Origin of the sequence: Niveispirillum sp. (assembly GCF_052437035.1) — a bacterium.
Taxonomy (GTDB): Bacteria; Pseudomonadota; Alphaproteobacteria; order Azospirillales; family Azospirillaceae; genus Niveispirillum.
Window position 1 is genome coordinate 230687 of sequence record NZ_JBQVOH010000008.1, and the last position, 50157, is coordinate 280843.

The 50157-nt window shown below is 63.7% G+C and carries 41 protein-coding genes (1 of these 41 running past the window's edge); 22 read left to right on the forward strand and 19 right to left on the reverse strand.

The window, feature by feature from the left end; all coding sequences use genetic code 11:
* Positions 1-356: the beginning of a hypothetical protein gene (locus ACT6Q8_RS19440; protein ID WP_444733615.1), read on the reverse strand. Its footprint begins 11725 nt before the window's first position; the window shows 356 of its 12081 coding nt (coding positions 1-356); the start codon lies at positions 354-356; its stop codon lies off the left edge, out of view.
* Between the two features lie 360 nt (positions 357-716).
* Positions 717-1451, reverse strand: coding sequence for a DUF6065 family protein (locus ACT6Q8_RS19445; protein WP_444733614.1), 735 nt, complete (start codon positions 1449-1451; stop codon positions 717-719).
* A 186-nt stretch (positions 1452-1637) separates the two neighbouring features.
* Here ACT6Q8_RS19445 and ACT6Q8_RS19450 point away from each other — a divergent pair, with 186 nt between their 5' ends.
* The 6 genes from ACT6Q8_RS19450 (at position 1638) to ACT6Q8_RS19475 (ending at position 7382) form a co-directional block, all read left to right on the forward strand.
* Positions 1638-1850, forward strand: coding sequence for a hypothetical protein (locus tag ACT6Q8_RS19450; RefSeq protein ID WP_156344545.1), 213 nt, complete (start codon positions 1638-1640; stop codon positions 1848-1850).
* A gap of 194 nt (positions 1851-2044) precedes the next feature.
* On the forward strand, positions 2045-4309 hold the full coding sequence (locus ACT6Q8_RS19455) for an LPS-assembly protein LptD (protein ID WP_082372219.1): 2265 nt from the start codon (positions 2045-2047) through the stop codon (positions 4307-4309).
* On the forward strand, positions 4309-4692 hold the full coding sequence (locus ACT6Q8_RS19460; protein WP_054167621.1) for a hypothetical protein: 384 nt from the start codon (positions 4309-4311) through the stop codon (positions 4690-4692). Before ACT6Q8_RS19455 ends, ACT6Q8_RS19460 begins: the two co-directional genes overlap by 1 nt.
* A 203-nt stretch (positions 4693-4895) precedes the next feature.
* Positions 4896-5951: a methionine ABC transporter ATP-binding protein gene (locus ACT6Q8_RS19465; RefSeq protein ID WP_444733737.1), complete on the forward strand. Its 1056-nt coding sequence runs from the start codon at positions 4896-4898 to the stop codon at positions 5949-5951.
* Positions 5920-6579 carry a methionine ABC transporter permease gene (locus tag ACT6Q8_RS19470; protein ID WP_054167620.1) on the forward strand — a complete coding sequence of 220 codons (660 nt, stop codon included), beginning with the start codon at positions 5920-5922 and terminating at the stop codon, positions 6577-6579. The genes ACT6Q8_RS19465 and ACT6Q8_RS19470 overlap by 32 nt, the downstream gene beginning before the upstream one ends.
* 20 nt (positions 6580-6599) lie before the next feature.
* Complete coding sequence (locus ACT6Q8_RS19475; protein ID WP_054167619.1) at positions 6600-7382, forward strand: MetQ/NlpA family ABC transporter substrate-binding protein; 783 nt, start codon at positions 6600-6602, stop codon at positions 7380-7382.
* Positions 7383-7451: 69 nt separating this feature from the next.
* Here ACT6Q8_RS19475 and ACT6Q8_RS19480 read toward each other — a convergent pair whose 3' ends face one another.
* A complete protein-coding gene (locus ACT6Q8_RS19480) occupies positions 7452-8852 on the reverse strand; it encodes an amino acid permease (protein ID WP_054167618.1) in 1401 nt (466 codons plus the stop codon).
* Positions 8853-9064: 212 nt separating this feature from the next.
* On the opposite strand from ACT6Q8_RS19480, the gene ACT6Q8_RS19485 reads away from it, so the two are divergent.
* Positions 9065-10345 carry an MFS transporter gene (locus ACT6Q8_RS19485; protein WP_054167617.1) on the forward strand — a complete coding sequence of 427 codons (1281 nt, stop codon included), beginning with the start codon at positions 9065-9067 and terminating at the stop codon, positions 10343-10345.
* 67 nt (positions 10346-10412) lie between these two features.
* On the opposite strand, the gene ACT6Q8_RS19490 is transcribed toward ACT6Q8_RS19485, so the two are convergent.
* From ACT6Q8_RS19490 to bla, 6 genes are all read right to left on the reverse strand, one after another.
* A complete protein-coding gene (locus ACT6Q8_RS19490; protein WP_054167616.1) occupies positions 10413-11693 on the reverse strand; it encodes a TRAP transporter large permease in 1281 nt (426 codons plus the stop codon).
* Positions 11693-12190, reverse strand: a complete 498-nt coding sequence (locus ACT6Q8_RS19495) for a TRAP transporter small permease (protein ID WP_444733613.1) — start codon at positions 12188-12190, stop codon at positions 11693-11695. The genes ACT6Q8_RS19490 and ACT6Q8_RS19495 overlap by 1 nt, the downstream gene beginning before the upstream one ends.
* Complete coding sequence (locus ACT6Q8_RS19500) at positions 12187-13215, reverse strand: TRAP transporter substrate-binding protein (RefSeq protein ID WP_156344543.1); 1029 nt, start codon at positions 13213-13215, stop codon at positions 12187-12189. Before ACT6Q8_RS19500 ends, ACT6Q8_RS19495 begins: the two co-directional genes overlap by 4 nt.
* Positions 13216-13468: 253 nt before the next feature.
* Positions 13469-14557, reverse strand: a complete 1089-nt coding sequence (locus ACT6Q8_RS19505) for a glycoside hydrolase family 88/105 protein (protein WP_054167614.1) — start codon at positions 14555-14557, stop codon at positions 13469-13471.
* Between the two features lie 84 nt (positions 14558-14641).
* On the reverse strand, positions 14642-15919 hold the full coding sequence (locus tag ACT6Q8_RS19510; RefSeq protein WP_054167613.1) for an ABC transporter substrate-binding protein: 1278 nt from the start codon (positions 15917-15919) through the stop codon (positions 14642-14644).
* A 70-nt stretch (positions 15920-15989) separates the two neighbouring features.
* A complete protein-coding gene (bla, locus tag ACT6Q8_RS19515; protein WP_444733612.1) occupies positions 15990-16775 on the reverse strand; it encodes a class A beta-lactamase in 786 nt (261 codons plus the stop codon).
* Between the two features lie 207 nt (positions 16776-16982).
* On the opposite strand from bla, the gene ACT6Q8_RS19520 reads away from it, so the two are divergent.
* Complete coding sequence (locus ACT6Q8_RS19520; RefSeq protein ID WP_054167611.1) at positions 16983-17846, forward strand: LysR family transcriptional regulator; 864 nt, start codon at positions 16983-16985, stop codon at positions 17844-17846.
* Here ACT6Q8_RS19520 and ACT6Q8_RS19525 read toward each other — a convergent pair whose 3' ends face one another.
* A complete protein-coding gene (locus ACT6Q8_RS19525) occupies positions 17847-18527 on the reverse strand; it encodes a Fe2+-dependent dioxygenase (protein ID WP_054167610.1) in 681 nt (226 codons plus the stop codon).
* 150 nt (positions 18528-18677) lie between these two features.
* Positions 18678-21044, reverse strand: coding sequence for a TonB-dependent receptor (locus tag ACT6Q8_RS19530; RefSeq protein ID WP_444733611.1), 2367 nt, complete (start codon positions 21042-21044; stop codon positions 18678-18680).
* A 264-nt stretch (positions 21045-21308) separates the two neighbouring features.
* On the opposite strand from ACT6Q8_RS19530, the gene ACT6Q8_RS19535 reads away from it, so the two are divergent.
* Entirely contained in the window at positions 21309-22202 is an 894-nt protein-coding gene (locus ACT6Q8_RS19535) for a hypothetical protein (RefSeq protein ID WP_444733610.1), read from the forward strand.
* Between the two features lie 5 nt (positions 22203-22207).
* Here ACT6Q8_RS19535 and ACT6Q8_RS19540 read toward each other — a convergent pair whose 3' ends face one another.
* Entirely contained in the window at positions 22208-22915 is a 708-nt protein-coding gene (locus ACT6Q8_RS19540) for a hypothetical protein (protein ID WP_054167607.1), read from the reverse strand.
* Between the two features lie 178 nt (positions 22916-23093).
* Here ACT6Q8_RS19540 and ACT6Q8_RS19545 point away from each other — a divergent pair, with 178 nt between their 5' ends.
* Genes ACT6Q8_RS19545 through ACT6Q8_RS19555 form a run of 3 tightly spaced genes read left to right on the forward strand, consistent with a single transcriptional unit; the run spans position 23094 to position 27904 of the window.
* Positions 23094-24053 carry a UDP-glucuronic acid decarboxylase family protein gene (locus tag ACT6Q8_RS19545; RefSeq protein WP_444733609.1) on the forward strand — a complete coding sequence of 320 codons (960 nt, stop codon included), beginning with the start codon at positions 23094-23096 and terminating at the stop codon, positions 24051-24053.
* Between the two features lie 33 nt (positions 24054-24086).
* On the forward strand, positions 24087-26051 hold the full coding sequence (locus tag ACT6Q8_RS19550; RefSeq protein WP_444733608.1) for an O-linked N-acetylglucosamine transferase, SPINDLY family protein: 1965 nt from the start codon (positions 24087-24089) through the stop codon (positions 26049-26051).
* Positions 26048-27904, forward strand: a complete 1857-nt coding sequence (locus tag ACT6Q8_RS19555) for an O-linked N-acetylglucosamine transferase, SPINDLY family protein (protein WP_444733607.1) — start codon at positions 26048-26050, stop codon at positions 27902-27904. Before ACT6Q8_RS19550 ends, ACT6Q8_RS19555 begins: the two co-directional genes overlap by 4 nt.
* On the opposite strand, the gene ACT6Q8_RS19560 is transcribed toward ACT6Q8_RS19555, so the two are convergent.
* Positions 27905-29320, reverse strand: a complete 1416-nt coding sequence (locus tag ACT6Q8_RS19560; protein WP_054167603.1) for an HlyD family type I secretion periplasmic adaptor subunit — start codon at positions 29318-29320, stop codon at positions 27905-27907.
* The gene (locus ACT6Q8_RS19565; RefSeq protein WP_444733606.1) at positions 29320-31437 is read right to left on the reverse strand and encodes a peptidase domain-containing ABC transporter; all 2118 of its coding nucleotides are present in this window, start codon (positions 31435-31437) and stop codon (positions 29320-29322) included. Before ACT6Q8_RS19565 ends, ACT6Q8_RS19560 begins: the two co-directional genes overlap by 1 nt.
* Before the next feature lie 485 nt (positions 31438-31922).
* Between ACT6Q8_RS19565 and ACT6Q8_RS19570 the strand changes: the two genes are divergently transcribed.
* From ACT6Q8_RS19570 to ACT6Q8_RS19605, 8 genes are all read left to right on the forward strand, one after another.
* Complete coding sequence (locus ACT6Q8_RS19570; protein ID WP_444739416.1) at positions 31923-35531, forward strand: beta strand repeat-containing protein; 3609 nt, start codon at positions 31923-31925, stop codon at positions 35529-35531.
* A gap of 168 nt (positions 35532-35699) precedes the next feature.
* Positions 35700-36128, forward strand: a complete 429-nt coding sequence (locus ACT6Q8_RS19575) for a hypothetical protein (protein ID WP_444735276.1) — start codon at positions 35700-35702, stop codon at positions 36126-36128.
* A gap of 405 nt (positions 36129-36533) precedes the next feature.
* The gene (locus ACT6Q8_RS19580; protein WP_444735275.1) at positions 36534-38123 is read left to right on the forward strand and encodes a sigma-54-dependent transcriptional regulator; all 1590 of its coding nucleotides are present in this window, start codon (positions 36534-36536) and stop codon (positions 38121-38123) included.
* A gap of 22 nt (positions 38124-38145) precedes the next feature.
* Positions 38146-38469: a hypothetical protein gene (locus tag ACT6Q8_RS19585; protein ID WP_054165702.1), complete on the forward strand. Its 324-nt coding sequence runs from the start codon at positions 38146-38148 to the stop codon at positions 38467-38469.
* Between the two features lie 139 nt (positions 38470-38608).
* Positions 38609-38800: a hypothetical protein gene (locus ACT6Q8_RS19590; RefSeq protein ID WP_156344362.1), complete on the forward strand. Its 192-nt coding sequence runs from the start codon at positions 38609-38611 to the stop codon at positions 38798-38800.
* A 280-nt stretch (positions 38801-39080) separates the two neighbouring features.
* Entirely contained in the window at positions 39081-39857 is a 777-nt protein-coding gene (exbB, locus tag ACT6Q8_RS19595) for a tonB-system energizer ExbB (RefSeq protein ID WP_054165700.1), read from the forward strand.
* 5 nt (positions 39858-39862) lie between these two features.
* A complete protein-coding gene (gene exbD / locus ACT6Q8_RS19600) occupies positions 39863-40303 on the forward strand; it encodes a TonB system transport protein ExbD (RefSeq protein ID WP_054165699.1) in 441 nt (146 codons plus the stop codon).
* Positions 40300-41001 (forward strand): energy transducer TonB family protein, encoded by a 702-nt coding sequence (locus tag ACT6Q8_RS19605; protein ID WP_444735274.1) that lies wholly within the window; start codon positions 40300-40302, stop codon positions 40999-41001. The genes exbD and ACT6Q8_RS19605 overlap by 4 nt, the downstream gene beginning before the upstream one ends.
* 21 nt (positions 41002-41022) lie before the next feature.
* Here ACT6Q8_RS19605 and ACT6Q8_RS19610 read toward each other — a convergent pair whose 3' ends face one another.
* Both ACT6Q8_RS19610 and ACT6Q8_RS19615 read right to left on the reverse strand, forming a co-directional pair.
* Positions 41023-44157 carry an efflux RND transporter permease subunit gene (locus ACT6Q8_RS19610; RefSeq protein WP_444735273.1) on the reverse strand — a complete coding sequence of 1045 codons (3135 nt, stop codon included), beginning with the start codon at positions 44155-44157 and terminating at the stop codon, positions 41023-41025.
* Positions 44154-45572, reverse strand: a complete 1419-nt coding sequence (locus tag ACT6Q8_RS19615) for an efflux RND transporter periplasmic adaptor subunit (RefSeq protein ID WP_444735272.1) — start codon at positions 45570-45572, stop codon at positions 44154-44156. Before ACT6Q8_RS19615 ends, ACT6Q8_RS19610 begins: the two co-directional genes overlap by 4 nt.
* Positions 45573-45894: 322 nt before the next feature.
* Here ACT6Q8_RS19615 and ACT6Q8_RS19620 point away from each other — a divergent pair, with 322 nt between their 5' ends.
* Positions 45895-46878: a glycoside hydrolase family 43 protein gene (locus ACT6Q8_RS19620; RefSeq protein ID WP_444735271.1), complete on the forward strand. Its 984-nt coding sequence runs from the start codon at positions 45895-45897 to the stop codon at positions 46876-46878.
* Between the two features lie 28 nt (positions 46879-46906).
* Positions 46907-47857 carry an alpha/beta hydrolase gene (locus ACT6Q8_RS19625; RefSeq protein WP_444735270.1) on the forward strand — a complete coding sequence of 317 codons (951 nt, stop codon included), beginning with the start codon at positions 46907-46909 and terminating at the stop codon, positions 47855-47857.
* Between the two features lie 8 nt (positions 47858-47865).
* Here ACT6Q8_RS19625 and ACT6Q8_RS19630 read toward each other — a convergent pair whose 3' ends face one another.
* From ACT6Q8_RS19630 to ACT6Q8_RS19640, 3 genes are all read right to left on the reverse strand, one after another.
* Entirely contained in the window at positions 47866-48117 is a 252-nt protein-coding gene (locus tag ACT6Q8_RS19630) for a DUF1272 domain-containing protein (protein WP_082371894.1), read from the reverse strand.
* Positions 48118-48208: 91 nt separating this feature from the next.
* The gene (locus ACT6Q8_RS19635) at positions 48209-48991 is read right to left on the reverse strand and encodes an amino acid ABC transporter permease (RefSeq protein ID WP_444735269.1); all 783 of its coding nucleotides are present in this window, start codon (positions 48989-48991) and stop codon (positions 48209-48211) included.
* Positions 48988-49794, reverse strand: coding sequence for a transporter substrate-binding domain-containing protein (locus tag ACT6Q8_RS19640; RefSeq protein WP_054165694.1), 807 nt, complete (start codon positions 49792-49794; stop codon positions 48988-48990). The genes ACT6Q8_RS19635 and ACT6Q8_RS19640 overlap by 4 nt, the downstream gene beginning before the upstream one ends.
* Positions 49795-50157 lie beyond the last annotated feature (363 nt).

Consider the following 50157-nt stretch of genomic DNA (forward strand, 5'->3'; position numbering starts at 1 on the left):
TGCACCTCTTCGATGCCGGTCAGGGTGTCGGTACCGTCTTGGCCGTCCGCCTGCGTGCTGTTGCCACTGCCATCCGCCGTCTCGACCGTGAAATTCACGGCAGAGCTGCTGCCGGAAAAGATGTAATGCGCGATGTCGTAACCATCGCCACCGGCCAGCGTATCGCTGCCCACATCGCCTTGAAGCGTGTCGTTACCAAGGCCGCCCACCAGACTGTCATCACCGGCACCGCCCGCAAGCATGTCCGCGTCTTCGGCCCCGGTCAGCAGATCATTACCCTCCAGCCCCAAGATCGTATCCGGACCCGATGTGCCGTTCAGGGTGTCGTTGCTGCTGGTGCCCGTGGTCGCGGTCATGACGTGATGCCCCATAGAGGCCGGTTACGCCGCAGAAAGGGCGACCGGGAATGACAAAAAGACAGGCCCACCCTGATGGGCGCCTGTCAGCTTATTTCTGGAAAATCAATTGGATACAGGGAGACTGACTGCGCGACCGTTGCCGTCGTCGTAGCAAAGCTGACTTGTCAGCCTTTCGTGTCACGCTGATCATCATGCCCCACCTGCGCACGCGGCGATGCCATCCCCAATGGACTACGCGCCGCATGATATGTTGGCCCGCAAAACCCGCTGCCACAGGCTTTGCTTGCGAGGATGAAATTACTACGCCGTTTGCAACGCCACAACCCCACACCCCGGCTAGAAACAACTTTCTCATCGTTAGCGTTTATCGCTAAACGCCGGCGCCCGAAGCTTGATCAGATGTTCGGGGTCGCCGGCATTTCCATCGGGAAGCTGCCCCAGGTAGTAACTTTTCTGCCATTTCTCGGCCTGCGCCGGGGAGCCGGGCTTCTGTAAATCCTCATTGAAACGCTGCCGCCCCTGCGTCCAATCATTATAGCGCTGGGCGAGTTCCGGATCCTCCGACAGCGACCGGATTTCCGGCTCTGTTTCCTGAAGCAATTGCCGCCTGACGGGATAGAGGCAACAGAACGGCTCCCCTTTCTCGAATCGAACCGGTCTGCCCGGACCTGTGAACTTCCAGTTCATGGTGAAGGTGTAGGGCGACCAGTCCGTCTCGATCACGCCGGCCAGCGGGGCGATGGCATCCTTGGGCGCGTTGAAGGGCCCCTGCGCCATGAGGCTCCATCCCGGTTCCGTGCGGAACAGGGCATGGACATGGAAGGTCAGGATGCCGGCCCCGAAATGGCTGAGTGCGGGTGCCGTGGTGCCCGGATCGGGGATGATGGTGATGGAACTGGTCAGCCCACCCCCATCCCACAATGCCGAGAAACCGGACGGGCACAGCACCTCCCAACCATGAGCATTGGCGATATTCAGGGGCAGACAGCGATAGGCATAGGATTGCGGGGTCGCATCCATCCAGGCCCGCGTGGCCGGTGCGGGGCGCAGTTCCGGTGCCTCCGCCTGGGTCGGATAACAGATCAGCTTCATGATGCCCCTTTCGCCGGCGGGCCTCCCCGCAACCCTGTGGAGAGTAGCGCCCACGCTGGATGGGCGGAAGGGGCTGCCACTGGGCAGCCGTGGCTGTTTCTCCAGCCCGCTTTCCAGCAGCCTTCTGTCGATCCCTTAGGGCGAAACGCGCTATGCTGGGTGCCGGACCATGAGGGGGAGCGGGAATTGCGCGCGGTTTATCTGCTGCTGGCCGGGGCCGCCCTGGGCCTGGGGGCGCTGGCCTTCCTCACCTTTCAGGTAACCGACAGCCTGGCGCCCCTGCCGGTGGCCGGACGCGGTGCCATCCTGGCTGCCTTCTGCGGGGCAGCCGGTCTGTTCAGCCTGTTTGTCTGGCTGCAGCGCAAGGCCCGGCGGCAACGGCAGCGGGAGGGGAAATAGGGATTGTTCGGTTTCCTCTCAACAGTCCCTTGATCGGGACCGGGATCATTACCACGAAATCACCTTGTCACCCTTTCGTGGCCCGTCCCCCGACACCATGTCCCACCTGCCTCCCCTTGGCATCAGTTGACAGCGCACCCGGCGTCGGGGACAAGCTAGCACCCGTCGACCGTAAGCCTGAGACGCTGTTGAAAATGCATCCTGCCCGGACCTATCGCCGCCTGCTCCTGTCCACGGCGCTGGCTTTTGGCCTGTCGGGTGCCGTCCTGGCAGCAGAGGACGGGGCATCGAAGGGCGCCAGCCATCATGGCGCCGGTCCCGCAAAGCCGACGGAAAACGGGCAGCCCGTGCTGCTGTCCGCCGACAGCGTGGATTACGACCAGGACCTGGGCATCATCACGGCGCGCGGCAAGGTGGAACTGTCCCAGGGCGGACGTCTGCTGCTGGCCGACAGCGTCAGTTTTTCGGAGAAAACAAACGTCGTCACCGCGTCCGGTAACGTTTCCATCCTGGAGCCGACGGGCGAGGTCATGTTCGCCAACTACACCGAACTGACCGACGACCTGCAACAGGGCTTCGTGGATCAGGTCCGTATCCTGCTGTCCGACAATTCGAAATTCGCGGCCTTGCAGGGGGAACGGCGTGAAGGCCGCTACACCCGCATGGAAAACGCCGTCTATTCCCCGTGCGAACTGTGCGCCACCGACCCGTCGCGCCCGCCCATCTGGCAGATCCGTGCCGCCCGCATCACCCATGATCAGCAGGCGCACGACGTCTATTACCGCGATGCGACGCTGGAGGTGGCGGGCGTGCCCGTCATGTGGCTGCCCTTCTTCGGCCATCCCGACCCCACGGTGGAACGGCGCAGCGGTTTCCTGACGCCGGGCGGCGGCATCAGTTCCGATCTGGGCACATATGCCCGTATCTATTATTTCTTCGATATCGACGAAAGCAAGGATTTCACCCTTGAGGTGACGCCCAGCACGGAGGATGGCCTGCTGCTGGGTGGGGAATACCGCCAGCGCTTCGCCACCGGCTCCGTCACCCTGTCGGGCAGTGCCGTCTATACCGACCGTGCGCGGGAAACCGCCAGCGGTGTGGTGGAGAAGAAGGAATTCCGCGGCCATATCTTCGGCACGGGCCGGTTCGACATTGATGAGAACTGGCGCTGGGGTTTTGACGTCAAACGCGTGACCGATAACACCCATCTGCTGCGCTATGACTATAGTCGCGAGGATATTCTGGCCAGCCGGGGCTTTGTCGAACGGTTCGAAGGGCGCGATTACCTGGCCCTCAATGTCTATGATTTCCAGGATCTTCGCCCCGGCAACCCGGAGGAAGAACCCGTCGTCCTGCCCATGGTCACCTACAGCGCGCTGGGGGAGCCGGGCGGCCTGCTGGGCGGGCGCTGGTCGGCGGATGCCGGGTTCCTGTCGCTGCTGCGCTCATCGGGCAATGATACCCGCCGTGTTTCGTCCGCCGCCGGCTGGCGCCGGGATGACATCACCGGTTTCGGCCTCGTCTCTGTCCTGAAGGCGGAGGCGCGGGCCGATGGCTATTGGGTGTCCAACCTGCGCCGGCCCGACGGCAGTGTGGAACAGGATGACAAGGTCCGCCTGCGCGGCTTCCCGCATGCCGACTGGACCGTCTCATATCCGCTGGCGCGCCAGGACGCGACGGTGCAGACCCTGGTCGAGCCCATGGTCATGCTTTCGGCGGCCCCCAATATCGATAATTCCGGCTTTATCCCGAACGAGGACAGCCAGGATATCGAGTTCGATTACACCAACCTGTTCCGCGCCTCGCGTTATCCCGGCATCGACCGGCTGGAGGGCGGGCAGCGCCTGACCTATGGCGTGAAGGCCGGTCTGTACGGGTTCGGCGGCGGCTCCTCCACCCTGTTCTTAGGCCAGAGCCAGCGGTTGGAAGGCGATGCCGATTTCCCCGGCGGTTCGGGCCTGCGCCGCCGTACGTCGGACGTGGTGGGCAAGCTGGAACTGACGCCCAGCCCCTGGATGGACGTCTCCTACTCCTTCCGCCTGGACAGCCAGACGGGGGCGCAGCGCCTGCACGATGTCTATGGCGTGTTCGGCCCGTCGCAATTCCGGGTTTCCGGCTCCTATGTCTATCTGGACAAGCTGACCCAGGATGGCGGTCTTGCCACCCGCAACCGGGAGGAACTGACGCTGGGCATATCCTCGGCGCTCAGCGACCGCTGGTCCGTCGGCTTGGCGCACCGGCGCGATCTGGCGCCCGGCGGCGGCCCTGTCCTGTCCAGTGCCACCATCACATATCAGGAAGAATGCCTGACCTTCTCGCTGGTGGCGGAACGCGACAATACGCGGCGTACCGGTATCGACCGTGGCGACCGGGTCTTCTTCCGTGTGGCCTTCAAGAATCTGGGTGAGTTCATGAGCCCCGCCCTGTCCGGCTCCGTCTTCGGCCCGCAGGACCGCTGATGGAACAGCCGGCGATCAGCGACGATGACCTGTTCCGCTGGCTGGGCTTTCTGGAGGATTATGCCCGCGACTGGGACCGCGCGTTCGAGAACCGGCCCGGCTATTTCACACAGGAATATTGGTACCTGTTCGTGGGCTGCACCGTCAGCCATTGGCGTGGCTCGCCCCTGACGGTCAGTGCCGCCTGTCAGACCATGAAAAGCGGATCCAACCGCACCCGCGAGGACCGGATCAAGCGCGCCGTCGATGACGGCTATCTGGAAAAACGCCGCGCCGATCTGGATGGCCGCAACGCCCTGGTGGTGCCCACCCCAAAACTGGAACAGGTGATCCGGGGCCATTTCCAGCGCACCCTGCATATGGCGCGGCAGGCGATTGCCTGAACATCAATGTACATGTCCATTGTGTGTTATTATCAACACCACATAGCTGACGCGTGAATTCGCCGATTGTCGGTGCTGCTTCCCCACTTCACTCTTTGCCATGACAGCAATCCAGGGCAGGATCGGTCAACGACCGCCCGATGAGTGACATGGACGCGATTGTGACAGGACAGGACGCATCCGACGCCACCACCACAGAGGTGATGGTGCGGCTGGCGGGTATCGCCAAGACGTTCCACGGCAAGGACGGTCGGGCCGTTGCGGCCTTGGCCGGCATCGACCTTGATATCCCCAGGGGCGGGATCACCGCGATTGTCGGACCCAGCGGGGCCGGGAAAAGCAGCCTGCTGCGCGCCGTCAACTTGCTGGAACGGCCCGATGCCGGTACCGTCATCGTGGGTGGTCGCGACCTGACCGGCCTGGATGAAGAGGCGCTGCGCCGCGCCCGGCAATCCATCGGCATGATTTTCCAGCATTTCAATCTGCTGGCCAACCGTACCGTGGCGGGCAACGTCGCCCTGTCGCTGGAACTGTCGGGCTGGCCGGCGGCGAAGATCGGTCCTCGCGTGGCCGAACTGCTGGACCTTGTTGGCCTGACCGACAAGGCGACGCAATATCCCGCCGCCCTGTCTGGCGGGCAGAAGCAGCGGGTGGGCATCGCCCGCGCCCTGGCGCCCAATCCGCAGCTGCTGCTGTGTGACGAGGCGACGTCGGCGCTGGACCCTGAAACCACGCGCCAGATCCTGGCACTGATCCGCCAGATCAATCGGGAACTGGGCCTGACCGTCCTGCTGATCACCCATGAAATGGCCGTGGTGCGGGAGGTTGCGGATCAGGTGGTGGTGCTGGAGGCAGGCCGCATCATCGAACAGGGGCCGGTGGCCCAGGTCTTCGCCCACCCGGCGCATCCCACCACCCGCCGCTTCCTGCTGGGGGAAACCGGCACGGAACTGCCGGCGGCCCTGGCCGCCCGCCTGTCCCCCGCACCCATCGCCGATGGTGCCACCCTGATCCGCCTGCATGCCGTGGGTGCTCTCGCCGCATCTCCGCTTCTGTCCGATCTGGGGGCTGCCGGCATCGGCGCGCGTCTGGTCGCAGGAAGGGTGCAGCCGCTGGGGGAGCAGCCCTTTGCCGGCCTGATCGCAGCGTTGACGGGCGATGCCGTCGCCATCGATACCGCCATTCATCAATTGCGCGCCCGTGGCGCGGAGATCGAGGTTCTGGGCCATGTCGCCACAGATGCTGTCACTGCTGGCTGACGCCACGGTTCAGACCCTGCTGATGGTCGCGGTCGCGGGCGGGCTTGCCACGCTGGCCGGCGTGCCACTGGGCCTGTTCCTGGCCCTGTCAGGGTCGGGCGACCTGCTGCCCCGCCCGGCGTTGCAGCGCGTGGTCGGCCTGATCGTGAATGCCACCCGCTCCACCCCCTTCATCATCCTGGTGGTGGCCATCGTGCCGCTGACAAGGCTGCTGACCGGCACCTCCATCGGTACGGCGGCGGCGACGGTGCCCCTGACCCTGGCCGCCATCCCCTTCATTGCGCGTGTCGTGGAAGGGGCGGTGCGGGAGGTGGATCACGGCCTGCTGGATGCCGCCCGCGCCATGGGGGCGAAGCCGGGTCAGGTGGTGACCAAGATCCTGCTGCCCGAGGCGCGGGCCGGCATCGTGCGCGGCCTGACGCTGGCCGCCGTCAATCTGGTGGGCTATTCCGCCATGGTCGGCGCGGTTGGCGGCGGCGGCCTGGGCGATCTGGGCATCCGCTATGGTTATCAGCGCTTCATGCCGGAAATGATGCTGGCGGTGGTGCTGATCCTGATCGTCGTCGTGCAGGTCCTGCAATCGGGTGGCGAGGCGCTGGCCCGCCGCCTGGACAAACGCAACCCTTGAGAATGTGAAGGCCTGAAACCATGCGCATTTCCGCCCTGCTGGCCGTTACCGCCGCCCTTCTGGCCACTGCCCTGCCTGCCCAGGCAGAGAAGGTCCGGATCGGTGTGACCCCCGGCCCCCATGCCCAGATCATGGAGGTGGTGAAGAAGGAGGCGAAGGCCCAGGGTCTGGACCTGGAAGTGCTGGAATTCAGCGACTATGTCGTGCCCAACGCCGCCCTGGACAGCGGCGACCTGGACGCCAACAGCTTCCAGCATCAGCCTTATCTGGACAATCAGATCACCGACCGGGGCTTCAAGCTGGTCAGTGTGGGCCAAAGCGTGACCTTCCCGCTGGGCATCTTTGCGGCCAAGGCAAAGTCCCTGGACGCCCTGCCCAAGGGGGCCAAGGTCGCCATCCCCAACGACCCCACCAATGGTGGCCGCGCCCTGCTGCTACTCAGCCATGAGGGCCTGATCGGCGTCGATCCCAAGGCGGGGCTGAAGGCCACGGTGCTGGACATCACCCAGAATCCGAAGAACCTGAAGATCGTGGAACTGGATGCGGCCCAGCTGCCGCGCAGCCTGGGCGATGTCGATGCCGCCGCCATCAATGGCAATTACGCACTTGAGGCCGGCCTGGACCCCGTCAAGGACGCCATCGCGCGCGAACCCGCCAACGGCCCCTATGCCAATGTCATCGTCGTGCGCGCCGCCGACAAGGATAAGCCCTGGGTGAAGAAGCTGGTGGCCGTCTATAATTCCGCGCCTGTGAAATCCTTCATCGAAACCACCTTCAAAGGCGCCGTGGTCCCCGCCTGGTAAAACCCGGCAGCCACAAAAAAGGCGGGCACGAGGCCCGCCTTTTTTTATGTCCATTCAGCGGGCTGGCGCTTACGCCAACCCCGCCGCGTGCTTCTTGCGCAGTTCGTAGATGACCAGGCCAATGGCCAGCCAGATACCCAGGCGCAGATAGGCATGTTCGCCCAGCACCGAGATCAGGTAGCCGCAGACCAGGATCGACACGATCGGGATCAGCGGGACCAGAGGGACCCGGAAGGGACGCGGTGCATCGGGCCGGGTACGGCGCAGGACGATGACGCTGACCGACACCATCATGAAGGCCAGCAAGGTGCCTGACGACACCAGTTCCGCCAGGAAATCGATGGGGAACAGGGCCGCCAGCGCCGCCGCGATGCCGCCCGTAATGATCGTGCTGACATGCGGGGTGCGGTAGGTGGGGTGTACCTTGGCAAACAGCGACGGCAGGATGCGATGCTGCGCCATGGCAAAGAACACGCGCGGCTGCGCCACCAGCAGCACCAGGATGACGGAGGTCAGACCCGCGATGGCGCCCAGCGACACCAGCGGCAGAATCCAGGACACGCCCTCACCCATATTCGCCACGGCCAGCGCCACCGGCGATGGCACCGACAGCTGCGTATAAGGCACGGTGCCGGTCAGGACCAGCGACATGGCGATATACAGGACGGTACAAACAGCCAGCGAGCCCAGGATGCCGATGGGCACATCCCGCTGCGGCTTGCGCGCTTCCAGCGCCGTGGTCGCGACGGCATCGAAACCGATATAGGCGATGAAGACCACACCCGCCGCCTTCATGACGCCGCTGATGCCATACTGGCCGAAGGTGCCGGTATTTTCGGGGATGAACGGGGTCCACAGCGCCGGGTTCACATGGAAGGCACCAACCGCGATCACCACCAGGATGACGGTGACCTTGATCAGCACCACAACCATATTGGCCGCCGACGACCGCTTGACGCCGATCACGGCGCACAGCGTGGCAAGCCCGATGATCAGGGCCGCCGGCAGGTTGATGATGGCGCCCGTGGCCTCCAGATGGCCATTGGCCAGCTTGAACGGCGCGCTGGTGAAGGCCTTGGGCAAGGACAGGCCGACACTGTCGCAGAGCGCCGAGAGATAGCCCGACCAGCCGACGGCCACAAAACTGGCCGCCACCAGATATTCCATGATCAGGTTCCACCCAACCAGCCAGCCGATGCGCGGACCCAGCGCATCGCGCGTGTAGCTGTAGGCACCGCCCGATTCCTTCGATGTCGCCGCCAGTTCCGAATAGCACAGGCCCGCGCAGGCGCAGGCAAAGGCCGCCAGAAGGAAGGAAAGCGACACGGCCGGGCCCGCATAGTCCGCTGCGGCCGAACCCGTGATCACGAAAATGCCGGCGCCGATGATGCAACCGACCCCCAGAAGCACCAGCTGCACCGGGCCTAAGGCCGGTAGCAAGCCGCTGCGATGATCCCCGCTGTCTTTCATTATGACCCCTGAGGTCTGTCGTTTATGCACGCTTTCTATGTCGTAGACGCATCGGGGGCAAGAACATATAGTTTCATTTGAAACGATTATCGCTCCGACACTTTCCGCAACCGGTGTCGTTGCAATTGACACCGGTTTCCACTAGGGTCTGCTGCCAGACAAGGGCTGCGTCAGACGGCTTGGCTATATCCTGCAAGACCCAGGGGAAAACGATGGGAAGTGAAACGACCGAGAATAGCGGCGTCAAGGTCGGCATGGTCCGCTGGATCGTGGTGGCTTTGCTGTTCACCGCCATGGTCATCAACTATGTCGACCGTGGCATGCTCGGGTTCCTGAAATCCGATCTTTCCAAGGAATTTGGCTGGTCGGAAACCGACTATGCCGACATCGTGCTGTGTTTCCAGGCAGCCTATGCCGTGTCCTACGTGGCCTTTGGCCGGGTAATGGACAAGATCGGGGTGCGCTGGGGTTATGCCCTGGCCTTTACCATCTGGACGCTTGGCCATATGTGCCATTCGGCGGCCCGCTCGTTGGTCGGGTTCATGATCGCCCGCGCGATCCTGGGCGTGGGCGAAGGCGGTGCCTTTCCTGGCAGCATCAAGGCTGTGGCCGAATGGTTCCCGCGCAAGGAACGCGCCTATGCCACAGGCCTGTTCAATGCAGGCAGCAATATCGGCGCGATTGTCACGCCCCTGGTCGTGCCCTTTCTGGCGCTGACCTATGGCTGGCAGATGGCCTTCATCATCACCGGTGTGGCCAGCCTGCTGTGGCTGCCGCTCTGGATCATCGTCTATCGCCGCCCGCGCGAGAGCAAGATGCTCAGCCCGGTCGAACTGGCGCATATTGAAAGCGATCCGCCCGACACGACGGAAAAGATCGGCTGGCTGCGTCTGCTGCGGGTCAAGGAGACCTGGGCCTATGCCATGGGCAAGTTCCTGATCGATCCGATCTGGTGGATGTTCCTGTTCTGGCTGCCCGATTTCCTGGGCAAGCGGCATGGGCTGGACCTGAAGAGCTTTGGCCCGCCGCTGGTCGTGATCTATCTGCTGTCGGACGTTGGTTCGGTGGCCGGCGGCTGGCTGTCCTCCAAGCTGATCCATCGCGGCGCCACCGTGAACCGGGCGCGCAAGCTGACCATGCTGATCTGCGCGCTCTGCGCCACGCCAGTGGCTTTTGCCGCCTTTGCTGATCAGCTGTGGGTCGCGGTCCTGATCATCGGTCTGGCCACGGCGGCGCATCAGGGCTTCTCCGCCAACCTCTACACTCTGCCGTCCGACGTGTTCCCACGTTCGGCGGTGGGGTCGGTGGTCGGTATCGGCGGCATGCTGGGTGCCATTGGCGGCATGGTCATGGCCAAATATGCGGGCTATGTGCTGGACAAGCTGGGTACCTACACGCCGATCTTCGTGGTCGCCGCCACGGCCTATCTGCTGGCGCTCCTGGTCGTACACCTGCTGTCCCCGCGCATGGAACCGGCACAGATTAAGGATTGATCTTTCATCTTTCCGTGTCGCGTGAATGGCCGGCACCTCTAATGGGTGCCGGCCTTTTTCATTCGGTCTATTTCACCATGTTCGGCAGGGCCAGCGACAAAGCCGGCACATAGGTGACCAGGATCAGCGCCACCAACAAGGCGATGTAGAACGGGAAGATGGTCTTCACCGCCTGTTCAATGCGGATCTTGCCGACCGCCGCGCCGACAAAAAGTACCGACCCCACCGGCGGTGTGACCAGCCCGATCCCCAGGTTCAGCATCATGATGATCCCGAAATGCACGGGATCGACCCCCACCTGCATGGCCACTGGCAGCAGGATGGGCGTGGTAATGACGATCAGGGGCGACATGTCCATGAAGGTGCCCAGTAGCAGCAGCGCGACATTGATGATCAGCAGCACCAGGATCGGGTTATCGGTCAGCGCCGTGATCAGACCAGCCAGCTGCGCCGGTGCCTCCATGATGGCCAGCGCATAACCAAACGCCGTGGCCGCCCCGATGATCATCAGGACCATAGCCGTGACACGCACCGACTGCGTCACCGTCTCCAGGAACTTGGACAGGCCCAGGCTGCGATAGACCAGGGCACCGACAAGCATCGTGTAGACCACCGCGATGGCGGAAGACTCGGTGGGGGTGAAGATGCCCGACAGGATGCCGCCCATGATGATGACCGCCGTCATGATCCCCGGCATTGCATAGAGCAGTGCCTTGAACAGGGCGGACCAGCCCGGAAATGTCCCCGTCGGGTAATTCCGCCGCCGCGCCACCATCCAGGCCGTCAGCCCCAGCAACGCCGCCGACAGCAGACCGGGAACGACACCGGCCAGGAACAGGTCGCTGATCGACACGCCGATGCCGCTGGCCGCGGAATAGATGATCATATTGTGCGAGGGCGGGATCAGCAGACCGACAATGGCCGCCGTGACGGTGACATTCACGGCATAATCACCGTCATAACCCCGTTCCCGCATCAACGGGATCAGGGTGGAACCCATGGCACTTGCGCTGGCGATGGCCGACCCCGACACGGCCCCGAACAGGGTGGAGGCGCCGACATTGACCAGACCCAGCCCGCCGCGCGCCGGTGCGAACACCGCGCCCGCCACCTGCACCAGCCGTTCGGCGATGCCCGACCGGTACATCAGATCGCCGGCAAAGATGAAGAACGGAATGGCCATCAGGGAAAAGACACTGATCCCCGATGCCATGCGCTGAAACACCACCACCAGCGGGATATCCAGCGCCATGAAACAGGCGATGGACGCCCCCAGAAGCGCGAAGGCCACCGGCACGCCCAGCATCAGAAGGACGACCAGGGCAATGCCCAAAACTGCGATTTCCATCACACCACATCCTTTTCCGCCGCCGCCGGCCCCGCCAATGTCTTCAGAATGCGTTCCAGCGTGAACAGCACGATCAGCCCGCCCGCCAGCGGGATGCCCAGATAGGCAAAGCCGCGCGACAGGCCCAGGGACGGGATGACATGCCCCCAGGTGCGGATGACCAGATCACCGCCCCAGAACAGCATGGCCGCCCCGATGCCACCCACCACCAGCTCGGCCAGCACCTGCATGGCTTTGCGTATGCCGGGCGACACGGCATCCTCTACCGCTGTGATGCGGATATGAAACCCTTCCCGCACGCCCACGGCTGCTGCCAGGGTGACGAACCAGATCATCAGGGTCAGGGCCGCCTGTTCGGACCAGGACGGGCTGGAATTCAGGATGAAACGGCCAAAGACCTGCCAGGACACGATGGCCGTCATCGCGACCAGCCCCAGCCCCGCCAGCCCGATCAGCAGGTTGGATGCCAGGCGGGTAAGATTTGCCAGATGGTTCATGGTGCGCCCTCCCCTGTGCCGGCCCCGTCATCCATCGCCTCGATCGCGGCGACCAGACGCTTCTGTTCGGGCGTCGTGACGAACCGGTCCCAGACCGGTCGCATCAGGGTGGAAAAGGCGGCGATATCGGCCACATCATTGACCTTCACGCCACCGGCCAGCAGCTTTTCGGTGGCCTCCGTGACGCGGGCGTCCCACAGCGTGCGCATGAAGGGCACCGACTGCCGCGCCGTCTCTTGCACCAGTTCCCGGTCGGCGGCTGACAGCTTCTCCCACCGTGCCATGGACATGACCAGGATCTCTGGTGCCATGACATGCCGGGTCAGGCTGTAGAAAGGGGCGGCTTCGAAATGCCGGCCCGTGAAGTAAGAGGGCTGGTTATTCTCCGCCCCGTCGATCACGCCCTGCACCAGGGCCTGATAGACCTCGCCTGCATCCATGGGCGTGGCGTCGGCCCCCAGCGCCTTGATCATGGCCACGAACAGGTCGGAATTCTGCACCCGGATCTTCAGACCTTTCAGGTCGTCCGGGGCCTGAATGGGCCGCTTGGTATTGTAAAAGCTGCGTTCGCCGCTGTCATAGAAACAGAGACCCACCATGCCATGGGGGCGCAGGCTGTCCAGCACGGCCTGCCCCACCGCCCCATCCAACGCGGCCCGCATATGGGCCGTGGACCGGAACAGGAAGGGCAATGACGGGATCACCGTCATCGGCTCAATGGCGGTCAGGGGGGCCAGATTGACCCGGTTCATGTCCAGACCGCCAAAGGTGGTGATCTCAAGCGTGTCCCGCTCAGCCCCCAATTGCCCACCGGCATAGACATGGATGCCAAGGCGTCCGTCTGTCCGTTCCGACAAAAGCCGCCCCATCTCATTGACGGCCTGCACTGTGGGATAATCAGACGGGTGCGTATCGCTGGATGTCAGCATACGCCCGCCCCGACGCTCACAGCCTGATAACAGGCCAAGTGCGCCCATGCCGCCCGCCCAGCCAAGGACGGCGCGGCGCGTCATAAAATCTGTCATGTCATGCACCCGATCCAGATGACGGGGCACGAAGTGCTGCCATCCCCGCCACCAATTTTTGTTTATTGACGAAGGTAACCGGTATCATAACGCGATCAGAAAGTCGCCCTGCACCAGGGCCGCCGGACAGGTCCGACAGGCCCCGAGGACAGGAAAGCTCCCGGACCTCGCTACAGATATGTATGACAACCCCGATTACGAGGGGTGATGTGCCGGATCGGCGGGATTTTTTGCCGGGCGCGGCTTTCCCGCCCTATCGCCGCATCGCCTCGGCAAGCGCCATCATCAGCGCGCCGACGCCCTTGGGGTCGTTGGGGACCACCGGCTCTGACAGGTAATACGCGTAGCTGCCGTCACGGTAGGGATCATTGCCCAGGCCCGCGACACCGCAGATGCCGCCCAGTTCGGTTTCGGTCAGGAAGTCGCGGATGATGGTGCGCAACGCCGCCTCCCCCGCCCGCCCGTGATCGGGCGGCAGCAGGCCCAGGCGGCATCCCGCCATCAGGGAATAGGCGATCATGAGGCTGGCTGAGATTTCCTCATAATTGCCCTCGTCCCCGCCCCGGTCCAGCACCTGCCACCAAAGGCCCCGCGCGCTGCGCACCGCCATCAGGGCGATGGCCGCATCTTGGAACATGGCGATCAGGGCGGCCCGGCCTGGCCCATCGAACGGGGCGGCCAGTTCGATGCAATCGATCATGGCCATCATGAACCAGCCCATGGCCCGGCCCCAGAAACAGGCCGACAGGCCCGTCTCAGGATCGGCCCAGCGCTCCTGCCGGCTTTCGTCCCAGCCATGGTAGTAAAGCCCGGTGCGAGGGTCGCGCATATGGTCACGAACCTGGATGAACTGGTGGACCACATCCTCCCAGGCATCGCGGTCACCGGTCGCCACCGCCTGTGCGGTCACCAGCGGCTGCGCCATGTACAGCCCGTCCAGCCAGACCTGCCAGGGATAGATCTGCTTGTGCCAGTAATTGCCGGACTTGGTACGCGGATGGGTGCGCAGCTGATCAATCTGCGTTTCAATCGCGCGGCGGAACCGTTCCTCGCCCGTGCGGTCATAAAGCGGGAAGAAGACCTTCGCGGGCTTCACATTGTCGATATTATATTCGGCGGGATCAAAGCCCGCGATCACGCCTTCCTCGTCGACCCGTGCGCCCACCTTGTCATGGACGAAGTCGGAAAATTCCGACCGGCCCGTGGCGTCGGCCAGGTCCAGGCAGCCCTTGAAGATACAGCCATCCTCATAATTCCAGGTCGGCTTGAAGAAATCCCAGCCCCCCAGGTAATGGCGCAGGAAGGGCAGGACCTGCGGTCCGAAACGGCGGAAATCATGCATGATGGGGCAGGCACCGCAGGCGGGAGGGCGTTGAATGATCGTTCAGCTTAATCGAACCGGAAACCGGTGTCATCATTCCCGTTGCTACCTTATCACCCGTTTCAGGATGCCGTTGATCTCCCGCTCCATGGCGTGCCCGGCCTCTTCCGGAGTCAGCATGCCATAGCCCAGTTTCTCCAATATGTCGTTGAAGCCGTCGCGCACGCGGGCATGCTCATAATAGCCCGACAGGACGATGCCGCGCGGCAGGCTTTCGATCTGCCGCTGCCCTTCCAGAGCCAGACCCGTCAATTGCCCGTCATCCTCCAGCGTACGGCGGGCCGCCGCACTGGCCGGCACCCCGCGCCGCGCCCCCAGGATGCGCACGCCTTCCGGATCGTTCAGCAGGAATTGCAGCAGCAGGGCCGCCTCGCGCGGGTGCTGCGTGTGCCGGTTGATGGCATACATCATGGCGGGTTTATAAAGCAGGCCCGGATCGGCGGCCCCTTCCAGCATGGGATAGGGGGCCAGGACCATCTTCTGGCCCGGCTCCAGCGTCTCTACATATTTGCCGACCGAACTGGTCCATTGATAGATGCCGGCATAGCGGCCCGTGATCCAGGGCCGCGTCTCCTGTAACTGCACATGCCCGAAGCTGGCCCGTTCGCGGGCCGTGGGCACCACATGCTGATCCACCAGACGCTGATAGAGTTTTGCCGCCGCTACCAGCAGGTCGCGGTCTGCGGTCAGGCGCCTTGCCTCCTCATCAATGAAGGGCAACTGGGTTTTCTGGCTTATCCAGCTATAGAGCAGGGCCACCGTATCCTGAAAATTCATGTCCAGTGGGTAATAGTCAGGACCCAGCCGGTCACGGAACAAGGGCCCTGCGGCCAGCAGCGCCTCCCAACTGTCGGGGATGGGCAGGCCCGCCTTGGTGAAGGTGGTCTTGTTGAACCAGAACAGCCGCGCTGTCATGTTGGGCGGCAGGCCGTTCAGCCGCCCGCGCACCGACGACATGGTGATGGCATCCTGGTCAAACTGGCTGAGGTCGATGATATCGGCCACCTGGGCCAGGTCCAGGAACCCTTCCCCATCGCGAGAGAACAGCTTCAGCCAGTTCCAGTTGACCATCATCACGTCGGGGGCGGTGCCGCCGGCGATCTGGGTGGTCAGCCGTTCCAGGTGACCGACCCAGCCCGTATATTCCGCCGTTACCTTGATGCCGGGATAGCGGGCCTCGAACGCCTCCAGGGCGCGCAGCTGGGCGCGGTGGACATCATTGCCGCCCCACCAGGACATGCGCAGATGCACCCCTTCCTGCGCCCGCACCGCCGGCACCGCCAGCATGGCCGCCGCCAGGAATTGCCGCCGCCCGATGGCCAACCCGCTCCCTCCCCACCCGCTTATCCTTAGTCCCCATTAGGTAACCGATTTCCTCTGCCTTGTCAGTCGATCAGACCGTGCCATAGGCCTTGGCCACGATGGCCGCCACCTCGGCATGGACGATATTGCGGACGGCCTTGTCCGCCGTGGGATTGGCGTAATAGCTGGTCAGCAGCAGCGGCCCACCGGCGGGCGGCCACAGGATGGCGATGTCATTGTTGAAGGCGTCATAGGTGCCGGTCTTGTCCCCGATGCGCCATCCCGCCGGCAGACCGGCACGCAGCCGTTCCTTGCCAGTACGGTTATCGATCATCCAGTCGGTCAGGCGCTGACGCGACGCCGGGGTCAGCACCTCACCCAGCAGCAGCGACCGCATCAGACCCAACATGGAAACCGGTGTGGTCGTGTCCCGCACATCGTCCGGCCCCACGACATTCATCGCCGGCTCGATCCGATCCACCCGCGTCACGCCATCCCCCGCCGCGCGCAGAAAGGCCGTCAGCGCAGTCGGCCCGCCGCTTTCGCGCATCAGGACATTGGCACCCGTATTGTCGGATTGGATCATGATGGCCTGGCACAGGTCGTTGATGCTCATCCCCTTGTCCACATGCGGTTCGGTCAGGGGCGACCACGTCACCAGTTCATGCTTGCCGAACGTCACCATCCGGTCCAGCCGCTCCTGCCCCGCATCGACACGCGACAGAATGTAGCCGGCCAGCAAGAACTTGAACGTGCTGCACATGGCAAACCGTTCATCACCGCGCCAGTTCATGGCGGCTCCCGTCTTGGTGTCCAGCAGGGCCACGCCCAGCCGCCCACCCCGCGCCCGCTCCAGCGCAGCCATAGCTTCCCTCATGCCATCCATGGGGGCGGCACCGGCTGGCATCGGCGCCAGCCCTTTTAGCGAGGCGGCAGCCAATGCGCCAAAGAATACCGTATTTCCAATAAGTTGGCGTCGCGTCAGCATCTCTGTCTCCCTTGTTGTGCGGACAAGGTAGCGGTGCTGTCAGACTCCGACAAACTGTGATAAATCGGATGAAGCATTAGAAAAACTAGGCCATGCATGACCCGCCCGCACCTGCCCCTGAACGCGTTGCGCGCCTTTGAGGCGTCGGCCCGGCACCTATCCTTCACCAAGGCCGCCATTGAGCTGTGCGTGACGCAGGCCGCTGTCAGCCATCAGGTGAAAGGGCTGGAAGCCCGGCTGGGCGCCACCCTGTTCCGCCGCCTGCCGCGCGGTCTGGTCCTGACGGATGAGGGCATGGCCCTGCTGCCCGGCGTACGCGACAGTTTTGATCAGATTGCCCGCCTGCTGCACCGGTTTGATGGTGGACCCGTCACGGAATTGCTGTCGGTGGGCGTGGTCGGCACCTTTGCGGCGGGCTGGCTGCTTCCGCGCATCGATGGGTTCCTGGCCGACCATCCCTTCATTGATCTGCGCCTGTCCACCAACAATAACCGCGTCGATATCCAAGCCGAGGGGCTGGACGCTGCCATCCGTTTCGGTGACGGCGCCTGGCACGGGATGGAAGCTCAGGCCCTGTTCACGGCGCCGATGTCGCCCCTCTGCATCCCCGCCATCGCGGCCCGCCTGCAAGGTCCCGCCGATTTGGCGGGGGAACGGCTGCTGCGGTCATACCGGTCGGATGAATGGCCCAACTGGTTTGCCGCCGCCGACGCCACCTGCCCGCCGCTACGCGGCCCCGTTTTCGACAGTTCCTGGATCATGGTGGAGGCGGCGATGCAGGGCCATGGTGTGGCCATCGCGCCGGTGATGATGTTTGCGAAGGAGATCGCGGCGGGCCGTCTGATCCAGCCCTTCACCCCCACCATCACCACGGGCCGCTACTGGCTGACTTGGCCCAAATCCCGCCTGCCCGGCCCCGCACTGAGGGCGTTCTCGGCCTGGTTGGCGGAGGTGGTTTGATCACACCTCCGCCCAGCGGCGCAGCAGATTGTGATAGGTGTTGGTCAGCGACAGGATGCCCGGATGGTCGGGCATATCCTTGTTCAGCGCCAGGATGGCCATGTCCATGTCGAACAGGGTCCGGCGCTCGCCATCATCGCGCACCATGCTTTGCAGCCAGAAGAAGGAGGCGACACGCGCCCCCGCCGTCACAGGCCGCACATGGTGCAGACTGGAACTGGGATACAGCACCATATGCCCCGCCGGCAGTTTGACGGCGTGATGACCATACAGGTCCTCTACCACCAGCTCCCCGCCCTCATATTCATCCGGGTCGCTGAAAAATAGGGTGCAGGACAGGTCGGTGCGGATGCGCGGACCGCCGAACGGGACCTGTCGGATGGCATTATCGACATGGGGGCCGAAATGCTGTCCCCCGGCATAGCGATTGAACAAGGGCGGGAACACTCGCGCCGGCAGGGCCGCCGACATGAACAGCAGGCTCTTTGACAAGGCATCCAGGATCACCTGCCCCAGCTGCTGCGCCACCGGGTGGCCTTCCGGTAGCTGGCTGTTCTCCTTGACCTTGCCAGACTGGAACCCCGCCGTGATCTTGCCATCGACCCAGTCAGCGGCATCCAGGGCCGCGCGGCACTGCCGCACCTGCTCCGGGGTCAAAACGTCGGGAATGCTGATCATCATGATAAAGGGTCCTGCCTGAATACCGTGAGACGCAGCCTATAGCATCCGCAAATGCGATCCACTCTGATTTGCATCAAAGCAACCATGAAAAAGGCGGCGGCCACTTCACGTGACCGCCGCCACAGCCTCCAATCCCACGGGACGGGTGGATCAGAAGCTGTAATTCACCGTCAGCATGGCGTTGCGCGCCTCGCCCGGCGTAGCCCAGCCGCTGGCCGCAACATTGCGGATACGGGTGTAATAGGTCTTGTCGAACAGGTTGTTGACGTTCAGGCGCAGTTCGACCTGATCATTGACGAAGTAGCTGGCCGAGGCGCGGTGAACCCAATAGCCCGGCGCCGTGCGCATGATGGCGTTGGCATTGTTGGGATACATCTTACCAGTGAAGGTCGCGCCATAACCCAGTTGTACGCCGACCGGCAGATCATAGGTGGTCCACAGGCTGAAGGCATTCTTGGGCGTGGCCGTCAGCGGTGCGCCGGCGCGGCCATTAGTCCCGACCAGAGCGGTCGCACAAGCCGCAACGGTCGGATTGGCCAGACAGAAATCGGAAACGCCCTGCAAAACCTTGGTGTCGAGATAGCTGTAATTGGCAAAGACGTTCCAGCCCTCCATCACCGTGCCTGCGACACCCAGCGCCACGCCGTTCACACGCGACTTGCCGTCCAACTGCTGGTCCGGGATGCCCGGATCGTTGGAGGCCACGCGGTAATTGGTGCGTTCGTTGCGGAACAAAGCAGCGGTCAGACCCAGGCGCCCATCCAGCACATCCCACTTCGTGCCGATCTCGTAATTCTTGGCCGTTTCTGGATCGACATTGCAGGTGGTGCTGGTGCCCGTGGCGGTACAGGCGCCGGTCACCGTGCTTTGCGACGGGGTCTTGGAGTTACCCATGGCGACATAGACGCTGCCGTTGGACGCCGGCTTGTACACGGCCCCAACACGCCAGGAGAACAGATTGTCCTCGTTACGGGCGGCGGGGGCTGCTGTGGTCGTCACGCCCGTGGCGGCATAGGCGAAGCTGGTGGTCTGGGCGCTGCCCTTGTTATGCTCCCAGCGGACGCCGCCATTCAGCTCGAACTGCTCGCCCAACTGCACACGGTCGAACAGATAGACGGCCTGATTCTCCACCTCATTGTCGGCGTCGGCAGTGACGGTGAAATTCACCGGGCCGCTCCAGACATTCTCCGGGTTGGCTATGGTGATGGGCGTGAAGCTGGCTGTGGGCACGGTGCCATTGGCATTGCGCAGGCGGTTGCCCGACTTCTGGTCAAAGCTCTCCGATGAGATCGAGGCGCCCAGCACCAGATCATGGGTGATGCCGCCCGTCACGACCGTCGCCTTCAGGTCGGTCTGGTTATACAGCATGGTGGTGCTGGCATCGCGGGTGATGCCGCGGTTAGTGTTCGGCGTGAACAGGCCGGGCGTGGTACAGGCCGCACCCGTATAGGCGTTGATGCCGCTGGACAGACACCAGGTGCCCTGCAGGTAAGAGGTGGTGACGAATGCATCTACCTTCTGCCAGCGGGACAGGTTGCTGACCGACAGACTGTCGTTGAAACGGTGATCGATCTTCACCGTGGCGGTATTGACCGTGCTTTCCTGCGTATCAATGTTGCGATAGCCATAATAGGCTTCACCGTCCGCGCCCGGCAGAATGCCATTGGAATTGGCATTGAGGGCGTAGGGTACGCCATATTGCGGGATATTGTTATCTTCCTGGTGGAAATAGCTGAAAGACACCTGGGTATCGCTGCGCAGCCCCAGCGTCAGTGACGGTGCAAAGCCCCAGCGCTTGAACTCTTCCACATCGCGGCCCGGCACGTCGTTGCGGTGCCACATGCCATTGATGCGCAGTGCCGTGTTGTCGTCCAGCATCTGATTCGCATCAACGGTGGCGCGGTAATAATTGTCGGTGCCGATACCAGCGCTGGCCTGGGTGAAGCTGTCATCCTTGGCCGTCTTGGAGACCAGATTGATGGAGCCGCCCACAGCGCCGGAGCCAGAATAGACGGAATTGGCCCCGTTCGTGACTTCGACTTGTTCCAGGTTGAAACTGTCGGAACGGACATAGGCGCCGCTGTCGCGTACGCCATCGACGGTGATGTCACTGTTGGCGCTGTAGCCACGAAGCGTGATGCTGTCGGCACCGCCAGCACCGCCCTCACCCGCACCGAAGGTGATACCCGGAACGTTGGTCAGCACATCGCGCAGGCTTAACAGGTTCTGTTCCTTGATCACCGTGCTGGGGATAACGGTGATGGTCTGCGGCGTCTCACGCAGCGGGGCGGTATATTTCGGGGACGCGACCACTTCCGGCTTGTTGGCGGGTGCCGCCGCCTGGCCTTCCACCCCCAGGGTCGGCAGCACGACGGTCGTCTTCTCGCCTTCCTTGGCAGCGGGCGCCGTCGCCTGCTGGGCCAGCGCCGGGGCGGCAGAGGCCGCCACACCAACGGACAGGGCCGCCATCAGGGCCATACGGCCGCGCGCCACCTGGGAATTCATCTTCTCGTCCATCTCTTTCAAACCTTTCTGGTGCGCCCCACGAGGACGCAAATGCTTCTTATTCGCTTATGATGTCAGCAGTTTGCCCGACATCACCGATCCCGTCCGGCAGGGACTATATTGCGAAGCGTTCGCATTCGCAAACTATGAGGTAGGCATATCCATGCGGCATCAACGCACGGCCTATGCGGATGGAACATGGCAAAGGTGGATACGCTTCGAAACACAGATGTATAATATGTAGAAACCATACAATGCAGAACCACAAGAAACGTCATGAACAGCATCATATCAGGCTACTTGAACCACCAGCCGGTTCCCACTGACAGAAAACAGAATGCACTTACCAAGAGATTTATTGTTCCCGTATTAACCGATATGCAAGATATGTTAATGGGTTTACGCTGGGAATTGGACCCTGGCTTGGCAAGACAGTATCCGTTTAACAAAAATATCCCATATCCTGTAGGGCGATGTGAGGAAATTACCACAGCCGTCCGTCAGCACCTCCTGAAACGGATAGCAGCACCCACCACCCGCGCTGAACGGGCCTTGCATGCGTTCCGCCGTCAAGGCGGCTTGATCAGACCCGTTTGGGGCGCATTGCGGGAGCGCTATTTCCAGAACGCCACTCAGATTGGAAGTCTGTATGTCGACGTTGCAAATGACACAGTGAACATCACAAAGCCAAAAGTTGAGATAATACCCATGACCGAAAGTGGGCTGGAAGCCATTCGGAATATTTCTCATTTCTGCGATATCGCGAAGCTTTATTGGAAGGCAGAAATCTACGCCAATCTGGTGGCCCCCAGCCTGGCCCCCCTGCTGCCAATGATTGTACTCAACAAAGTATCAGAACCTAAGCTTCTATCCGCCTGCCCATACATGACTGCTCTCGCACTTCATAATCATTTCCGGGATGCGGAAAGTTGGCTGGAGACAGCGCCGGCGATGGATGTAAAGGCTCAAGCAACGCTTTTGGAGCGGGTGCCTATGGACTTGCGCCCACCGGCAGGCGCAGACCCAAGGGAACTTGCCATAGATGCATGTCGTGAGGCGCGGCGGGAGAAACGCTATCTTGACCCGGAGTGGAAACAGGCACGGCTTAAGGATTTAGCCCGTATCAACAGTGCCCGACAGGAAACGGGGGAGGAAGTTTCAATGGCTTGACGACCTTACGGCGGACTGTCCAATGCAAACAGCAGGACCAGGCCGGCAGCGTCGGCACCGCCCCCGGCCTGGCGCAGGTCAAGCGACCGGCAGGCCGGTGCCATGGGGGCGGCGACGGCGCTGTTGACGAAACGGGAGAACACGTCGTCGGTCATCTCCCGATTGCCCCCAAGGAAGGCCGCCCCCCGCACCTTGCCGTTCGCGGGGTCGAAATAGATGCCGATTTCAGCACGGAAACTGCCGGCCCCGCGCGGCAGCGGCGGCGGTTCCCAGCAATCCATGATCTGGCTGCGCAGCAACGGCCCGGCCCGGCCCGACAGATCATCGATCTTGGCCCAGTTGACGGGCGGCGCCGGGGCTTCGGCGATGGTGGTTTCGCCCTGCTGATGGCTGGGCGGCGGGGCCGGCAACCGGTTAGATATGGCCGGCTGCTTGGCCTTGGGCGGTGATGCGGCTTCCTTCTGCACCTTCGGGGTCAGCGCCTCGATCCGGAGTCGCGCCAGGGCGGAGAAGCGGCCCGCCGGATAGGCGTGGAGATAGGCATAATATTCGGCAGGATCCTTGGAATCCCGCACGCTCTCCCAGAAGACCAGTTCCGGGTCCGCAGGCCGCACGGGTGCCGCCGGGGTTTGCACAACCGGTGGCGGACTGCCGCAGGCCGCCAATGCCAGAAGACCGGTCAGCGCGATGCAATGACGAAGGGCGATGGCCAAGGCAACATCCTCTGGGATGGTCAGGCGGCGGTACCACCAGGCTTTCGAACGGCAGAAACAGGAAGAGACACGCTTCTCCTTGGCATGCCCCCCCTGCGCTGGGTTATAGATTAAGCATGTTGATCATGAAAGACCCGCCATTCGGCGCGGCCTTCGAGAACGCCCAAGAAGGATAAGCATGAAACGCGCACGCAAGCGGGTATTGGTGGCTGGGGGTGCCGGTTTCCTGGGCTCACACCTGTGCGAAAGACTGCTGAATGACGGGCACGAGGTGCTGTGCGTCGATAATTTCTTCACGGGCTCGCGGGAAAATATCCGGCACCTGATCCCCAACCCCTATTTTGAGGTGATGCGCCACGACGTCACCTTCCCGCTCTTTGTGGAGGTGGACGAGATCTACAATCTCGCCTGCCCCGCATCGCCCATCCATTATCAGTTCAATCCCGTGCAGACGACCAAGACGTCCGTGCATGGGGCCATCAACATGCTGGGCCTGGCCAAGCGGACCAAGGCAAAGATCTTCCAGGCCAGCACGTCGGAAGTGTATGGCGATCCGACGGTACACCCGCAGACCGAGGATTATCGCGGCAACGTGAACCCGATCGGGCCCCGCGCCTGCTATGACGAGGGCAAGCGTTGCGCGGAAACCCTGTTCTTCGACTATCATCGCCAGAATGGCGTCAATATCCGCGTGGCCCGCATCTTCAACACCTATGGCCCGCGCATGCACCCTAATGACGGGCGCGTCGTATCGAACTTCATCGTGCAGGCCCTGCAGGGCCATCCGATCACCATCTATGGCGAAGGCACCCAGACCCGTTCCTTCTGCTATGTCGATGACCTGATCGAGGGCTTCATCCGTCTGATGGCCGCCCCTGACGATGTGACGGGCCCCATCAATATCGGCAATCCCGGTGAATACACGATCCGTCAGCTGGCGGAGAATGTGGTGCGGCTGACGGGCGCCAAATCGGAATTCGTCTGGAAACCCCTGCCGCAGGACGACCCCCTGCAGCGCTGCCCCGATATTACCAAGGCCAAAACCCTCCTGGACTGGCAGCCGACCATCCATCTGGAGGAAGGGTTGAAGCGCACCATCGCCTATTTCGCCGATCAACTGGGCGTGTCCCTGGCCTGATCATTCGTCCCGTCAACTGACGCGTTGCAAGCCATGGATATCTTCGAGCTGTTCGCCCTCGCCCACGCCACCGAAGCGGAGCATGGCAAGGGAGCTGCCATCCGTGTTTATCAGGACTGGCTGGCGGCCAATGAAGGACACCCGACCATACATGCGGCCTGGTTCAATCTCGGCTCATTGCAATTAAGCGGCGAAGACGGCAATGGCGCGCTCTATTCCTTCAACGAGGCGGTGCGTGCACGACCGGATTTCACGCCCGCCGTCATATCGCTGGGATCCGCCCTGGAACGGGTGGGACAGGTCGACATGGCCCTCCAGTATTGGGGCCATGCCGTCACCAACCTGTCGAATGTTTCCTCCGATACCATCAATTACAAGCTGACCGCGTTGAAGCAGCTGGCCCGCGTGCGGATGAGCCGGCAGGAAATGTCCGAAGCTGAGACGGCGCTGCGCCTGTCGCTCGATGTGGCCCCAGGACGGCGGGAGGAAATGCAGCACTGGGCCAATGTCCGTCAGCGGCAATGCAAATGGCCGGTACTGCAATCTTTCGGCCCTGTGACACCCGAAAAGATCATGGCCACGCTGGCCCCCCTGACGCTGGCCTATTTCACCGACGATCCGATACTCAGCCTCGCCAATGCCTACTCCCACAATCGGCTGGATGTGGGTTGGCCCGATGAGTTCAAGACCAGCGCCGATTTCGCCCATCGCCGACGCGCGCCTGACGGGCGCCTGCGTATCGGCTATCTGTCGTCCGACCTGCGCAACCATGCCATCGGCCACCTGACGGCGGAAATGTTCGGCCTCCATGACCGCTCCCGTGTCGAGGTGACCGCATTTTACTGCGGCGTGCGCCTTGAGGATGTGGTGATGCAGCGCATCCGGGGCACTGTCGATCACTGGCACGATATCACAGGCCTGGATGATGCGGCGGCCGCTGCTCTGGTGGAAGAGTGCGGAATCGACATCCTGGTCGATATCAATGGCAATACGCGGGATGCCCGCACACGGATGCTGGGCCGCCGGCCCGCCCCGATCATCGTCAACTGGCTGGGCTATCCCGGCACGATGGCCAGCCCCTATCACCATTACATCATCGCCGATCCGGTAATCATTCCGCCCGGATCGGAAAAATATTACAGCGAGAAGGTGGAGCGGGTCCCCTGCTATCAGCCCAATGACCGCCATCGCGTCATCTCGCCGGAACCGCAGACGCGCGCCCAGCACGGATTGCCGGAACAGGGCGTGGTGTTCTGTTGCTTCAACGGCCAGCAGAAGATGAGCCGTTTCAATCTGGACCGCTGGCTGGAGATCCTGCGGCAGGTCGACGGTTCCGTCCTCTGGCTGCTGCGCGGCGGAGACGAGGGTGATAACCGCCTGCGGGAAGAGGCGGCCAAGGCGGATATCGACCCTGCCCGCCTGATCTTCGCCCCTTATGCCGCCAATGCCGATCATCTGGCTCGCTATGTCCTGGCCGACCTGTTCCTGGACAGCAGCCCCTATGGCGCACACACGACGGCATCGGATGCGCTGTGGATGGGCGTGCCCGTCCTGACCCTGCCCGGTCGTGGCTTCGCATCCCGTGTCTGCGCCTCGCTGGTGACCGCTGCCGGCACGCCGGAATTCGTGTGTGATAGCCCGGCAGCCTATGTGGAGATGGCCGTGCGGCTAGGACGTGACCCGGCAGCCCTGGCCGCTGCCCGGCAGAAGCTTCTGGACCTGCGCCACACGTCCGTTCTGTTCAACACCAATGGTTTCGCGCGTGCGATGGAGGATGTCTTCGACCGCATGTGGGCGGAATGGGAGGCAGGCGCCCTGCCCGTCCCCGACCTGACCAATCTGGACCTCTACCTGGAAATCGGCAGCGCCATGGACCATGATGCCGAGGAATTCGGCTTCCTGCCGGATTACGAGGAGCGGTACCGCAAGGCGCTGGCCAAGCGGCACGCCCTGACACCGGTTCCGCGCGATGCCAGGCTATGGACGCAACCGGTATGACAGCGCCCTCCGCTGTCGATCTGTTGATCGCAGATCTGCGAGGGGCGCCGCCGGGCCTATCCCCGGCTGATCCGGCGACGCGCAGCCGCTGGCGGCATCTGTTGTCGGGCTTGCCAGCGATTGAGGCGATGGCCGCGGTGGCGCAGGCAGACCCAATGCCCAACCGGCATTGGGCCGCTGACATGCTGCATGAATGGCTGATTTCGCCTGGCAATGGCGGTGTCGGAAGCGCCGCGATCTGGTTCAATCTGGGCGTCGAACTGGCGGCGCGGGGCGATCCCGGTGCAGCGGCAACCGCTTACACCAACGCCCTTCTGCTGCAGCCTACCTTGTGGCAGGCCACAATCAATCTCGCAGGCATCCGCGAGGCGGCGGGCGATGCGGAAACGGCCCTGGCGACAATCAACGCCGCACTGCAGGATGACGAAGCGCGGACAAAGCTACTGAACCAGCAGGGCCGGCTGCTGGAAAAGCAGTCCCGCCTGGATGAGGCGGAAGCGACCTATTACCGAAGCCTGCTGACCAAACCCGACCAGCATTATGTGGTCCAGCACTGGGCCTTCGTCCGGCAGAACATGTGCGCCTGGCCATTGTTCGGGCCAGCCATTCCCGGCTTGACGGTTGAACAGCTGCGCGACCAGTGCGGCGGGCTGGCCACGCTGGCATTGGCCGACAATGTGGCCGAACAGCGGCGGACGGTGCAATCCTGGCTGGACCGCCGACCGGTGCCCGTGACGCACCCCCTGGCGCCTGCCACCGGCTACGCCCATCGCCGGCTGCGCGTCGGCTATATGTCGTCGGATTTCTGCCGCCACGCCATGACCTTCCTGGTGGCAGAACTGCTGGAACGGCACGACCGCGACCGGTTCGAGATTTATGGCTATTGCTCCAGCCCGGATGATGGCAGCGACATGCGCGCCCGCGTGCTGGCGGCCCTGGATCATTGCCGCCTTGTCCGCGACAAGGACCATGAAACAGTCGCCCAGCAAATCCGGGCCGATGAGATCGATATCCTGATCGACCTCAACGGCCTCACCGTGGGCGAACGGCTGGACGTGCTGCGCTGGAAGCCGGCGCCGGTACAGATGACCTATCTCGGCTTCATCGGGCCAATACCGATCCCGGAGCTGGATTACATTCTGACCGATGAATATGCGGTCCCGCCGTCCATCGCGGATCAATATTGGCCCCGCCCGCTCTATCTGCCCGGCGTCTATCAGGCCAATGATGGCCGGCCCGTACTGGTTGCCGATATCAGCCGCGCGGATGAAGGTCTGCCGCAGGACCGGTTCGTCTTCTGCTGCTTCTGCGGCTCCTACAAGATCTCCGAAGCCATGTTCGCCCTGTGGATGCGCATCCTGGCCCGCACCCGCGACAGCGTCCTCTGGCTGCTGGAGGATAATCGCTGGGTGGTGGGCAATCTTCGGGCACAGGCGGTGCGGCACGGGGTCGATCCCGACCGGCTGATCTTTTCCCCCCGTGCCATGCCCGACCGTTACCGCGCCCGTATGACGCTGGCAGATCTGTTCCTGGATACGACACCTTATAATGCCGGCACGGTGGCCAGCGACGCGCTGCGTGCCGGTCTACCGATCCTGACCCTGTCACGCGAAACCTTCGCCAGCCGGATGGCCGGCGCCCTGTTGCGGGCTATGGACCTGCCGGAACTGATCACTACCAGCGATGATGATTATGTCGACCGCGCCGTGGCACTGCACGACACGCCGGGCCTTTACCAGAGCATCCGCGACCGGACGACGCCCCAACGCTGGCAGGCCACCCTGGGCGACACGCAGACATTCACACGCGGTTTTGAGGCGACGCTGGAACGCGCCGCCATCCGGGCGGACTGATCAGGGTTCGTGCAGGGACTCGTCCAGTCCGCGCAGCACGGGATAGAGGAAATAGGACATCAGGCTCCGGCTGCCGACCTTGATTTCGGCCTGCACCACCATGCCCGCCGTCAGCACAGCACCCGGCGGCATGCGCTCCAGCGTCAGGCTTTCAAGATCGACCTGGGCCGTATGCACATAGGCGCCGGCCACCATCGGCGTGCGCAGCGCGTCCAGCGGCTCCGCCGTACCCGGCACAAAGCTTTGCCGCGAGACCGACCGCAGCCGGCCCTTCAGCATGCCATGGCGCTGGAACGGGAACGGTGCAACCTTCACCTCGACCGGATCGCCCGCCTTGACATAGCCGATGTCACCGGACTGGATCACCACCTCGGCGATCAGCGGCGTATCCAGCGCCACCAGGGTAATCAGCGCTTCGGCTTCTCGCGCGATAGAACCGGGCGACAGACGCGCCACTTCCTGCACGATGGCATCGGCGGGGGCCGTCATCTCCACCAGATCGTTGCGGCGGACGGCCTTGGCCAGATCCTCATCAACCTGTGATGCCTGACGGCGCGTCTCCACAAGCTGTTCCAGAAGCTGGCGCTGCCAGTCATCCACGAAATTGCGCCGCTCGGCCCGCTTTGCGGCCAGATCAGCCTGCAATTCCTTGATACGGTTGCTGGTGGCCTGCAACGACCGCTCGGTCTCCAGGCGTTGGGCCTGCGCCTCCAGAAGCTGCAGCCGCGACCCCGTCTGCGCCTTGAAAAGCTGTGAGCGCAGGTTCTCCACGTCGCGATAGACCACCATCTGGGCCATCAACGACTTCTCATCATCCTGGGCGGCCCGCATCGAGGCATCAAGACTGACAATGCCGCTGTCCAGACTGTCCAGATGCGACCGGTACTGGGTCTGGCGCTGCAGGAACAGCCGGGCCTGCAGCGCCATGTCCGGATCGTCACTGCTGGCCATGGTTTCGGGCAAGGTCTTGCCCGCCGCCTCCGCCTCCAGCCTGCGCAACTGCGCGAACAAGGCGCGCTGCTGTGCCGACAGGGCGCTGCGGTCGGCCAACGTGAAGGTCGGGTCCAACGTGGCCAGCAACTGCCCCTTGGTCACGCGGTCGCCGGGCTGCACCAGCAGCTGACGCACGATGGAACGTTCCAGCGGCTGCATCACGATGGGCGGCACCTGCGTGGCCAGGCGGCCCGTGGACACCACAACGCGGTCCATCTGAACGAAGCACGCGATGATGGCCATCAACGCCAGCATCCCCGCCGCAATCAGGTGGGGCGCGCCCAGGATGGGTGGCGGCGGTTCGCGGACAATCATCTCCAGTTCCGACTGGAACTCGATGGCTTCGGGGGCCACGTGCAGACGGGGGGCCGGCGTCCCGTAGAACCGCCGCCAGCGCTCACGCAGACCCTGGAAAGGCCGCATCAATGGATGTGCTGTGTCTGGGTTTGCCATAGGTGCCGATAAATGTCGCAGCGTTGCAGCAGGATGGGGTGCGGGGCGCAGTCAACCAACTTGCCCTGTTCCAGAACGATGATCTTGTCAGCCTGAACCAATGACGACAGTCGGTGCGAGACGATGATCATGGTACGTCCCTCGGCGATGCGTGTAAGGTTGCGCTGAACGATGGCCTCGCTGTCGGGGTCAAGCGCGCTGGTCGCCTCGTCAAAGATCAGAAGACGCGGCTGTGTCACCAAGGCGCGGGCGATGGCGATACGCTGGCGCTGACCGCCGGAGAAGTTGGAAGCATTCTCCTCGACCATCGTGTCATAGGACAAAGGCAGCCGGTCAATGAATTCATCAGCGCCCGCCATCTGGGCTGCCTGAAGGATTTCATGGAGCGGCGCATCGGGACGCGCCGCAGCGATATTCTCGCGGATAGTGCCGCGGAACAGAAGATTGTCCTGCAGCACGACGCCGATGGACTTGCGCAAATGGTTCAGCTCGATATGGCGCAGGTCGATACCGTTCAGCTTGATCAGGCCCTCCTGCGGAACATGGATGGACTGGATCAGGCGGGTGATCGTGGTCTTGCCCGATCCCGACCGGCCGACGATACCGACAACCTGTCCTTCCTCAATGTCGAAGGAGACGCGGTCCAGCGCCGGCGTGGCGCCGGGGGCATACCGGAAGGTCACATCCTCGAAGAACATCTTGCCCGTAATGTACGGACGGGACTGACGGGAATGGCCACTGCGCTCCGGCTCGGTATTCATCACCTCGCCCAGCATGCGCACCGACAGGTCCGCCTCCTGGTACTCGTTGATCAAGGCCACGATCTGAAGCAGCGGCCCAGTGACGCGGCCCGACAGCATGTTGAAGGCGATCAGCGCGCCCAGTGTCATGGCGCCGTCGAAGACCTGAACAGCGCCGATGGCAAGCACGCTGATCTGCATCAGCTTTTCCAAGCCGCCCGTCAGCACGGTACCCAGGATGCTGATGCCGCCAACCTTGGCATGGCGCCGGACGGCCAGGGCCACCTTGCTGTCCCATGCCTGCTGCCGGTTCTCTTCAAGCACCAGTGACTTGACGGCGCGCATGGAATGCAGCGTCTCGACCAGATGCGCCTGACGGCTGGCCTCCGTCTCGTACAGCCGCCCCAGATGCAGCCGGAAGATCGGCACCATGAAGCCGATGATCGCCGCGATGACGACGGAGAAGGCCAGCACCACAGCCGTCAGCAGCCCGCTATACAGGAACAGCAGCACCAGCAGCACCGGCAATGTGACGGTATCCAGAAAACACTGGAACAGCCTGCCGGTCAGGAAATGACGCAGCTTTTCTGTCTGCTGCATATGCCGGGTCAGGATACCCGCACTATTGCGCTCGAAGAAATGCAGCGGCAGCGAAAGAAGGTGCCGGAAGGTACGGCTGGTGAGCTTGGCATCAATCTTGTTCGATGCCAGCAGCATGAGATTCTGGCGGACATAGCCGAAGAACCCGTCAAAGAGCGTCAGCAATACATAGAGCAGAACGATGACGAACAGCGTCTGGTAACTATGGTGGGTAATCACCTTGTCGACCAGCACCTGGAACATCATCGGCAGCGCCAGACCGATCAGATTGGCCATGATTGCCGCGATAGCGACACCGCGGAAGAATTTCGCGTTGCGCAGGATCTCCGGCAGGAACCAGCGGAAGCCGAAGGGCTGGTTCTCATCCATCAGGGCCCAGACGCGCTTGGCCAGGATGATCTCGCCCGTCCAGGTGGAGGTAAACTCCTCCTCGGACAGGAACTGTATGCCTTCGGCCTCACGCGTGGGGTCCAGCACGGCGGCCGACATCCGGCCCTCCACCTCCATCGCATAGGCAAGAATGACCCAGGTGCCATCCTTGCGGATCGCAATTGCCGGGTAAGCACTGCCTAGGTGACAGGCGGACTTCCAGTTGATGCGCGTCTTGCGGCCTCTCAGGCCGGCGCCATGCATGGACTTCAGTACGGCCGGCACAGGATCGCCCGGCACATCGGGCGGCAACTCATCCGGATGGAGTTGCACGCCATGGTGCAGCGCCACCAGGAAAAGACACCTCAGAACCGTCATGTAAGGGGACAATCGCCACGTCCATCGGCAGGAAAAGGGAGCAACGTGACCCGGAAACTAAAGCGATTCTCCAAAACACACGACAAAAAAGCGACATGCCTACTCCCGGAGGCGGGAAATGATCCACGACCTACGCCCAAAGGCATAGGAGATGTGAGATACCCCTAATGCAACGCTGCCGAGGGCCGGCTTCGGTGGAGGTACACCGAATGTAACTTGACTCATCACCGCGATGGGTATTCTATCCACACTGACCCAAAAAATTTGGGCGCCTAGACCAAAAGGGGATTGAACACGGCCTTCCGGCTGCGCCTTTTTGTGCGTGTCCGTGGTTGCGTACCTTTCCGGTTGTTGGCTCCAGATTGCGTGGGCTTCGGTTAATTCGGCATATGTCTTGCAAGGCTATTTCGGATTAATCGAGATGGAGGTCTTCCAGGCAGGGAAGGTTTCCGCAGATCCACTTTTCATGCTCTGGAGTCGTAGCCATGTCGATCCTTTCGTTTCTCTCGACTACTCAGATCGGCCAGCTGAGCACCACGGCAATCGCCAACTGGACGACTTCAGACCTTCGTCAGCTCTCCTCAACCCAAGCAAGCGCGTTGTCGACGACCCAGATCGGGGTTCTGACAACGACGCAGGTAGCGGGGCTGCAGACAACGCAGCTTTCAGGCCTTGCAACGACAACCGTTGCCGCACTGACAAGCACCCAGTTGAATGCGATCTCGACGGCCAACCTGACAGGTTTGAGCACGACGCAGTTCAGCGCGCTCACCTCGACGCAGGTTTCCGGTCTCAGCACCACGCTGGTTCGCAGCCTCAACAGCACCTACGTCGCCAACCTCTCGACGACGCAGATCGGTGGATTGACCACCACCCAGATTACCGCGCTGACCACGACACAGGTTCAGTCGCTTGAAACCACCGACGTCGCAGCGCTGTCCACGACCCAGATCGTGGCCCTGACTACGGCCCAGATCGTGGCTCTGGCCAGCACGCAGTTTGCGGCCATCGAGACCACCGATCTCGCAGCCCTGACCACGACGCAGTTCCGGGTGCTCACCACCACGCAGATTGCCGGGCTGAGCACAACCCAGGTTGGTGTGCTGACGACGACCCAGATCGCGTCCCTGTCCACGACCCAGGTGCGTGGCATTGAGACGACCGATCTGGCCGCCCTCTCCACCACCCAGATTGGTAGCCTGACCTCTACTCAGATCACGGCCCTGACCACCACCCAGGTCGGCGGGCTGGAGACGACTGACTTGGCGGTGCTGACCAGCACGCAGCTGAACGCTCTCTCCAGTGGCCAGGTCGGTAGCCTGACCACTACCCAGGTCAGCGCCCTGTCCTCCACGCAGATCAGTCAGCTGGGCACCGCCCAGGTTCGTGGCCTGAACAGCACCCAGGTAGCGTCTCTGTCGACCACCCAGATCGGGGGCCTGAACACCACCCAGGTCGCCTCGCTGACCACCACCCAGATCAGCGGCCTGGAAACGACCGACGTCGCGGCGCTCTCCACGACCCAGATCGTCGCCCTGACCACGGCCCAGATTGTGGCCCTGAACAGCACGCAGTTCGCGGCCATTGAGACCACCGATCTCGCGACCCTGACCACGACGCAGTTCCGCGCCCTGACCACGACGCAGATCGCTGGCCTGAACACCACCCAGGTCGGTGTGCTGACGACGACCCAGATCGCCTCGCTGACCACCACCCAGGTGCGTGGCATCGAGACCACTGATCTGGCCGCCCTCTCCACCACCCAGATCGGGGGGCTGACCGCCGCCCAGGTCACGGCCCTGACGACCACCCAGGTCGGCGGGTTCGAGACGACTGACTTGGCGGTGCTGACCAGCACGCAGCTGAACGCGCTCTCCAGCGGCCAGGTCGGTAGCCTGACCACTACCCAGGTCAGCGTCCTGTCCTCCACGCAGATCAGTCAGCTGGGTACTGCCCAGGTCCGGGGCCTGAACAGCACCCAGGTAGCGTCTCTGTCGACCACCCAGATCGGGGGCCTGACCACCACCCAGGTCGCCTCGCTGACCACCACCCAGATCAGCGGCCTGGAAACGACCGACGTCGCGGCGCTCTCCACGACCCAGATCGTGGCCCTGACCACGGCCCAGATCGTGGCCCTGAACAGCACGCAGTTCGCGGCCATTGAGACCACCGATCTCGCGACCCTGACCACGACCCAGTTCCGCGCCCTGACCACGACGCAGATTGCTGGCCTGAACACCACTCAGGTCGGTGTGCTGACGACGACCCAGATCGCCTCGCTGACCACCACCCAGGTGCGTGGCATCGAGACCACTGATCTGGCCGCTCTCTCCACCACCCAGATCGGGGGGCTGACCGCCGCCCAGGTCACGGCCCTGACCACCACCCAGGTCGGCGGGTTCGAGACGACTGACTTGGCGGTGCTGAGCAGCACGCAGCTGAACGCGCTCTCCAGCGGCCAGGTCGGTAGCCTGACCACCACCCAGGTCAGCGTCCTGTCCTCCACGCAGATCAGTCAGCTGGGTACCGCCCAGGTCCGTGGCCTGAACAGCACCCAGGTAGCGTCTCTGTCGACCACCCAGATCGGGGGCCTGACCACCACCCAGGTCGCCTCGCTGACCACCACCCAGATCAGCGGCCTGGAAACGACCGACGTCGCGGCGCTCTCCACGACCCAGATCGTCGCCCTGACCACGGCCCAGATCGTGGCCCTGAACAGCACGCAGTTCGCGGCCATTGAGACCACCGATCTCGCGACCCTGACCACGACGCAGTTCCGCGCCCTGACCACGACGCAGATCGCTGGCCTGAACACCACCCAGGTCGGTGTGCTGACGACGACCCAGATCGCCTCGCTGACCACCACCCAGGTGCGTGGCATCGAGACCACTGATCTGGCCGCTCTCTCCACCACCCAGATCGGGGGGCTGACCGCCGCCCAGGTCACGGCCCTGACCACCACCCAGGTCGGCGGGTTCGAGACGACTGACTTGGCGGTGCTGAGCAGCACGCAGCTGAACGCGCTCTCCAGTGGCCAGGTCGGTAGCCTGACCACCACCCAGGTCAGCGCCCTGACCTCCACGCAGATCAATCAGCTGGGTACTGCCCAGGTCCGGGGCCTGAACAGCACCCAGGTGTCGGCTCTGTCGACCACCCAGATCGGTGGCCTGAACACCACCCAGGTCGCCTCGCTGACCACCACCCAGATCGGTGGCCTGGAAACGACCGACGTCGCGGCCCTGTCCACGACCCAGATCGTGGCCCTGACCACGGCCCAGATCGTCGCCTTGGCCAGCACACAGTTCGCGGCCATCGAGACCACCGATCTCGCAGCCCTGACCACCACCCAGTTCCGGGTGCTGACCACGACGCAGATTGCCGGGCTGAACACCACCCAGGTCGGTGTGCTGACGACGACCCAGATCGCCTCGCTGACCACCACCCAGGTGCGTGGCATCGAGACCACCGATCTGGCCGCCCTCTCCACCACCCAGATCGGGGGCCTGACCACGACCCAGATCGCGGCCTTGACCACCACCCAGGTCGGCGGGTTCGAGACCACGGATATCGCAGTGCTGAGCAGCACGCAGCTGACCGGCATGACGGCTACCCTGGTCCAGGGTCTGACGACGACCCAGGTCGCAGCCTTCACCTACACCCAGGTTGGTCAGTTCAGCACAACCCAGATCCGGGCGTTGGAAACCAGCGACATCGCGGTTCTGGGAACGGCACAGGCCACCATCCTGAACAGCACGCAGTTGGCGGCTTTGACCACAACCCAGGTCGCAAACTTCAGCACCACGGCAGTGGCTCAGCTGACGGGGGGCCAGCAGTTCCCGGTCTTCACCTCCACCTTCGTGTCGGGTCTGACCACGACCCAGCTGGCTGTACTGAGCACGAGCCAGATCGGTGCCTTCACCACTACGAGCATCATGGGTCTGAGCACGACGCAGATTTCGTCGCTGTCCACCACCCAGATCGGTGGTCTGGAGACAACGGATATCGCGGCGATGAACACCACGCAGATCGCTGGCTTCAGCTCCACACAGGTGTCGTCGATGACATCCGCTCAGATCGACTCCCTGTTCATGTAATCTTGATCCTGGCTGGGGCCGGGCCTGTCCCACGGGACGGGCCCGGCCCTTTCCTTTTGTGCACTCCCAATACGATGGGTCACATTGCCCTGACAGTTCGCGTCGGTCAGGATAGGGCATCGCCAACCACCCAAACAGGCACCGATGCATCATCGCCAGATTCTTGATATGGCCCTGCGGGAACTGCCCGCCGCCAAGGCTGCCTATATTTCCCGGGTAGCCGATAACCTGTCCCGCGATTCGACGCTGGATGAGCGGTCGCACCTGCTCTATCCCGTGCTGGCCGCAGCAGCAGCCGGCATAGAACCTGTGCTGCCGCCCCCCGAATGCGCCACCTTGGTCGTCGCTTTTCTGACCAGCCATGCGGACGGCATCGCACACGCGCTCTATTCCCCGGCTTATCTGCGCGACGGGGCGGCGGCGATGGCGCCCTGGGCCGCACGGCTGCAGGCCGGGATTTCCATTGCCATCATGGACCAACTGCAACGCGGCACCCTGGTGCTGGATGAACCCAAGGTCTGGCGCTTCAGCAGCAGCATGGGGGAGGAGCCCCGCTTCCCCTATGGGGAGGGGCTGGAGGACGAGGATCAGGATTGATCGGGGAAAGTCCGGCACGGCGACCGGGGCGGGCCGCCGTGCCGACAAGGTACCGCATCTTTGCCCTGAACCGAAAAGTGGGCCCGGCGGCGGGGCTGCCGGTGAGGCGGCGCAGTGGAAACGATCCAACCGGATCATCTGGCCCTGCGGCGTCTGCATAACCGTCAGAGCTGCGGCCCTTGACGGCTAATGATTGTGGCAATCTCTTTCATCGCCTCTAAATCCGGTATCAACAGAGCAATTCACGGGCCAGTTGCCTGAAACCGGCTGTTTCCCTTGATGCCAAACATGGAAACACCCCTGTATGTCGTGGCTGGAGCCGCCGTCCATTGCCTTTTGCAATCACCTTCTATCATTCAGCAAGACGCTCTTGCTGAACGCAACGCCCCATGCAATCATCCTTTTATGCTGACCGAACCCGCCCGTATCCTGATCATTGAACCGGCTCCATCCCTGTCACATGCCTATGTGACGGCACTGAAGCGCGATGGGCATGCCCTGTCTGTTGTCGATGGCGGGGCAGCGGCGCGAAAGGCCTTGGCGGCCACGGGCGGCACCGATCTGCTGCTGATCAATCTGCAACTGCCCGATGGTCCCGGTATCGACCTGCTGCGTGACCTGACCCAGGCCGGCCTGGCCGCCCGCGCCATCGCCTTGACGGCGCAGGGGTCGGTTCAGGTGGCCGTGGATGCCATGCGGGCGGGTGCCGCCGATGTGCTGCTGCTGCCGGTGGGCACAGACCGGCTGCGCGGCGCTGTCTCCACGGTCCTGACCCAGCCGGTGCCGACGCGTGAGGCCGGGGGCAAGGCGCCGAAGGCAAAGGGAGCCAAGGCCGCAGCGGCGGAACCCGCCGTCACCGAATATTCCTTCTACGGCTTCATCGGTGCGTCGCCACCCATGAAGGCGGCCTATCGCCTGATCGAGGCGGCGGCACCATCCAAGGCCACGGTTTTCATCACCGGTGAAAGCGGCACCGGCAAGGAAGTTTGCGCCGAAGCCATCCACCGCCGGAGCCCGCGCGCCCAGGGTCCCTTCATCGCCATCAACTGTGCCGCGATTCCGAAGGACCTGATGGAGTCGGAGATATTCGGCCATGTGAAGGGGGCCTTCACGGGGGCCAGCACCGACCATGCCGGTGCGGCGCTGCAGGCTGATGGCGGCACCCTGTTCCTGGACGAAATCGGCGAGATGGACTTGTCCCTGCAGGCCAAGCTTTTGCGCTTTCTCCAGACCGGCATGGTCAAGAAGGTGGGCAGCGAGAAGCTGGAGCCGGTAGATGTGCGCATCGTCTGCGCCACCAACCGCGATCCCTATGCCGAGGTGCAGGCGGGCCGGTTCCGCGAGGATCTGTTCTACCGCCTGCAAGTGATCTCCATCGAACTGCCGGCGCTGCGCGAACGCGGCGACGACATCCTGTTGATCGCCCGCCATTTCCTGGAAAAATATGGGCGGGAGGAGCGTAAATCCTTCAAGGGCTTCGATAAGGAGGCCGAGGGTATCCTTCAGACCTACGCCTGGCCCGGCAATGTCCGGCAGTTGCTGAATGTCGTGCGCAATGTCGTGGTGCTGAATGACGGGGACGAGATCAAGCCCTTCATGCTGCCCCCGCCCCTGAACAAGCCGACCATGATCGTGCCGCCGATTCTGCATGATCCGCGCTGGGCGGCGGTCGCCGGCCCCCTGGCCAGCCAGATCGGGCAGGCCTTCCCTGCCCTGGCCGCCCCGCCATCGGGGCCGTTCGGGGGGCTTGGCATTCCCGGTGTGCCCATTCCCGGCATCGGCCCGGCCACGCCCGCAGCACCGCCACCGGTATCCGGCACCGCCGACGCTTGGCAAAATGATGAACGCCGCATCCGCCCGCTGTGGCAGGTGGAGGAAGAAGCCATCGATGAAGCCATCCGCCTGTGTCACGGCAATATCACCCGTGCGGCGGCTTTGCTGGAAATAAATCCCTGCACCATTTATCGTCGTCGCCAGAAAAGGCGTACCGGCTGAGACGGGAACGGAAAGAACGGCCATGATTACCGAGATCCGTCACATCATCTTCTCCAATGACGAACTGAAGCTGGTCTTTCAGTCGGTGCCGCTTGACGGGTTCGATCCTGCCCGCCGCATCACCCGCATCCAGGTGGTGGAGGGTCCCCCGCCTTCCATCCGCATCCAGAGCGAGGCGGCAGGCGGTGGTGCGCGGTCGGAGCTGGAGGTGGAAAGCTATCAGCTGGCCCGTCTGATGGTCGCCTATTGCCGCGACAAGAAAATCCCCCTGCCCAAGGATGCGCTGAAAACCATCCACGCCCAGGGGGACGCGCTCTGCTTCTCAATCATGAGCACACTGGGCTGACGGCCCGGCTTTTCCCATCGGTATATGCCAATGGAACAGGTCGCGGCTTGGATTCCATCTGGAACCACCCTATATTGGATCATGTAGGAACAGTCCCGGTGGGCAATCACCGGTTCACGACCAGATGGAAGGCACGCACATGGAAGTCAGCAGCTCTGCCGGCTATGCCACGGCCCTGAAACAGCTGAATATTACGCAGCAGTTTCAGACCGAACAGGTGCGCGCCTCCTCTGACCAGTCGCAGCAGGTGACCAATCTGCTGGCGGGGGGCGGTTCAACCCGTCCCGCGGCGACCGGTGGCCGTGGCCAGATCGTCGATATCCAGGCCTGATCCCGCCATCTCAAAATTCTCCGAACCTAAAAGGGCCCGGTCGGCACATCGACCGGGCTTTTCCTTTTGTACCAAGGGGCATGATCTATGCCCCTTTGAAAGCCGCCAGGCGCATGAGGGGAAATGCAAAGACCAAGAGCCATGATCCATGGCTCTTGGTCTTGCGCACCCATCCAAGGCGCGACGTTTCGGCACGACACCTGCGCCGCGAACGCAGTTGCAACTCAATCGCATGTGCAGTACCACCAGATCGGGACATGTTTCCTTTTGGGGGCCTGCGATGGCGAAGCGGAAATTCGGGTGGATCGTGGCGAGCGCGGCCCTGTCGGGGCTGCTGGCCGGGCCGGCACTGGCGGAACCGTCGCTGGGCGGCCATGCCTTGTCGCCCTGGGGCATGTTCATGGCCGCCGACTGGGTTGTCAAATCGGTGATGATTGGTCTGGCCGGGGCGTCGGTCGCCACCTGGACCATCTTCATCGCCAAACTGCTGGAATTGTCGGCGGCCAAGCGGCGGGCCGGCGCCTCCCTGGCCCGGCTGGACAGCGTCCGGGGCTTGGCCGATGCCACCGCCGGCCTGAATGATGGCCGCGACCCGGCGGCCCCCTTGCTGCATGCCGTGCTGGAGGAGATGGAGCAATCGGTCGACCTGCCGCCCGACGGGATCAAGGAACGCGCCGCCAGCCGGCTGGAACGAATCGAGGCGGCAACGGCGCGGGCCAGCGCGCGGGGCACCGGTGTCCTGGCCTCCATCGGCGCCACGGCCCCCTTCGTGGGTCTGTTCGGCACGGTCTGGGGCATCATGAACAGCTTCATCGGCATCGCCGAAAGCCACACGACCAATCTGGCAGTCGTGGCACCGGGCATCGCGGAGGCGCTGCTGGCCACGGCCATCGGTCTGGTGGCCGCGATCCCCGCCGTACTGGTCTATAATGCCCTGACGCGCAGCATCGGTGGTTACCGGGCCCAGGTGGGCGACATTGCCGCTGCCGTCCTGCGCCTGCTGTCGCGGGATCTGGATCGGCGGGGCGTGAAGCCGCGTCTGCGTGCCGCGGAGTAAGGGCCATGGCCGCCAAGCTGCGCACCGGCGGGGATGATGACCTGTCGGAAAATCACGAGATCAATGTCACGCCCTTCATCGATGTGATGCTGGTGCTGCTGATCATCTTCATGGTGGCGGCTCCGCTGGCTACCGTCGATGTGCCCGTCGACCTGCCTGCCTCCAGCGCACCGCAGGCCGAACGCCCGCCCAAGCCCCTGTTCCTGTCGGTAAAGGCCGACCTGTCGCTGGCCATTGATGAGATGCCTGTGGCCGGCAATGACGCCCTTGCCGCCGCCCTGGACGCGGCCACGGGCGGGGACAGGGAACAGCGCGTGTTTCTGCGTGCCGACAAAACCGTTGCCTATGGCGACCTGATGCTGGTGATGAATACGCTGCGCGATGCCGGCTATCTGAAGGTGGCACTGGTCGGCCTGGATGGGGCCGCTGTGGGGGCCGCACCGTGACCGGTCTGGCGGCCATGCCCGTCGGCGGTGTGCGTTGGCCCCTGGCCTTTGCACTGGCGGTCGGGGCGCATCTGGCCGTGGCCGGCTTCGTCGCCTTGAAACCCCATGCGCCGCCCCCCGTGGCGCCGCCGGTACCACCCCCGGCCCTGCTGCTGGATCTGGCCCCACCGGCGCCACCGCCGCCCCCTCCCCCGCCGCCACCCAAACCGATGGCACAGGCACCGGCGCCAAAGCCGCCGCCGGTAATTGAGCGTGCCGTGGCAAAGCTGCCGCCACCGCCACCCCGGCCCGCTCCCCGCACCGAACCGGTGGCGGAGATGCCGCGGCAACCCGTCGCCACACCGGCCCCGGCCCTGACCGAAACGGCACCCGCCCCGCAGGCTAGTGCCCCCGCCGGGCCACCGCCCGATGCCCTGGCCGCCTTTCAGGGGCGGCTGATGGCGCATCTGGGTAAGCATAAGCGCTATCCCATGAGCGCGCGGCAGCGGCGACAGCAGGGAACTGCCTGGGTCCGCCTGACCCTGGACCGCAATGGCCGCGTCCTGTCACGGCAGTTGGAACGCAGCTGCGGGGTGGAGGCACTGGACCGGGAGGCGGAGGAGTTGCTGGACCGTGCCCAGCCCCTCCCCCCCATCCCCCCGGAACTGGGGCAGGACCAGATGGAACTGGTCCTGCCCGTGGAGTTCAGCCTGCGCTGAGGGTGAGAGGGTCGCCCCCTCTCACACCGCCACCACCGGCTGCCGCCGGCCAAACCGGCCCCGGACCCAGCCGATCCCCCGCTTGGCATCCTCCACCAGCATCAACAGGGCCGGCATCAGCAGCAGGACCAGAACCGTGGCCGTCCCGATGCCGAAGACGAAGGTGATGGCCATGGGCACCAGGAAGGCCGCCTGGAAATCCGTCTCCGTCAGCAGCGGGAGCAGGCCGAAGATGGTGGTCAGCGAGGTCAGCAGCACTTGGCGCAGCCGTTCCGCCGCCCCATGCACCACCGCACTGTCCACGGCTTCCCCCTCCTTGATGCGGTCATCGATGCTGCTGACCACCTGGATGCTGTCATTCACCAGCACGCCCGCCATGCCCATGATGGCGATATAGGACCAGATCGTCATATCCGCCCCCATCACCCAATGGCCGAAGATGGTGCCAGCGATGGAGAAGGGGATGATCATCAGCACCGCGAAGGGCCGGGCGAAGCTGCCCATGATCCAGGCCAGCACCAGATAGATGGCGCCCAGCGAGACGAACATGCCCATCATGAAGTCGGCCCAGAACTCCTCTTCCTGACGCGACCCGTCATTCTGGTCCTTCTTGACGCCATATTTCTCCATGATGCCGGGCAGGTGGTTCTTTTCGATGTCGCTGCGGATTTCCCCGGAATTGCCCTTCAGATGGTCCACTTCGGCAAAGATCGAGACAGTGCGCTGGCCCTTGTTGCGCAGAATACGCGACAGGCCGGGCCGTTCCGACAGTTCGACCACGTCGGCCAGCGGCACCTGCATGCCGGTGGGGGAGCGCAGCTTCAGGCTGGCCAGCAGCGCCTCCGTCTGGTCGCTTTCCGGCAGGCGGACACGCACCGTCACCTCTTCATCGCCCTTGGCAAAGCGCATGGCGATGGCACCGTCCATGGCATCACGCAGCTGCCTGCCCACATTCTCGGTGGTGAAGCCCAGGGCCTCGCCGCGCGGGGTGACCTTGACCACCAGTTCCGGCTTACCGGCCGGCAGGTTGTCGCGCGCCCCGCTGACCCCGCCATAAGTCATGATGACCTTCTTCAACTCCTCCGACGCGGCCTTCAGCACATAGGGGTCGTTATGGACCAGACGGAAGCCGAAGCCGTCGCCGCCAAACCCATCCTGTTCGGTGGAGAAGATCACCTGATCGATGCCGGGCAGCAGCTTGGTTTCCGCCTCCCACTTCTTCATGATCTCGGGCAGGCGCTGCTCGCGGTCATCGGCGACAGAGAATTCGACCTTCATGGAGCCGATATAATCGCCCACCTGTTCGGGCAGGTTATTGCCCGTGGTGACGCCCAGCTTGCCGAACGTCATCTTCACGATCTCGCCCCGCTTCAGGCCATAGGCGGCTTCCACGCGGTAAAGGGCGGCTTCCGCCTCGTCGATCTGTTTGGCCACCACCTCACGCGGGGTGCCGGGGCTGAACAGCAGGTTCAGCTGCGCCTGGTTGCCTTCCGGCTGTGGGAAGAAGGCGAACTTCACATGGCCGCCGGCCTGCAACCCGATGGCCAGCGCCATGATGGTCAGGGCCGACGCCACCGTGATGCCGCGATTATGCGTGGCCCAGGCGATGGCCTGCGTGAAAGGCCCATCACGGAAGCTGATGAATTTCGCATCGAACGCCACCCGCAGCTTCGACGGCGGGGAGTTGCGGCCCTTCTCCAGCGCGTGACGCATATGCGACGGCAGCATCAGGAAACAACCCAACAGCGAGGCGATGATCACGGCGATGGAGATGGCGGGCAGCGGCATCACATATTGACCTGTCGTCCCGCTCATCATCAGCATGGGGCCGAAGGCGGCGATGGTGGTGATGGCGGCGGCCGTGACGGGCCAGAACATGCGCTGGGCGGCGCGTTCCACGGCCTTGGCCGGCTCCATGCCCTTATCCATCAGGGTCTGGCCATGTTCGGCCACCACGATGGCATCGTCACAGATGATGCCCGTCATCATGATCAGGGCGAACAGGCTCATTACATTGATGCTTTGCCCGATCAGCACCATGATGGCGAAGGTGACCAGGAAGCTGACCAGGATATCGATGGCGATCCAGAAGGTCACCCAGGGCCGCAGGAACACCACCAGCACGGCCATGACCAGCACCATGCCGCCCACGGCATTGTCCATCAGCATGCCGATACGGTCTTCCAGCGCGTCGGAATTGCGGTCATAGCTTTCGACCGTCACGCCCGGCGGCAGGGTCGGGCGCAGCTTTTCCAGATAGGCATCCACCCGCTCGGTGATGGCGATCAAATTGCCATTCTTGGAGGTCTGGAGCGAGAGGTTGATGGCGGGGTTGCCATTGCGCCGGCCCGTCACGCCCCGGTCGTCAAAGGCATCGCTGACCTGGGCCACCTGCCCCATGGTCACGCGCCGGCCCTGCTCGTCGGTGCGCAGCGTCAATCCGGCGACACCGGCGGCATCCTCCTGCCGGCCCATGGACCGCATCTGCTTTTCGATATTGCCCGACAGGGTACCCGACGGCACATCGGTCGATGCCTGGGCCAGACGCTGGGCAATCGACCCCAGGGTGGTGTCCAGGCGCTGCAGCTCCGCCGCCGGCACCTCCACCCAGATCTCGGCACTACGCAGGCCGGACATATAGACACGGTCCACGCCCTGCGCCGTCACTCCGTCACGCACCTGCTTGGCCAGCGCGCGCAGCGCCGGTTCCGGCAGCGGGCCGGAGATGGCCAGTTCCATCAACTCATCGGTGATGGTGAAGCGGTTGATCACCGGGCGTTCGGCGCTCTGCGGCAGGGTGGTGATATTGTTGATGGCGCTTTCGACCTCCGACAGTGCCTTGGCCATGTCGGTGCCATGCTTGAAGTTGATGAACAGTTCACCGATGCCTTCACGCGACCGGCCCGTCACCTCATCAACGCCTTCCAGGAAGCGCACTTCGCGTTCCATGGCCTCGATGATGGACCGGTCGATATCGTCGGCGGACGCGCCCTGCCAGGCCGTGCCGACATAGATGCCCGGCACGTCAAAGTCCGGTTCCATCTGCCGTTCCAGCTTGGCCAAGGCCCAGAAGCCGGCGATCATCATCATGATCATCAGGATATTGGCCGCCACCTTGTGGCGGATGAAGGTGCGGATCAGGCCGGCGCTGTTCATTCGCTCTTCTCCCCGGCGCCAGCCTTATCCTGGGTGTCCTTGGGCGGGTTGGTGGCGACCTGGGCGCCGGGGGCCGGCGTCTCCCGGACCGCTACCTTCAGGCCGGGTCCGATTTCCTGGAACCGGGTGGTCACCACCTTGGCGCCGTCGCTCAACCCCTTGTCGATGAACACGGCATCGCTGGTGCGCGCCACGACATGCACCTTGGTGCTTTCCAGCCGGCTTTCGGCATTGGCGATATAGACGGTGTCATTGCCATGCACCGCCGTGACGGGCAGGCGATGGACCGCGACATAGGCGCGGTCGGGCAATGCCACCTCCACAAAAGCACCGGGGCGCAGCGGCTGATCCAGGCTTTGCGCCTCCAGCCGTACGAAGATTGTGACGCCACCCGTGGCCGTGTCGATCCGGTCGATCACCCGCTCCACGGTCGCGGGATAGGTCAGGCGCTGTTCACCCAGCTTCCAGGTCACCTCCGCCCGGCGGCCCACCACACCTGCCCCATCGGCGGCCAGACGGCCATAGGCCTCGGTCGACAGGGTGACACGGGCCTCAAGCCCTTCCGTGCCCGACAGCGTGGCGACCTGATCACCTGCCGACACGCGCATGCCCATTTCCGCCTTGGTCTGGCCGACAAAGGCGTCGAACGGTGCGGTCAGTCGGGTGCGCGCCAGATCGGTTTCGGCCCGGTCCAGGGCCGCCTTCAACCGATCAATGGCCGCTTCCTGCTGGCGCACGCGCGCGGCCCCGGCCTGGGACCCGTTTTCCATGGCGGCCAGGGTCTGGCGTTCCGCCGCCAGGGCGCCTTGCGTCTGTTCCAGGCGCGCGATGGAGATGGTGCCCTTCTCATACAGGGACTGGGCGCGCTCCTGCTCCCGCTCCTTCAAGCCCAACTGCTGACGGGCCAGTTCGGCGCGCGACTTCTCCGCCGCTGCCGTGGCGCGCAGCTCGTCCAGCCGAGCCTTGGCCTCGGCCAGCTGGGCCCGCGTCTCCCGCACATTCAACTCATAGTCCCAGGGGTCGATCTCCAGCAGCGTCTCGCCGGCCTTCACCAGACCGCCATCGCGCAGGGCCGGCGACACCGCCTTGACCGTTCCGGCCACCAGGGGCCGCAGTTCCGCCGAACGCCCGGCGACCAGCGTGCCCATCAGGTTCATGTCCGGGCGGTGGTCGGCGCGTGCCACATTGACGGCATCGACAGACCAGACCCGTTCGGGCCGGTCCTCGCGCGCCACTTCCGGCTTGCTGGCCACCATCAGCGAGAAACCGCTGACACCCAGCAGCAATACGCCGCCAATGGCCACCACCCGCTTGGTGCGGGGTCCCAGGGCCGCCCATTTCGGCAGGCGCAGCCGATCCCCCCAGCCGCGCAGCGCCCAATGACGCCCCATCTGTACCGTCCCCACCTTTTCCATACCGTCCCCCGTCTGCCTGGCCATCGCCATTGATTGGATGGGCGGACTGCACCTTCCCCGGTACGGCCCCACCCCTGGGGCGCCATGATTGCAGCCGGTGTGCCAGTGACGGAAATGCCGGAAACCCTGGGTTTTCTGATGGCGCCCACCTCTGGCCGATGGCCGGGGGCACCATATTTTCGCCTTATTGGCAAATCATCGCGATTTTCGCCATGCCCGCCGCCGACACCCTCGGCGCCATTGGAAGGGGAGTTCGTTGACGACTAAATAATCTTATTATATTGTTAATGGAAAAATATAACCCTGGGAGGATTGTGCCGTGATGAAGAACTGGCCTCGCCTGTCGGCTGTTTTGTTAGCGCTAACAGTTTCCCCCGCCCTGGCACAGACGGGATCGAACCCCATCATCCGCGACACGTTCACCGCCGATCCTGCCCCCCTGGTGGTGGATGATCGGCTTTATCTCTATGTCGGGCATGACGAGGCGCAGCGCGACGAGATGTTCAACATGAAGGAATGGCTGGTCTATTCCACCACCGACATGAAGAACTGGACCGGCCATGGCCCCATCATGAAGGTGGCGGATTTCAAATGGGCCAAGAAGGATGCCTGGGCGTCACAGACCATCGAACGCCATGGCAAGTTCTGGTTCTATGCCGCCGTCGAACATGACAATACCCATCCCGGCAAGGCCATCGCCGTCGCCGTATCGGACAGCCCGACCGGCCCGTTCGTGGATGCCAAGGGATCGGCGCTGATCACCAATCAGATGACGCCCAAGGGCACCCATAGCTGGGAAGATATCGACCCGACCGTCTTCACCGATGATGACGGCACGACCTGGATCGCCTGGGGCAATCGGCAGTGCTACATCGCCAAGCTGAAGCCCAACATGATCGAGATCGACGGCCCGATCACGGAGATCACGCCACCGCATTTCGAGGAAGGCCCCTGGCTGCACAAGCGTGGTGATCTCTATTACCTGACCTATGCCTCGCTGGACCGCGCCACCCACCGGGATGAGAAAGTGTCCTATTCCACGGCCCCGTCGATCCAGGGTCCCTGGACCTATCGCGGGGAACTGACGGGATCGGGCAAGTACAGTTTCACGATCCATCCCGGCATCGCGCAGTTCAAGGGCAACTGGTACCTGTTCCTGCACAATGCCACCCTGACCATCGGCGACCTGAACGGCGCCCTGGGCCGGCGCGCCGTCACGGTGGAACATCTCCACTATAATCCCGACGGCACCATGAAGCCGGTGATCCAGACGGAAGCGGGCATCACCGCCCCGCCTGCCCGCTGAACCCATAATAATCAATCGAACAGGGAGAATGACCATGGGGCTGACCGGCACCATCCGCCGCACCGCGACAATACCGGCAACACTCACGGCGATCTTGATCGCGCTGGCCCTTCCGGCACAGGCGCAGAATGACAGGATGACGCCCATCGCCATCCCGGCACAGCCGGCAGCGATTGAACTGGGCACCGGCCCCCTGCCCGATGCCAAGGTGCCGGAATCCTGGCACAACCAATATGGCAGCCTGTTCGCCCGCAATGTCACGGTTGCCACCCTGACCCCCTTCCTGCCCGACCCGGCAAAGGCGACGGGGGCAGCGGTGGTGGTGGCGCCCGGCGGCGGCTTCCGCACCCTGTCGATGAGCAATGAGGGCTGGGACGTGGCCAAGGCCCTGGCCGACAAGGGCGTGGCTGCCTTCGTCCTGAAATACCGGCTGAACCAGACGCCCGCCGAGATGCAGGCCTTTGAACAATCGATGCGGGAGATGTTTTCCGGGGCGGCCCGCCCGGCCCGGCCCAAGCCGGATGACATGATCGCCGCCATCGCCCCACAGATCGCCGATGCCCGCGCCGCCTTCGCCCTGATCCGCCGGCGCGCCGCCGAATGGCGGGTCGACCCGGACCGGATCGGCATGGTCGGTTTTTCTGCCGGCGCCATGCTGACCATGGCCACCGCCGTGGCCGGACAGGATGCGAAACCCGCCTTCATCGGCAATATCTACGGCCCGCTGGCCGCCATGAATGTGCCCGCCGATGCCCCGCCGCTGTTCGTCGGCCTGGCCGCCGACGATCCCCTGTTCGGCAATACCGGCTTCGGCCTGATCGAGAACTGGCGGGCGGCCAAGCGGCCCGTGGAATTCCACCTGTTCGAACAGGGCGGCCATGGCTTCGGCATGTATCAGAAGGAAACCACCAGCACCGGCTGGTTCGACGCCTTCACCCGCTGGATAGCCATGCATGGCTATCTGAAGCCCAGGGGCTGACCGGCTGTTCAGAAGGGCAGCGCGCCACATTTCTCCGGCTTGAACACCCGCACCGTTGATGGCGGTGCCCCGGCCCATTTCGTCTGCGCGCGTGTGGGCCGGGGTGACAGGGTGCCGCCGCAATTGGGGCAGCGCCCCCGCAGCCGCCCTTCGGCGCAATCCCGGCACCATGTGCATTCGAAGGAGCAGATGAAGGCTCCCTCCTGGTCTGCCGGCAGATCCCTGTCACAACATTCGCAGCCCGGCCGCATATCCAGCATCGTCCCCTCCCTGATCACATGTGACAGTGAAACGGCAAACCACGCGGCGGGCAAGGCCGGGACCGGACAGGTGACGGACCTTTCCGGCCCTTCACCCCTTCGCCCCCCACCGCCTCTCCAGCCAGCGTGACAGGCGCGACAGCAGCAGCAGGATCACCAGATATTCCAGGGCCAGCAGCGTATAAAGCTCCAGCGGGCGATAGGTCTGGGTCTGCAATTCCGTGGCGCGGCGGGTCAGTTCGGCCAGCCCGATGGCGGATGCCAGCGAACTGTCCTTCACCGTATGGATGAACTGCCCCACCGTGGGCGGCAGCATGCGGCGCAACGCCTGGGGCAGTACGATGCGCCGCAGGGTCAGCCAGCGGCCCATGCCCAGCGATTGCGCCGCCTCCACTTGGCCCTTCGGCACGCCTTCGATCCCGGCCCGGAAAATCTCCGACAGGAAGGCCCCGGCATTCAGGGCCAGCGCGATCACCGCCGCCGTGAAGGGCGTCAGATCGGCGATCCAGCCCAGAAGGGCGAACCCAACCCCGTCCGGGTCCAGCCCCTGCACCAGAATGGGCAGCGCATAAAAGACCCAGAGCAGCAGCACGAACAGCGGCAGGGTCCGCATCAGCTCGACATAGGCACCGCTGACCATCCGCACGGCCCGCCAGCGGCTGCCGCGCGCGATGGCGGTCAGCAGGCCGATGACCATGGCCAGCCCCAAGGCCGCCGCCGACAGGCCCAAGGTCAGCCCGGCGCCTGCCAGCAGGAAGGACAGGTTGCCCAAACCTTCGTCCGTACGCGGGTCAACAATATGCCACCCCTCCCCGCCACAGCCCGACAGCAGCAGGAGCGGCAGAAGCAGAAGCAGGGGCAGGCCGCGTCTCACCGCGCCGTCCCCGTACCCTCGAACCAGGTTTTGAACAGCCCGTCAAAGAACCCGTCGGCCAGCCGTGCATCGACCCATTTATTGAGCCACAGCATCCATTCGCCATCGCCCGGCAGGGTCATCATGGCATTTTCCGTATCGGTGCCGGGCCGCGCCCCCTGGGTCAGCATGGTCAGCTGCGGATATTCCCGCCCGATCTTGGTCAGGAAATAGAGATTGTCGGTAAAGGCCGCCTGCGCCCGGCCCGCCAGTACCTCGGTGAAATCGATGACGGGATCGGCGACGGACAGGATGCGGGCCTGGGTGAAGACCTTCCGGGCCATAGTCTCCGGCGCCGTGCCCTGCTGCACCGAAATGGTCACGCCCGGCTGGTCCAGATCGTCCCAGCTTTTGAAGCGCTCGGCATCCCTCTTCAAGATCAGGGGAATGAAGGTTGGGCGCAGATAGGCCTTGGTGAAGGCCACGGCCTTGGCCCGTTCCGGGGTCACCGTCACGCCGGTCGCGGCGATATCATATTTGCGGGCCATCAGTCCGGCGACCAGCGTCGGCCAGGTGGCCTGCACCAGTTGCAGCTTCACGCCCAGATCGGCAGCCAGCCGTTCAGCCACCTGCACCTCATAGCCCTGAAAACCGCCCGTCTTCACATCGCGGAAGGAATAGGGGAAGTAATCCCCCGTCATGCCCACGCGCAGCACCCCCGCCTTGCGCACCTTCTCCAGAAGTGAGGCCCCCTGCGCCATGACGGGTCCGGCCAGGGCCGTGGCAAGGGCGGCAAGGAACAGGTCGCGGCGGTGAAGGCGCATGGCGGCTCCGGCATGGATGACGCCCCATGGTTGCCGCACTGCGAAACGGGGTCAACAGGGAAAGCAGGCACCCTGAAAGACAAAACCCCCGCCCGGTTTCCCGGACGGGGGAGCAGGTTGGAACTGCCCGATGAAGCTGTAGGGAGCGGTCGAAGGCCGCTCAGGCGGCGACTGCCGCCGCGCCGCATGTGCGGCGTGAAGCCAAGCCGCGGATGCGGCGCCGGCCTCTGAGGAACTCAGAACCGATTACTTGGCGGCGATGGTCACGGTGACGGTGTCGGCATAATCGCCGGCGATGTACTGGTCGGAGGCGGCGATGGTGACCTTCAGGTCGGACTTCTTGCCGAACTGCGCGGTGGCGCG

What these genes read in the sequence shown, in the direction of transcription:
- ACT6Q8_RS19445 (WP_444733614.1), bottom strand. Translation starts at nt 1,451, where the DNA reads ATGAAGCTGATCTGTTATCCGACCCAGGCGGAGGCACCGGAACTGCGC.
- ACT6Q8_RS19455 (WP_082372219.1), top strand. Translation starts at nt 2,045, where the DNA reads ATGCATCCTGCCCGGACCTATCGCCGCCTGCTCCTGTCCACGGCGCTG.
- ACT6Q8_RS19460 (WP_054167621.1), top strand. Translation starts at nt 4,309, where the DNA reads ATGGAACAGCCGGCGATCAGCGACGATGACCTGTTCCGCTGGCTGGGC.
- ACT6Q8_RS19465 (WP_444733737.1), top strand. Translation starts at nt 4,896, where the DNA reads ATGGTGCGGCTGGCGGGTATCGCCAAGACGTTCCACGGCAAGGACGGT.
- ACT6Q8_RS19470 (WP_054167620.1), top strand. Translation starts at nt 5,920, where the DNA reads ATGTCGCCACAGATGCTGTCACTGCTGGCTGACGCCACGGTTCAGACC.
- ACT6Q8_RS19475 (WP_054167619.1), top strand. Translation starts at nt 6,600, where the DNA reads ATGCGCATTTCCGCCCTGCTGGCCGTTACCGCCGCCCTTCTGGCCACT.
- ACT6Q8_RS19480 (WP_054167618.1), bottom strand. Translation starts at nt 8,852, where the DNA reads ATGAAAGACAGCGGGGATCATCGCAGCGGCTTGCTACCGGCCTTAGGC.
- ACT6Q8_RS19485 (WP_054167617.1), top strand. Translation starts at nt 9,065, where the DNA reads ATGGGAAGTGAAACGACCGAGAATAGCGGCGTCAAGGTCGGCATGGTC.
- ACT6Q8_RS19490 (WP_054167616.1), bottom strand. Translation starts at nt 11,693, where the DNA reads ATGGAAATCGCAGTTTTGGGCATTGCCCTGGTCGTCCTTCTGATGCTG.
- ACT6Q8_RS19495 (WP_444733613.1), bottom strand. Translation starts at nt 12,190, where the DNA reads ATGAACCATCTGGCAAATCTTACCCGCCTGGCATCCAACCTGCTGATC.
- ACT6Q8_RS19500 (WP_156344543.1), bottom strand. Translation starts at nt 13,215, where the DNA reads ATGACAGATTTTATGACGCGCCGCGCCGTCCTTGGCTGGGCGGGCGGC.
- ACT6Q8_RS19505 (WP_054167614.1), bottom strand. Translation starts at nt 14,557, where the DNA reads ATGCATGATTTCCGCCGTTTCGGACCGCAGGTCCTGCCCTTCCTGCGC.
- bla (WP_444733612.1), bottom strand. Translation starts at nt 16,775, where the DNA reads ATGAGGGAAGCTATGGCTGCGCTGGAGCGGGCGCGGGGTGGGCGGCTG.
- ACT6Q8_RS19520 (WP_054167611.1), top strand. Translation starts at nt 16,983, where the DNA reads ATGACCCGCCCGCACCTGCCCCTGAACGCGTTGCGCGCCTTTGAGGCG.
- ACT6Q8_RS19525 (WP_054167610.1), bottom strand. Translation starts at nt 18,527, where the DNA reads ATGATGATCAGCATTCCCGACGTTTTGACCCCGGAGCAGGTGCGGCAG.
- ACT6Q8_RS19530 (WP_444733611.1), bottom strand. Translation starts at nt 21,044, where the DNA reads ATGGACGAGAAGATGAATTCCCAGGTGGCGCGCGGCCGTATGGCCCTG.
- ACT6Q8_RS19535 (WP_444733610.1), top strand. Translation starts at nt 21,309, where the DNA reads ATGAACAGCATCATATCAGGCTACTTGAACCACCAGCCGGTTCCCACT.
- ACT6Q8_RS19545 (WP_444733609.1), top strand. Translation starts at nt 23,094, where the DNA reads ATGAAACGCGCACGCAAGCGGGTATTGGTGGCTGGGGGTGCCGGTTTC.
- ACT6Q8_RS19550 (WP_444733608.1), top strand. Translation starts at nt 24,087, where the DNA reads ATGGATATCTTCGAGCTGTTCGCCCTCGCCCACGCCACCGAAGCGGAG.
- ACT6Q8_RS19555 (WP_444733607.1), top strand. Translation starts at nt 26,048, where the DNA reads ATGACAGCGCCCTCCGCTGTCGATCTGTTGATCGCAGATCTGCGAGGG.
- ACT6Q8_RS19560 (WP_054167603.1), bottom strand. Translation starts at nt 29,320, where the DNA reads ATGCGGCCTTTCCAGGGTCTGCGTGAGCGCTGGCGGCGGTTCTACGGG.
- ACT6Q8_RS19565 (WP_444733606.1), bottom strand. Translation starts at nt 31,437, where the DNA reads ATGACGGTTCTGAGGTGTCTTTTCCTGGTGGCGCTGCACCATGGCGTG.
- ACT6Q8_RS19570 (WP_444739416.1), top strand. Translation starts at nt 31,923, where the DNA reads ATGTCGATCCTTTCGTTTCTCTCGACTACTCAGATCGGCCAGCTGAGC.
- ACT6Q8_RS19575 (WP_444735276.1), top strand. Translation starts at nt 35,700, where the DNA reads ATGGCCCTGCGGGAACTGCCCGCCGCCAAGGCTGCCTATATTTCCCGG.
- ACT6Q8_RS19580 (WP_444735275.1), top strand. Translation starts at nt 36,534, where the DNA reads ATGCTGACCGAACCCGCCCGTATCCTGATCATTGAACCGGCTCCATCC.
- ACT6Q8_RS19585 (WP_054165702.1), top strand. Translation starts at nt 38,146, where the DNA reads ATGATTACCGAGATCCGTCACATCATCTTCTCCAATGACGAACTGAAG.
- ACT6Q8_RS19590 (WP_156344362.1), top strand. Translation starts at nt 38,609, where the DNA reads ATGGAAGTCAGCAGCTCTGCCGGCTATGCCACGGCCCTGAAACAGCTG.
- exbB (WP_054165700.1), top strand. Translation starts at nt 39,081, where the DNA reads ATGGCGAAGCGGAAATTCGGGTGGATCGTGGCGAGCGCGGCCCTGTCG.
- exbD (WP_054165699.1), top strand. Translation starts at nt 39,863, where the DNA reads ATGGCCGCCAAGCTGCGCACCGGCGGGGATGATGACCTGTCGGAAAAT.
- ACT6Q8_RS19610 (WP_444735273.1), bottom strand. Translation starts at nt 44,157, where the DNA reads ATGAACAGCGCCGGCCTGATCCGCACCTTCATCCGCCACAAGGTGGCG.
- ACT6Q8_RS19615 (WP_444735272.1), bottom strand. Translation starts at nt 45,572, where the DNA reads ATGGAAAAGGTGGGGACGGTACAGATGGGGCGTCATTGGGCGCTGCGC.
- ACT6Q8_RS19620 (WP_444735271.1), top strand. Translation starts at nt 45,895, where the DNA reads ATGAAGAACTGGCCTCGCCTGTCGGCTGTTTTGTTAGCGCTAACAGTT.
- ACT6Q8_RS19625 (WP_444735270.1), top strand. Translation starts at nt 46,907, where the DNA reads ATGACCATGGGGCTGACCGGCACCATCCGCCGCACCGCGACAATACCG.
- ACT6Q8_RS19630 (WP_082371894.1), bottom strand. Translation starts at nt 48,117, where the DNA reads ATGCTGGATATGCGGCCGGGCTGCGAATGTTGTGACAGGGATCTGCCG.
- ACT6Q8_RS19640 (WP_054165694.1), bottom strand. Translation starts at nt 49,794, where the DNA reads ATGCGCCTTCACCGCCGCGACCTGTTCCTTGCCGCCCTTGCCACGGCC.